The sequence below is a fragment of the Pseudomonas yamanorum genome (assembly GCF_013386765.1).
In the GTDB taxonomy this organism is placed as follows: domain Bacteria; phylum Pseudomonadota; class Gammaproteobacteria; order Pseudomonadales; family Pseudomonadaceae; genus Aquipseudomonas; species Aquipseudomonas yamanorum_A.
In genome coordinates, this window is the sequence record NZ_JACARE010000018.1 from 399,525 (window position 1) to 455,395 (window position 55,871).

General features: G+C 61.4%; 53 protein-coding genes and 1 other RNA gene (1 of these 54 only partly in view). 30 read left to right on the forward strand and 24 right to left on the reverse strand.

Annotation, left to right across the window (positions count from 1 at the left end):
• On the forward strand, positions 1-332 hold a 332-nt coding region (locus HX875_RS32625), incomplete at its 5' end, for a hypothetical protein (protein ID WP_218171933.1).
• Here HX875_RS32625 and HX875_RS15205 read toward each other — a convergent pair.
• On the reverse strand, positions 329-790 hold the full coding sequence (locus tag HX875_RS15205) for a TIGR02444 family protein (protein WP_177043759.1): 462 nt from the start codon (positions 788-790) through the stop codon (positions 329-331). The genes HX875_RS32625 and HX875_RS15205 overlap by 4 nt on opposite strands.
• Positions 791-840: 50 nt before the next feature.
• Between HX875_RS15205 and HX875_RS15210 the strand changes: the two genes are divergently transcribed.
• The 3 genes from HX875_RS15210 to HX875_RS15220 all read left to right on the forward strand — a co-directional run bounded on the left by HX875_RS15210 (position 841) and on the right by HX875_RS15220 (position 4,219).
• On the forward strand, positions 841-2,751 hold the full coding sequence (locus HX875_RS15210) for an ATP-binding cassette domain-containing protein (protein WP_177043760.1): 1,911 nt from the start codon (positions 841-843) through the stop codon (positions 2,749-2,751).
• Positions 2,751-3,314, forward strand: coding sequence for a mechanosensitive ion channel family protein (locus HX875_RS15215; RefSeq protein ID WP_177043761.1), 564 nt, complete (start codon positions 2,751-2,753; stop codon positions 3,312-3,314). Before HX875_RS15210 ends, HX875_RS15215 begins: the two co-directional genes overlap by 1 nt.
• Before the next feature lie 272 nt (positions 3,315-3,586).
• Positions 3,587-4,219, forward strand: a complete 633-nt coding sequence (locus tag HX875_RS15220; RefSeq protein ID WP_003208844.1) for a LysE family transporter — start codon at positions 3,587-3,589, stop codon at positions 4,217-4,219.
• 138 nt (positions 4,220-4,357) lie between these two features.
• Here the strand turns inward: HX875_RS15220 and HX875_RS15225 are convergent, their stop codons facing one another.
• The 4 genes from HX875_RS15225 to HX875_RS15240 are packed head-to-tail and all read right to left on the reverse strand — an operon-like array spanning position 4,358 to position 7,501.
• Positions 4,358-5,101: a penicillin-binding protein activator LpoB gene (locus tag HX875_RS15225; protein ID WP_177043762.1), complete on the reverse strand. Its 744-nt coding sequence runs from the start codon at positions 5,099-5,101 to the stop codon at positions 4,358-4,360.
• A 3-nt stretch (positions 5,102-5,104) separates the two neighbouring features.
• A complete protein-coding gene (gene lpoB, locus HX875_RS15230) occupies positions 5,105-5,692 on the reverse strand; it encodes a penicillin-binding protein activator LpoB (RefSeq protein ID WP_010167979.1) in 588 nt (195 codons plus the stop codon).
• Positions 5,693-5,721: 29 nt separating this feature from the next.
• A complete protein-coding gene (locus HX875_RS15235) occupies positions 5,722-6,093 on the reverse strand; it encodes a YcfL family protein (RefSeq protein ID WP_003214024.1) in 372 nt (123 codons plus the stop codon).
• A 10-nt stretch (positions 6,094-6,103) separates the two neighbouring features.
• Positions 6,104-7,501, reverse strand: a complete 1,398-nt coding sequence (locus HX875_RS15240; protein ID WP_177043763.1) for a COG3014 family protein — start codon at positions 7,499-7,501, stop codon at positions 6,104-6,106.
• Positions 7,502-7,797: 296 nt separating this feature from the next.
• Here HX875_RS15240 and HX875_RS15245 point away from each other — a divergent pair, with 296 nt between their 5' ends.
• Positions 7,798-9,693 carry an FTR1 family protein gene (locus HX875_RS15245; protein WP_177043764.1) on the forward strand — a complete coding sequence of 632 codons (1,896 nt, stop codon included), beginning with the start codon at positions 7,798-7,800 and terminating at the stop codon, positions 9,691-9,693.
• 2 nt (positions 9,694-9,695) lie between these two features.
• Entirely contained in the window at positions 9,696-10,148 is a 453-nt protein-coding gene (locus tag HX875_RS15250; RefSeq protein WP_177043765.1) for a YaiI/YqxD family protein, read from the forward strand.
• Here the strand turns inward: HX875_RS15250 and elbB are convergent.
• Positions 10,145-10,810: an isoprenoid biosynthesis glyoxalase ElbB gene (elbB, locus tag HX875_RS15255; protein ID WP_177043766.1), complete on the reverse strand. Its 666-nt coding sequence runs from the start codon at positions 10,808-10,810 to the stop codon at positions 10,145-10,147. The two genes, HX875_RS15250 and elbB, sit on opposite strands and share 4 nt — an antisense overlap.
• A 115-nt stretch (positions 10,811-10,925) precedes the next feature.
• Between elbB and HX875_RS15260 the strand changes: the two genes are divergently transcribed.
• The gene (locus HX875_RS15260) at positions 10,926-12,161 is read left to right on the forward strand and encodes a sterol desaturase family protein (RefSeq protein ID WP_177043767.1); all 1,236 of its coding nucleotides are present in this window, start codon (positions 10,926-10,928) and stop codon (positions 12,159-12,161) included.
• Here HX875_RS15260 and HX875_RS15265 read toward each other — a convergent pair.
• Positions 12,142-12,780, reverse strand: a complete 639-nt coding sequence (locus tag HX875_RS15265; protein WP_177043768.1) for a DedA family protein — start codon at positions 12,778-12,780, stop codon at positions 12,142-12,144. The two genes, HX875_RS15260 and HX875_RS15265, sit on opposite strands and share 20 nt — an antisense overlap.
• A gap of 229 nt (positions 12,781-13,009) precedes the next feature.
• Here HX875_RS15265 and hemB point away from each other — a divergent pair, with 229 nt between their 5' ends.
• Together hemB and ppk1 are read left to right on the forward strand one after the other, a co-directional pair.
• Positions 13,010-14,023 carry a porphobilinogen synthase gene (gene hemB / locus HX875_RS15270; protein WP_177043769.1) on the forward strand — a complete coding sequence of 338 codons (1,014 nt, stop codon included), beginning with the start codon at positions 13,010-13,012 and terminating at the stop codon, positions 14,021-14,023.
• A gap of 18 nt (positions 14,024-14,041) precedes the next feature.
• A complete protein-coding gene (gene ppk1 / locus HX875_RS15275) occupies positions 14,042-16,270 on the forward strand; it encodes a polyphosphate kinase 1 (RefSeq protein ID WP_177043770.1) in 2,229 nt (742 codons plus the stop codon).
• A 147-nt stretch (positions 16,271-16,417) separates the two neighbouring features.
• On the opposite strand, the gene ppx is transcribed toward ppk1, so the two are convergent.
• Positions 16,418-17,920, reverse strand: a complete 1,503-nt coding sequence (gene ppx / locus HX875_RS15280) for an exopolyphosphatase (protein WP_177043771.1) — start codon at positions 17,918-17,920, stop codon at positions 16,418-16,420.
• Between the two features lie 473 nt (positions 17,921-18,393).
• Between ppx and HX875_RS15285 the strand changes: the two genes are divergently transcribed.
• From HX875_RS15285 to HX875_RS15300, 4 genes are all read left to right on the forward strand, one after another.
• Positions 18,394-19,056 (forward strand): DUF1120 domain-containing protein, encoded by a 663-nt coding sequence (locus HX875_RS15285; protein ID WP_177043772.1) that lies wholly within the window; start codon positions 18,394-18,396, stop codon positions 19,054-19,056.
• A 123-nt stretch (positions 19,057-19,179) separates the two neighbouring features.
• On the forward strand, positions 19,180-19,896 hold the full coding sequence (locus HX875_RS15290; RefSeq protein WP_177043773.1) for a fimbria/pilus chaperone family protein: 717 nt from the start codon (positions 19,180-19,182) through the stop codon (positions 19,894-19,896).
• A gap of 7 nt (positions 19,897-19,903) precedes the next feature.
• The gene (locus HX875_RS15295; protein WP_177043774.1) at positions 19,904-22,426 is read left to right on the forward strand and encodes a fimbria/pilus outer membrane usher protein; all 2,523 of its coding nucleotides are present in this window, start codon (positions 19,904-19,906) and stop codon (positions 22,424-22,426) included.
• Entirely contained in the window at positions 22,377-22,994 is a 618-nt protein-coding gene (locus HX875_RS15300; protein ID WP_177043775.1) for a hypothetical protein, read from the forward strand. The genes HX875_RS15295 and HX875_RS15300 overlap by 50 nt, the downstream gene beginning before the upstream one ends.
• A 4-nt stretch (positions 22,995-22,998) precedes the next feature.
• On the opposite strand, the gene HX875_RS15305 is transcribed toward HX875_RS15300, so the two are convergent.
• The 4 genes from HX875_RS15305 to HX875_RS15320 are packed head-to-tail and all read right to left on the reverse strand — an operon-like array spanning position 22,999 to position 25,845.
• Positions 22,999-23,736 carry an amino acid ABC transporter ATP-binding protein gene (locus HX875_RS15305; RefSeq protein WP_177043776.1) on the reverse strand — a complete coding sequence of 246 codons (738 nt, stop codon included), beginning with the start codon at positions 23,734-23,736 and terminating at the stop codon, positions 22,999-23,001.
• Complete coding sequence (locus HX875_RS15310) at positions 23,723-24,373, reverse strand: amino acid ABC transporter permease (protein ID WP_177043777.1); 651 nt, start codon at positions 24,371-24,373, stop codon at positions 23,723-23,725. Before HX875_RS15310 ends, HX875_RS15305 begins: the two co-directional genes overlap by 14 nt.
• Positions 24,370-25,038 carry an amino acid ABC transporter permease gene (locus tag HX875_RS15315; RefSeq protein WP_003213995.1) on the reverse strand — a complete coding sequence of 223 codons (669 nt, stop codon included), beginning with the start codon at positions 25,036-25,038 and terminating at the stop codon, positions 24,370-24,372. Before HX875_RS15315 ends, HX875_RS15310 begins: the two co-directional genes overlap by 4 nt.
• 21 nt (positions 25,039-25,059) lie before the next feature.
• A complete protein-coding gene (locus HX875_RS15320; RefSeq protein WP_017476630.1) occupies positions 25,060-25,845 on the reverse strand; it encodes a transporter substrate-binding domain-containing protein in 786 nt (261 codons plus the stop codon).
• Positions 25,846-26,099: 254 nt separating this feature from the next.
• On the opposite strand from HX875_RS15320, the gene HX875_RS15325 reads away from it, so the two are divergent.
• From HX875_RS15325 to HX875_RS15350, 6 genes are all read left to right on the forward strand, one after another.
• A complete protein-coding gene (locus tag HX875_RS15325; RefSeq protein ID WP_177043778.1) occupies positions 26,100-26,795 on the forward strand; it encodes a FadR/GntR family transcriptional regulator in 696 nt (231 codons plus the stop codon).
• A 121-nt stretch (positions 26,796-26,916) separates the two neighbouring features.
• Positions 26,917-27,246: a thioredoxin TrxA gene (trxA, locus tag HX875_RS15330; RefSeq protein WP_003213989.1), complete on the forward strand. Its 330-nt coding sequence runs from the start codon at positions 26,917-26,919 to the stop codon at positions 27,244-27,246.
• A 234-nt stretch (positions 27,247-27,480) separates the two neighbouring features.
• On the forward strand, positions 27,481-28,740 hold the full coding sequence (gene rho, locus HX875_RS15335; protein WP_008438874.1) for a transcription termination factor Rho: 1,260 nt from the start codon (positions 27,481-27,483) through the stop codon (positions 28,738-28,740).
• Positions 28,741-28,895: 155 nt separating this feature from the next.
• Entirely contained in the window at positions 28,896-30,881 is a 1,986-nt protein-coding gene (locus HX875_RS15340) for an acyltransferase family protein (RefSeq protein ID WP_177043779.1), read from the forward strand.
• A gap of 89 nt (positions 30,882-30,970) precedes the next feature.
• Entirely contained in the window at positions 30,971-32,437 is a 1,467-nt protein-coding gene (gene ubiD / locus HX875_RS15345) for a 4-hydroxy-3-polyprenylbenzoate decarboxylase (protein WP_003213983.1), read from the forward strand.
• Complete coding sequence (locus HX875_RS15350; protein WP_177043780.1) at positions 32,437-33,405, forward strand: CDP-6-deoxy-delta-3,4-glucoseen reductase; 969 nt, start codon at positions 32,437-32,439, stop codon at positions 33,403-33,405. The genes ubiD and HX875_RS15350 overlap by 1 nt, the downstream gene beginning before the upstream one ends.
• 52 nt (positions 33,406-33,457) lie before the next feature.
• Here HX875_RS15350 and HX875_RS15355 read toward each other — a convergent pair whose 3' ends face one another.
• On the reverse strand, positions 33,458-33,934 hold the full coding sequence (locus tag HX875_RS15355) for a sn-glycerol-3-phosphate transporter (protein ID WP_177043781.1): 477 nt from the start codon (positions 33,932-33,934) through the stop codon (positions 33,458-33,460).
• Between the two features lie 327 nt (positions 33,935-34,261).
• Between HX875_RS15355 and HX875_RS15360 the strand changes: the two genes are divergently transcribed.
• Both HX875_RS15360 and HX875_RS15365 read left to right on the forward strand, forming a co-directional pair.
• A complete protein-coding gene (locus HX875_RS15360) occupies positions 34,262-36,655 on the forward strand; it encodes a TonB-dependent receptor plug domain-containing protein (protein WP_177043782.1) in 2,394 nt (797 codons plus the stop codon).
• Positions 36,656-36,695: 40 nt separating this feature from the next.
• Positions 36,696-37,349 (forward strand): gamma-glutamylcyclotransferase, encoded by a 654-nt coding sequence (locus HX875_RS15365; RefSeq protein WP_177043783.1) that lies wholly within the window; start codon positions 36,696-36,698, stop codon positions 37,347-37,349.
• Here HX875_RS15365 and glpT read toward each other — a convergent pair.
• The 3 genes from glpT to HX875_RS15380 form a co-directional block, all read right to left on the reverse strand.
• Positions 37,346-38,683 (reverse strand): glycerol-3-phosphate transporter, encoded by a 1,338-nt coding sequence (gene glpT, locus HX875_RS15370; RefSeq protein ID WP_088422139.1) that lies wholly within the window; start codon positions 38,681-38,683, stop codon positions 37,346-37,348. The two genes, HX875_RS15365 and glpT, sit on opposite strands and share 4 nt — an antisense overlap.
• A gap of 220 nt (positions 38,684-38,903) precedes the next feature.
• Positions 38,904-39,521: a flagellar basal body-associated protein FliL gene (locus HX875_RS15375; protein WP_177043784.1), complete on the reverse strand. Its 618-nt coding sequence runs from the start codon at positions 39,519-39,521 to the stop codon at positions 38,904-38,906.
• Positions 39,522-39,596: 75 nt separating this feature from the next.
• Positions 39,597-40,574 (reverse strand): NADPH:quinone oxidoreductase family protein, encoded by a 978-nt coding sequence (locus HX875_RS15380; protein ID WP_177043785.1) that lies wholly within the window; start codon positions 40,572-40,574, stop codon positions 39,597-39,599.
• A 149-nt stretch (positions 40,575-40,723) separates the two neighbouring features.
• On the opposite strand from HX875_RS15380, the gene HX875_RS15385 reads away from it, so the two are divergent.
• Entirely contained in the window at positions 40,724-41,131 is a 408-nt protein-coding gene (locus tag HX875_RS15385) for a flagellar basal body-associated protein FliL (protein WP_177043786.1), read from the forward strand.
• Positions 41,132-41,290: 159 nt separating this feature from the next.
• Here HX875_RS15385 and HX875_RS15390 read toward each other — a convergent pair whose 3' ends face one another.
• The 4 genes from HX875_RS15390 to HX875_RS15405 form a co-directional block, all read right to left on the reverse strand.
• A complete protein-coding gene (locus tag HX875_RS15390) occupies positions 41,291-42,409 on the reverse strand; it encodes an ABC transporter permease (protein ID WP_177043787.1) in 1,119 nt (372 codons plus the stop codon).
• A 1-nt stretch (position 42,410) separates the two neighbouring features.
• Positions 42,411-45,131, reverse strand: a complete 2,721-nt coding sequence (gene rbbA, locus HX875_RS15395; protein ID WP_177043788.1) for a ribosome-associated ATPase/putative transporter RbbA — start codon at positions 45,129-45,131, stop codon at positions 42,411-42,413.
• The gene (locus HX875_RS15400) at positions 45,128-46,093 is read right to left on the reverse strand and encodes an HlyD family secretion protein (protein ID WP_177043789.1); all 966 of its coding nucleotides are present in this window, start codon (positions 46,091-46,093) and stop codon (positions 45,128-45,130) included. The genes rbbA and HX875_RS15400 overlap by 4 nt, the downstream gene beginning before the upstream one ends.
• A 139-nt stretch (positions 46,094-46,232) precedes the next feature.
• Positions 46,233-46,682 (reverse strand): EVE domain-containing protein, encoded by a 450-nt coding sequence (locus HX875_RS15405; RefSeq protein WP_177043790.1) that lies wholly within the window; start codon positions 46,680-46,682, stop codon positions 46,233-46,235.
• A 196-nt stretch (positions 46,683-46,878) separates the two neighbouring features.
• On the opposite strand from HX875_RS15405, the gene HX875_RS15410 reads away from it, so the two are divergent.
• A complete protein-coding gene (locus tag HX875_RS15410) occupies positions 46,879-47,028 on the forward strand; it encodes a hypothetical protein (RefSeq protein ID WP_177043791.1) in 150 nt (49 codons plus the stop codon).
• Positions 47,029-47,035: 7 nt separating this feature from the next.
• On the opposite strand, the gene HX875_RS15415 is transcribed toward HX875_RS15410, so the two are convergent.
• The 4 genes from HX875_RS15415 to HX875_RS15430 form a co-directional block, all read right to left on the reverse strand.
• Positions 47,036-47,665, reverse strand: coding sequence for a 5-formyltetrahydrofolate cyclo-ligase (locus tag HX875_RS15415; protein ID WP_177043792.1), 630 nt, complete (start codon positions 47,663-47,665; stop codon positions 47,036-47,038).
• Positions 47,666-47,721: 56 nt separating this feature from the next.
• Positions 47,722-47,900, reverse strand: a non-coding RNA gene (ssrS, locus tag HX875_RS15420) — 6S RNA.
• A 30-nt stretch (positions 47,901-47,930) separates the two neighbouring features.
• Positions 47,931-48,248, reverse strand: coding sequence for a cell division protein ZapA (locus tag HX875_RS15425; RefSeq protein ID WP_003213956.1), 318 nt, complete (start codon positions 48,246-48,248; stop codon positions 47,931-47,933).
• A complete protein-coding gene (locus tag HX875_RS15430) occupies positions 48,245-48,454 on the reverse strand; it encodes a TIGR02449 family protein (RefSeq protein ID WP_003213954.1) in 210 nt (69 codons plus the stop codon). Before HX875_RS15430 ends, HX875_RS15425 begins: the two co-directional genes overlap by 4 nt.
• 138 nt (positions 48,455-48,592) lie before the next feature.
• On the opposite strand from HX875_RS15430, the gene HX875_RS15435 reads away from it, so the two are divergent.
• The 7 genes from HX875_RS15435 to HX875_RS15465 form a co-directional block, all read left to right on the forward strand.
• Positions 48,593-49,150 (forward strand): YecA/YgfB family protein, encoded by a 558-nt coding sequence (locus tag HX875_RS15435; protein ID WP_003213952.1) that lies wholly within the window; start codon positions 48,593-48,595, stop codon positions 49,148-49,150.
• A gap of 20 nt (positions 49,151-49,170) precedes the next feature.
• The gene (pepP, locus tag HX875_RS15440; RefSeq protein ID WP_177043793.1) at positions 49,171-50,493 is read left to right on the forward strand and encodes a Xaa-Pro aminopeptidase; all 1,323 of its coding nucleotides are present in this window, start codon (positions 49,171-49,173) and stop codon (positions 50,491-50,493) included.
• Positions 50,490-51,677: a 2-octaprenyl-6-methoxyphenyl hydroxylase gene (ubiH, locus tag HX875_RS15445; protein ID WP_177043794.1), complete on the forward strand. Its 1,188-nt coding sequence runs from the start codon at positions 50,490-50,492 to the stop codon at positions 51,675-51,677. Before pepP ends, ubiH begins: the two co-directional genes overlap by 4 nt.
• A complete protein-coding gene (locus HX875_RS15450; RefSeq protein WP_177043795.1) occupies positions 51,670-52,155 on the forward strand; it encodes a DUF4442 domain-containing protein in 486 nt (161 codons plus the stop codon). The genes ubiH and HX875_RS15450 overlap by 8 nt, the downstream gene beginning before the upstream one ends.
• A 9-nt stretch (positions 52,156-52,164) precedes the next feature.
• Entirely contained in the window at positions 52,165-53,382 is a 1,218-nt protein-coding gene (locus HX875_RS15455; protein ID WP_177043882.1) for a 2-octaprenyl-3-methyl-6-methoxy-1,4-benzoquinol hydroxylase, read from the forward strand.
• 209 nt (positions 53,383-53,591) lie between these two features.
• On the forward strand, positions 53,592-54,596 hold the full coding sequence (locus tag HX875_RS15460) for an extracellular solute-binding protein (protein ID WP_169386881.1): 1,005 nt from the start codon (positions 53,592-53,594) through the stop codon (positions 54,594-54,596).
• A 177-nt stretch (positions 54,597-54,773) separates the two neighbouring features.
• Positions 54,774-55,871 carry the 5' portion of an ABC transporter permease gene (locus tag HX875_RS15465; protein ID WP_177043796.1) on the forward strand. 519 nt of this gene lie beyond the right edge of the window, so only the first 1,098 of its 1,617 coding nucleotides appear in the window; the start codon lies at positions 54,774-54,776; its stop codon lies beyond the right edge, outside the window.

A 55,871-nucleotide genomic window follows, 5' to 3' on the forward strand; every position in this document is an offset into this window, starting at 1 on the left:
CGGCTAAACCTGCTGCTGCGAAACCAGCCGCGAAGCCAGCTGCTGCCAAACCAACTGCTGCCAAGCCGGTCGCTAAGCCGGCTGCCGCTAAACCAGCTGCTGCCAAGCCGGCCGCCAAGCCAGCTGCCGCAAAACCTGCTGCTGCGAAACCAGCCGTCAAGCCAGCCGCAAAACCAGCAGCCGCCAAGCCTGCACCGGCCAAACCAGCAACTCCAGCTGCCAAGCCTGCAACTGCAGCCGCGCCTGCTGCCAGCACTGCAGCACCTGCCGCACCGGCCAGCAGCACGCCTGCACCGGCAGCGCCAAGCGTCACTCCAACCAGCGCTTCCTAAGTGCCGGTAACCGCGGCGCGCAGCTGATGCAGCGCGTCGTGGTCAAGGTTGGCGGCTTCGGCCGCCAGTCCTTCAAGCCATGCTTGATCTTTCACCTCGGCCATCGGCCAATCCTGCGCCACACCTTCCAGTCGCAATAACAGCAAGCGCTCGGCTTCCAGCTCCAGTGCCTTGACCCGCTCCCGTAACGCGCCCAGTTCAGCATCGTGCTGCGCCAGGGGCCGCCATTGCGTGCGTACGTACCGCAGCGGTTCAACCACCTCGGCCTGCCACGGCCCGGCCATCTGCCGCAATGCCTGAAAACGCGACGGTTGCGCCGCCACACCGCGCTGCTCCAGCCACAACCCGCACAACACCAGGCACACATCAGCCCCTTGCGCCTGCAAGCGCAGGCAAGCGTCCTCGACGCCCGGGCGGGCGTAAGTCGAGAGGGCAAAGCTCCACAGGTCAGCGCACATATTCACACCCAAGCCAGCGGCCAACGAAGCTGGTAGACTCCGCCGCCATTATGATCCGACTTCAAAGCCTAACATTACAGCGTGGCCCGCAACGTCTTCTCGAAGACGCCGAGCTGACCCTGCACGCCGGTCACAAAGCCGGCCTGATCGGTGCCAATGGCGCCGGCAAATCCACGTTGTTCGCCTTGCTGCTGGGTGAGCTGACGCCCGACTCCGGGGATTGTCTGCTCCCGGCCGACTGGCGCATCGCCCATATGCGCCAGGAGATCGACACCCTCGACCGCATTGCGATCGACTACGTGCTCGATGGCGACCTGCGCCTGCGCCAGGTGCAACACGACCTCGCCGAGGCCGAGAAAGCCCAGGACGGCGCCGCACAGGCCCGCCTGCACTCGGAACTGGACAGCGCCGACGGCTACACCGCCGACGCCCGTGCCCGCAAGATGCTTGCCGGCCTGGGCTTTACCAACGAACAGATGGACCGCCCGGTCGCCGACTTCTCGGGTGGCTGGCGCATGCGCCTGAACCTGGCCCAGGCACTGATGTGCCCCTCGGACCTGTTGCTGCTCGATGAACCGACCAACCACCTGGACCTCGATGCGATCCTGTGGCTGGAAGACTTCCTGAAGAGCTACCCGGGCACCTTGCTGCTGATTTCTCACGACCGGGATTTCCTCGACGCCGTGGTGGACAACATTGCCCACGTCGACCAGAAGAAAATCACCCTGTACCGTGGCGGCTACAGCGCCTTCGAACGCGCCCGTGCCGAACGCATGGCCCAGCAACAGCAGGCCTACGAGAAGCAGCAGGCGCAACGTGCGCACATGGAAAGCTACATCGCCCGGTTCAAGGCCCAGGCCACCAAGGCCCGTCAGGCCCAGAGCCGGATCAAGGCCCTGGAGCGCATGGAAGAACTGTCGGCGGCCCACGTCGATTCACCGTTCGACTTTGTGTTCCGCGAGTCGGTGAAAATCTCCAGCCCGCTGCTGGACCTGTCCGACGCCCGCCTGGGTTATGGCGACAAGACCATCCTTGAGAAGGTCAAGTTGCAGCTTACCCCAGGCGCGCGGATCGGCCTGCTCGGCCCCAATGGTGCGGGCAAGTCGACCCTGATCAAAAACCTCTCGGGCGAATTGCAGCCGTTGGCCGGTCGCCTGGTGCGCGGTGAGAACCTGGTGGTGGGCTACTTCGCCCAGCACCAACTGGACTCCCTCGACGCCAAGGCCAGCCCGCTGCTGCACTTGCAGCGCCTGGCGCCGACCGAACGCGAACAGACCCTGCGGGACTTCCTCGGTGGTTTCGACTTCCGTGGTGCGCGCATCGACGAGCCGGTGCTGAACTTCTCCGGTGGCGAAAAGGCCCGCCTGGCCTTGGCGTTGATCGCCTGGGACCGGCCAAACCTGCTGCTGCTCGATGAACCCACCAACCACCTGGACCTGGAAATGCGCCTGGCGCTGACCATGGCCCTGCAGGAATTCAGCGGCGCGGTGTTGGTGGTGTCTCACGATCGCCACCTGCTCAAGAGCACCACGGATAACTTCCTGCTGGTGGCTGACGGCAAGGTCGAGGAATTCGATGGCGACCTGGAAGACTACGCCCGTTGGCTCTCGGACTACCGCCTGCGCAACGCGCCGGTCAGCAACACGCCGGTCAACCCGGACAAGACCGACAAGAAGGCCCAGCGCCAGGCCGCCGCTGCATTGCGTCAGCAGCTGGCACCCCACAAGCGTGAAGCCGACAAGCTGGAAGCCGAGTTGGGCAAAATCCACGAGAAGCTGGCGAAGATCGAAACCAGCCTCGGTGACAGCGCCGTGTACGAGCCGGCCCGCAAGGATGAGTTGCGCGACCTGCTGGCCGAACAGGCCAAGCTCAAGGTGCGTGAAGCGCAGTTGGAGGAGACCTGGATGGAAGCCCTCGAACTGCTGGAATCCTTGCAAGCGGAGCTGGAGGCGCTGTCCTGATGGAAGCGCTGCAACTGCCGCTGCCGGCACAATGGGTCGCGCCGATCTGGGTGGCCGTACAAATTCTGCTGATCCTGCTGGCCGGCTACTTCACCCAGCGTTTCGTCGCCAAATGCCTGAACCGCCTGGGGGAGCGTTATCCGTTCCCGCCGCAGTTGCTGATGCCCCTGCGCGGCGGCCTGCGCTGGCTGATCATGGGCAGCGCACTGATATTCGTGCTGGAGCGCCTGGGCGTGTCCGCCACGGTGCTGTGGACGGCGTTGTCGGGTTTCGTGGCGGTGGCAGCGGTGGCGTTCTTCGCCATGTGGTCGGTGTTGTCCAACCTGCTGTGCGCCATCCTGATTTTCACCGTGGGACCGTTCCGCCTTGGCGACGTGGTCGAGCTGGTGGACACTGTCGACAAGCCTGGCGTCAAAGGCCGGGTGGTGGCAATCAACCTGCTCTACACCACGCTGATCGAAGTGGAAGAGGCCGGGACGGGCAGCGTCATGGTGCAAGTGCCCAACAGCCTGTTTTTCCAGCGCTCGGTGCGCCGCTGGCGCGGCAGTGACGTGCTGCCTTAACCTGTGGCGAGGGAGCTTGCTGTGGTGAGGGGGCTGCTGTGGCGAGGGAGCTTGCTCCCGCTGGAGTGCGTAGCGCTCCCAAGATTTTGGGGCCGCTACGCAGCCCAGCGGGAGCAAGCTCCCTCGCCACAGCAAGCTCCCTCGCCACAGTAAGCTCTGTGGCCACAGCAAACTCCCTCACCACCCAGGCCCAGACCAAAATTTTTGTAGCCATTTCTCGGGCAGCAGCGTTAGTTTAGAAACATTCAGCAAACTCAGCTCTGAGGTGTGTAATGGCACTCGACACATGGCTGGCCTTTTTCCTGGCCAGTTGGATCATCAGTCTCTCTCCTGGCGCCGGCGCCATTGCGTCGATGTCCAGCGGCCTGCAGTACGGTTTCCTGCGTGGCTACTGGAACGCCCTGGGCCTGCAACTGGGCCTGGCGATGCAGATTGCCGTGGTCGCCGGCGGCCTGGGGGCGATTCTCGCCGCATCCTCTACTGCGTTCTATGCGATCAAATGGTTTGGCGTGGCGTACCTGGTGTACCTCGCCATCAAGCAATGGCGCGCACTGCCCACCGACCTGAGCGATGACGCGGCGATCCGCCCGATCGGCAAGCCGATGGCGATGATGTTCCGCGGGTTCCTGGTCAACGCCAGCAACCCCAAGGCCCTGGTGTTCATGCTGGCGGTGCTGCCGCAGTTCGTGAACCCACAGGCGCCGCTGCTGAACCAATACCTGATCCTGGGCGCGACGATGATCTGCGTGGACATGATCGTGATGGCCGGCTACACCGGGCTGGCCTCGAAAGTGTTGCGGTTGCTGCGCACACCGAAGCAGCAGAAACGCATGAACCGCACGTTTGCCGGGTTGTTCGTTGGGGCGGCGGGTTTTCTCGCCAGCCTGCATCGCGCAACGGCGTAACTGGCGAAACCGGATCAAAAATGTGGGAGCTGGCTTGCCTGCGATAGCATCACCCTGGTGTAACTGATACACCGAGGCGTCTGCATCGCAGGCAAGCCAGCTCCCACATTGGTTTTGTGTTGCTTGTACTTGCAGTAATCAGCGCAAGATCTTCGGCGCTTCATCCCGTGGCAGGTTATTGCGCAATGCAGGCTGCCCAGGTGCTTCCTGATAACCACCGCCGAGGTGTTCGGCCAACTGCCGCGCCACATCCTCGCCCAACGCCTTCGACACTTCCCGCACCACACGCGGCCGGTTCAGGCTCACGCGCACGTCACGGTTGTTCACCAGCTTGGTGTCCTGGCCTTCGCCCATCGCGGTAAACGCCGAGGTGATTTCAAAGGTGCGGGTGTTGATCAGGCTGAAATCCGCCACCAGCGTCAGGCCCAGCACCGCCGAATAGCTGTTGGTGTGGTCCAGCGCATTTACATCCTGTGTGAAGTCGATGTCCGACAAGGTGCCGAACAGCACGTAGTCCGCGCCCTTGAAGTTGCCGGCCTTGATCCGCTTGATTACGTCGTACACATCGCCCTTGGCGTCAGCCGTGTAAGGCGTGCCCTGCACCAACTGGAACTGCCGGGACTTGAGGATTTCACCCTTGATGTCGCCGCTGAACTTGCGCAGCTCGGTCTGCTCGATGTAGCTGGTACGGCTCTCGTACTCGCTATAGCTCGAACCGCCGCTGGCGTTGTAGGCGCTGGCCTGGAAGTTGTTGCTGGCGGCGACCTGGTGGATGTACTCCTCCACCCTGGCCTCGTAGGCCAGGTCGGTCACCGCGATCTTCGGTGCGGCCGAGGCGCCAAAGGCGCACAGCAGGCCGATCATGCCGATCCATGCACGCATTGCTTAGCGCTCCGTGGTCTTGCGGATTTCTTTTTCGTCCATCCACTCGGCCAGGCCGCTTTCAACATCCACCAGTTGCAGGCTGAACTTGTAGAACACGTCCTTGTAGTCCGAGCTGCGCTTGACGATGGAGCTGATGGAGCCTTCCAGGCGGTACTTGGCCGCGACCATGTTGCCGGTCTTGCTGACGGTGGACTTCTTGTACAGGCCGCTCTGGTTCTGCAGCTTCAACTGGTCGACCTGGCTTTGCATGTCGGTGTTGTCGCTGGCGAAGCGGGCGGTGCCGGTCTTCATCAACTGGGTCTTGATCGACGTGGTGATCTCGCGGGTGTCGATGTACTCGCTGGTCTTGTTCTTCACGTCATACACCTGCACCACCGGGCGGCCTTGCAGGATGCCGGACTGTGCCAGGGAGCGGGTCATGCTTTCGGCGATCATCTGCAGGTCGGTGGAGCCGAACTCGTTGGTCACCAGTTCCACAGCCTTGGTGTCGCCGTAGCTGATGTTTTTACCGCCCAGTACTGGCGAAGTGTTGGCGCAGCCACTGGCCAGGACGGCCACCACGGCGAGGAACGAAAAGCGTGCAAACATGGGGAAATCTCTCAAGAAGGGTGGACGGCTCAAGGGGTTTTGACTTCAAGACGGAAGTCCGCCGCCTGGGGCAGGTTGGCGATGGCCGGCAGGAAGGTCGCCTGGTTGGCGTAGAGGTTCAGCACCTTCCAGGTCTCTTCATCGCCCACCGGGAAACCGTCGGCCCCCAACCAGGCGAAGCGGTAATACATCATCTGGTTGCTGCTGGTGATGTTGCTCAACTGCACCTTGGCGGTCAGGAAACCGTTTTCCCGGGCGACGCGGATGGCGCCGACGGCAATGCCCTTGAACTTGCCCATCACCACGATTTTGCTCGCGGCGCTGCCGGGTTCCGGTGGTGGCGGGGTGGCGCAGCCGGCCAGCAGGATCAGCGCCAGGGCGCCGAGGATGAAGTGACGCATAGCGTGCTCCTTAAGGTTGTTTGAGAGTGGCGACGGCTTGCGGCGGGTTGCTCTGCACCACGTGGGCCGCAAGACCGCCGGCGAAGACCTGGTTGCCGACCACGCGCAGGGTGATCACCTGATAGCGCTGGTCGGCCTTGACCGTCACCAGCGTGCCGCCCAGGGCGTTGGGCAGGCTGACCTGGTGCTCGCCGTGCTTGAGGCGCAGGCGCGTCACTTGAGTCATGTCCGGCAGGGTGCGCCAGGTGCGGGTGTCGGCGCCTTCGGTGACGGCCGAGGCGATACCCAGTACCAGGCCGGCCATCGGGTTGGTCTTGTTCAGGTTGTTCTGGGTGATACCGCGAGTGACGGCGCGCACGGTGGTGCGCAGGATGATGCCCGGCATGTCATCCCGCAGGGCGCGGCGAGACATGGCAGTGATGCTGTTGAGGGCGGTGAGGTTCTGCTGCTGGCCGTCGACGCCGATCTGGGCGAAGGTCGCGGTGGAGGTGTCGGGCTTGATCACCGGGAACGACAGCGGGGTGATCACCAGGTGGCCGTCGATGGGGATCGGCAACGGCAGGCGAATCGAGTCGCGGGCCGGGGCCAGGCCGCTCTGCACCACGATCAGCACGTCGGTCTCATCGGCGCCGACTTTGGATTTATCCAGGTCGAGCAGGGCCTGTTCCAGCAGCGGTGTATTGGGGCGCAGTTCGGCCGCCTTGCGATAACCCGGCGCGGCCAGGTCTTTTTCCCCCAGGGCTTCGTAGACGAAACCGGCCAGGTAATGGCTGAACGCACTCTGATAGCTGTTCTTCAGGCCCACCACTTCCGGGGCATTGAGGCTTTCCACCGGGTAGCCGCGCAGGTCCTTGAACTGGGTCGCGATGCCCTGGCGCTCGGCTTCGTTTTCGCTCTTGAGGTATTCCTTGTCCCGCAGGTCGGCGATCACCGCCTCGCGTTCGTGGGTTTTCTTGATCTCGGTGCGGGCACCGTCGAAGTCATTCAGCGCCAGCAGGTTCAGGGCCATCTGGGTGGTGAGCATGACTTTTTCGTAGTCGTAGCCTTCGTAGCGGCGGACCTTGTCATTGACCAGGAAGGCGCCGAACTGCGCGAGGTACTTGTCGGTGTCGAACTTGACCGACTCTTCCCACTTGTAGACTTGCAGGTCGGCACTGCGCCAGGCGACCTGGCTGCCGGTCAGGTCGCCCTTGGCCCGCAGCAACTCACCCTTTTCGAAGTAGTAGAGAAGGTCTTTGTCGTCGCCGGTGTTGTTCTTCTCAAGCAGGGTCAACGCGCCATCGACATTGCCGGTGGCCAACTGCTGGTTGGTGGCTTGCAGCTCGGTGTCGTAGCTGCGAAACATCGAACAACCGGACAACAACGTGACCGCCGCGAGCGCGAGCGAAGTAAAGGCGCGAGATGCCATCGAAGAGCTTCTTCCCTGAACGTAATCGGCCGAATGTGCTGGTCGGGCCGAATCACCAATGGCAGGAAAGCGTCGCTATCCTGTCAATTCCTCATAAAAAGAGGAGCGAAAATGCCATTTCGCAATAACGAAGGCGCGGCATTATAAGCTGCATTACTGGCAAAACAATGGCCTTTTGGATCCATATTTCAATGAAGATGCCACTACCCGCGCCTACACAAAATCACTAACACCTTGAGTCAAAAGGCTTAAGGTTTGACAATGTGTTACTTCGTATTTCCATTTGAGATTCATTCATGATTGCCCCTTTCCGCTTTCTTGCCTGGCTGGTACTGCCGGCGTTGATGTCGTGCAGCGTCAACCTGCTGGCTGCAACTGCCGAGGGTGCCCCCCAGGCCCTGCATTTACTGGACTACATCGGCGCGGACTACCCGCCGACGGTGGAGGCGGGCAAGGTCATCGATGATTCGGAATACCGAGAGCAGGTAGAGTTTCTCGGGGTTTTGCAGGGTTTGGTGGCTGAGCTACCGGAAAAACCCGAGCGCGCCGAGTTGATAAAAGGCGTGGATGAATTGCTGGCCGCCGTGACGGCCCATCAGGATGGCGCGGCGGTTGCCCACCAGGCCCGGCAATTGGGCGCCAAGCTGGCGGTGGCATATGAAGTCAGCCAGGCCCCGGCCATTACCCCCGACCCGACCCGTGGCGCGCCGCTGTACGCGCAAAACTGCTCGGTGTGCCACGGCGCCACCGGCGCCGGTGATGGCCCCGCAGGCGTCGGCATGACCCCGCCGCCCGCCAACCTGCGGGACGCTGCACGCCTCGACCGCTTGAGCCTCTACGCGATCTACAACACCCTTGGGCTGGGCGTCGAAGGCACCGACATGCCGTCGTTCGCCGATCAACTGGACGACCGCCAGCGCTGGGACCTGGCCACCTATATCGCAGGTTTCACCGCCGACCCGGCTGCCGCGAAAAGCGAAAAGTCCTTCAACCTCGCCGACCTCGCCCGCCAGACCCCTAACGAAGTGCTGGCCGCCGAAGGTCCGGACGCAGTTGCCACCTTCCGCGCCCAGCGCGCCCAACCGCCACAGGTCAAGCGTGGCCCGGCGCAGTTGCTCGATTACACCGCCGCAACCCTTGATAAAAGCCTCGCCGCATTCCGCAATGGCGAGCATGAGCAGGCCTACGACCTGTCGGTAGCGGCTTACCTGGAAGGTTTCGAGCTGGTTGAAAGCTCCCTCGACAACGTCGACGCCAACGTACGCAAGGACACCGAAAAGGCCCTGATGGCCTACCGACAGTCGTTGCAGGACGGTTTGCCGATCGAACAAGTGCAGCAGCGCCTGGACGTGGCCAAGGGCAAGCTCACCGAATCGGCCGGCTTGCTGGGCAGCGATGGCCTGAGTTGGTCCCTGAGCTATATCTCCGGTTTGCTGATCCTGTTGCGCGAAGGCCTGGAAGCGATCCTGGTGCTGGCCGCGATCCTCGCGTTCCTGCGTAACACCGGCCAGCAATCGGCGGTGCGCAGCGTCAACGTCGGCTGGGGCCTGGCGCTGTTGGCCGGTTTGGCGACGTGGGCGTTGGCGGCGTATGTGATTGACGTCAGCGGCGCCCAGCGTGAGTTGCTGGAAGGCTGCACCGCGCTGTTTGCCAGCGTGATGGTGCTGTGGCTCGGGGTGTGGATGCACGACCGTCGCCACGCGGCGGCCTGGCAGGACTACATCAAGAGCAGCCTGGTGGGCGGTGGCGGGCGTTTCGGCTTTGCCATGCTGGCGTTCTTCTCGGTGTACCGCGAGCTGTTCGAAGTGATCCTGTTCTACGAAACCCTGTGGTTGCAGGCCGGTCCCGCCGGGCACAACGCGGTATTGGCCGGTGGTGCCACGGCGCTGGTGCTGTTGGTGGGCCTGGCGTGGGTGATTCTGCGGGGCTCGGCGAAACTGCCGCTGGCGCTGTTCTTCGGCATCAACGCGGCGTTGCTGTGCGCGCTGTCGGTGGTGTTCGCCGGGCATGGCGTCAAGGCGTTGCAGGAAGCCGGGATCTTCGGTACCCGGCCGGTGGCGTTCTTTGACTTCGACTGGTTGGGCATTCACGCCGATGCGTATTCGTTGAGTGCCCAAGCGGTGGCGATCCTGGCGATTGTGGTGCTGTACGGCCGCAGCCGGCTGGCTGAAAAACGCCGCGTGGTGGCCTAGCCATGCGCGTTTGGATCGATGCAGACGCCTGCCCGCGGGCGGCCAAGGACCAGGTGGTGAAGTTCGCCCTCAAGCGCCAGTTTGAAGTGGTGCTGGTGGCCGGGCAGAGCCAGATCAAGCCGAGCTTCGCGTGTGTGAAGCTGATCGTGGTGCCCAGCGGCCCGGATGCGGCCGATGACTACCTGGTGGAGCACGCGGTGCCCGGCGACCTGGTGATCTGCAGCGATGTGCCGTTGGCCGACCGCCTGGTGAAGAACGGCGTAGCGGCGCTGGACCCGCGAGGCAAGGAGTTCAGCCCGCAGAACATGAGTGAACGGCTGGCGGTGCGTAACCTGTTCACCGATTTGCGGGAACAGGGGCAGATGGGCGGCGGCCCGCCGCCCCATGGGGACAAGGACAAGCAGGCGTTTGCCAACTCGCTGGATCGGATCCTGACCCGGCTGATGAAGGCCTAATCGTTCTCGTGAGTCAGTTCCAGCACCCGGTCCACCAGCTTGTTGATGCCTGAAGCCACTTCGCTGATGCGCTTGCCCAGCATGTAGGCCGGCGTACTCACCAGTTTGCGCGCCTTGTCTTCGACGATGTCGTCTACTGCGCATTCCTGGTGGGTGGCGCCCATCTTGTCCATGGCGGCGGCGGTGTCGGCATCGTTGCCGATGGTGCAGGTCACGCCCGGGCCATAGATCTTCGCCGCCAGGGCCGGCGAGATGCAGATCAGCCCGACGGGCTTGCCTGCTTCGGCAAACGCCTCGGCCAATTCCAGCACCTGCGGGTTGACGCTGCAGCCGGCGCCTTCCACGGCAAAGTTCGACAGGTTTTTCGCTGCGCCAAACCCGCCGGGCACGATCAGCGCGTCGAAATCCTCGGCGTTGGCGTCACGGATATCCTTCACCTCGCCCCGGGCGATACGCGCCGACTCCACCAGCACGTTGCGCGACTCGGGCATCTCTTCGCCCGTGAGGTGGTTGATCACATGCAACTGGGCAATGTCCGGTGCAAAGCACTGCACCTCGGCGCCGCGCTGGTCCAGGCGCAGCAGGGTGATCACGCTTTCATGAATCTCGGCCCCGTCGTACACGCCACAGCCGGAAAGGATCACTGCAATCTTTTTGCTCATGGGCATTTCTCCTGATTCATGGCGTTAAATGTCTACTCATTTGTCACTCATTGCCAATGGGATATCCAGCCGCTACACCTACTCTAGATGTAACAATAATTGACCGGACTTGCCCATGGACTTCGTCCCTTACGCGGTACCGTTTTTCATTGCCTTGATTGTGGTCGAGCTGCTGGCCGACTACCGGCGCGGCCAGCGCAATTACCGGGTGGCCGACGCCATCAACAGCCTCAGTACCGGCGTGTTGTCCACCACCACGGGGCTTTTGACCAAAGGGGTGGGCATCCTCACTTATGCCTTCGCCCTCAAGCACCTGGCAATCATCGAACTGTCGGCCCAGAGCGTCTGGACCTGGGTATTCGCCTTTGTGTTCTACGACTTCTGCTACTACTGGCTGCATCGCTGTGGCCATGAACGCAACATCCTCTGGGCCGCCCATTCGGTGCATCACCAGAGCGAGGACTACAACCTCAGCACCGCCTTGCGCCAGACCAGCACCGGCTTTCTGCTGAGCTGGATCTTCTACCTGCCACTGGCCGTGCTTGGCGTGCCGCTGGTGGTGTTTATCAGCGTGGCGTCCCTCAACCTGCTGTATCAATTCTGGGTGCACACGCGCCATGTGCCGAAGCTCGGCTGGTACGAGTGGTTCTTCGTCACGCCGTCCAATCATCGGGCCCACCATGCACAGAACGCTCTCTACATGGATCGCAACTACGGCGGTGTGTTCATTATTTGGGACCGTCTGTTCGGCTCCTTCCAGGAAGAAGACGATAACGAACCGGTGATCTTTGGCGTGACCACGCCATTGGCCAGTTGGAACCCGTTGTGGGCCAACCTGCAGTTTTATGCACAGCTGTGGAGTGATGCGCGGCGCACCGAAAGTGGGTGGGACAAGCTGCGTATCTGGTTCATGCGCACCGGCTGGCGGCCGGCCGATGTGGCGGCGAAGTACCCGATGACCAAGCCGGATTTGAGCCAGTTCCGCAAATTCGAGGTGCCGCTGGATGGGCGCCAACAGATCTACATTGCCCTGCAATTTGCCGCGTACGTGGGGTTTGGCAGCTATCTGATGAATTTTGGCGAGGGCTTGCCGACCGCCGCCCTGGTGTTGGGCTGGAGCGCGATGGCGTTGGGGTTGTTCACCCTGGGGGTGGCTTTGGAGAATCGCCCGTGGGCGCTGAAGGCTGAGCTGGTGCGCCTGGCGCTGAATGTGCCACTGGTGTGGCTGGCGCCGCTGGTTGGGCTGTGGCCGGCCAGCTCGTTAGGCTGGCTGGGCCTGGTCAGTTACAGCTTGCTCAGTGGCATCGGTCTCTACTGTTGCAGAGACCGGCTTACTCGACTGGCGTCGTAGGTTTTTCGGTTGTTTCCGGTTCGCCTGCGGCCAGGCGAACCTTTTCGGCGGCGCAGGCTTCGCGGGTCAGCCGGGCGTTCTTGATGCGCCGGCGTAGCCACAAGCCCAGGCCCAGCACCAGCAGTGCGCCCAGCACCCACAGCTCATACTTCTTGACGCTGCCCAGCATGCCTTCCAGTACCGCGCCGAAATGGTAAGCCGCAGCCCCCAGCGCAGCGGCCCACACGGCGGCGCCGATCCCGTTGAGTAACAGGTAGCGGCCCGGCGGGTAGCCCGACAAACCGATGGCGACCGGCATCACCGTGCGCAAACCGTAGACGAAGCGGAAGCTCAGCACCCAGATGTCCGGGTGCTTGCGGATATGCTCCAGGGCCCGGTCGCCCAGCAATTGCCAGCGCGGTTTGCGCGCCAGCAGTTTGCGGCCGTGCTTGCGCCCCAGGAAGTACCACAACTGGTCGCCGGCGTAGCTGCCGAAAAAGGCAACGACCACCACCAGGTTGATATCCATGTATCCACGGAACGCCAGGAAGCCTGCGAGAACCAAAATGGTTTCGCCTTCGAAGAAGGTGCCTAGGAACAGCGCAAAGTAGCCGAAGTCATGCAGAAATTGTTGAAGCATGGTCTGGGTGCTGGCGAAATGAACGCGCAGCCTACGCCTTCGTGAACATTCATGAAAGTATCGAGATGTGTCACGAAGTGAACAATTCCTACATAAGCGACGAATGCGACTACAGGTCGCACGACGGTTGCCTTACTGCGTATGAGCTAACCACAACTGTAATTCCTTCGTCATAATGGCCGCTTATAACTGTCACGCTCGCCCGTCAACCCGGGCTCAGGAGTCTGCCGTGAGCTTTACCCCCGCCAACCGTCTGTTTCCCGCCACTCGTCTGCGTCGCAACCGTCGTGATGACTTTTCACGTCGTCTGGTGCGTGAAAACGTCCTGACGGTGAATGATCTGATCCTGCCGGTGTTTGTGCTGGACGGTGAAAATCGTCGGGAAGCGGTGGCGTCGATGCCGGGCGTGGAGCGCTTGACCATTGATTTACTGCTTGAAGAGGCGGCGAATTGGGTCGAACTGGGGATTCCGGCGCTGGCGCTATTTCCGGTCACGCCGCCCGAGCTCAAGTCTTTGGACGCCGCCGAAGCCTGGAACCCGGACGGTATCGCCCAGCGCGCCACCCGTGCCTTGCGCGAACGCTTTCCGGAACTGGGGGTGATCACCGACGTGGCCCTGGACCCGTTCACCACCCACGGGCAGGATGGCATTCTCGACGAAGAAGGCTATGTTCAGAACGACATCACCGTTGATGCACTGGTCAAGCAGGCCTTGTCCCACGCCGCAGCGGGCGCCCAGGTGGTCGCACCGTCAGACATGATGGACGGTCGTATCCAGGCGATTCGCGAGGCCCTGGAGCTGGCCGGCCACGTCAATGTACGAATCATGGCCTACTCGGCCAAGTACGCCAGCGCCTACTACGGCCCGTTCCGCGATGCGGTGGGTTCGGCGCTGAACCTGGGCAAGGCCAACAAGGCCTCGTACCAGATGGACCCGGCCAACAGCCACGAAGCCCTGCACGAAGTGGCGGCGGACCTGGCCGAAGGCGCCGACATGGTCATGGTCAAGCCCGGGATGCCGTACCTCGACATCCTTTATCGGGTCAAAGAGGAATTCAAGGTGCCGACCTTTGTCTATCAGGTCAGCGGTGAATACGCCATGCACATGGCCGCGATCCAGAATGGTTGGTTGAGTGAAGGGGTGATCCTTGAATCCCTGACTGCCTTTAAACGCGCGGGTGCCGATGGCATCCTGACTTACTTCGCCGCCCGCGCCGCCCAATTGCTTAGAGAGCAACAATAGCCCTCACAGGAACACTCGATGAATACCGAAGGACTCACAGAAGTTGCCGTAAAAGACGCTCACCCGGTGGTCGAACAAGTCACCGAGACCCCGCCGGAGCTGGAGCCGGCGCCACCTGCTGCGGCAGCGGAAGCGCCAGCCGCCGCGCCGGCGCCGGTGGTTGCGATTACCAACCTGGATGACAGCAGCCTGTACATCCATCGCGAGCTGTCACAACTGCAATTCAACATCCGCGTGCTGGAACAGGCGCTGGATGAGTCCTACCCGTTGCTGGAGCGGCTGAAGTTCCTGCTGATCTTCTCCAGCAACCTGGACGAGTTCTTCGAGATTCGTGTCGCCGGCCTCAAGAAGCAGATCACCTTCGCCCGTGAACAAGCCGGCGCCGACGGCCTGCAACCGCACCAGGCCCTGGCCCGAATCAGCGAGCTGGTGCACGGCCATGTGGACCGCCAATACGCGATCCTCAACGACATCCTGTTGCCGGAACTGGAAAAACATCAGGTCCGCTTCATCCGTCGCCGCTACTGGACCACCAAGCTCAAGACCTGGGTACGCCGGTTCTTCCGCGACGAGATCTCGCCGATCATCACCCCGATCGGCCTCGACCCGACGCACCCGTTCCCATTGCTGGTGAACAAGAGCCTGAACTTCATCGTCGAGCTGGAAGGTATCGACGCCTTCGGTCGCGACTCGGGCCTGGCGATCATCCCGGCGCCGCGCTTGCTGCCACGGATCATCAAGGTACCGGAAGAGGTGGGGGGGCCTGGTGATAACTATGTATTCCTTTCGTCGATGATCCACGCCCACGCCGATGACCTGTTCCAGGGCATGAAGGTAAAGGGCTGCTACCAGTTCCGCCTGACCCGTAACGCCGACCTGGCGCTGGACTCCGAAGACGTCGAAGACTTGGCCCGTGCCCTGCGCGGCGAGCTGTTCTCCCGTCGCTACGGTGACGCGGTGCGGCTGGAAGTGGCGGACACCTGCCCGAAACACCTGTCTGACTACTTGCTCAAGCAGTTCAACCTGAGCGAGAGCGAGCTGTATCAGGTCAATGGCCCGGTGAACCTTACGCGCCTGTTCAGCATCACCGGCCTGGACAGCCATCCGGAGCTGCAATACAAGCCGTTCACCCCGCAGATCCCGAAACTGCTGCAAAACAGCGAGAACATTTTCAGTGTGGTGAGCAAGCAGGACATCCTGTTGCTGCACCCGTTCGAGTCCTTCACTCCGGTGGTCGACCTGCTGCGCCAGGCCGCCAAGGACCCGCACGTGCTGGCCGTGCGCCAGACCCTGTACCGCTCCGGTGCCAACTCGGAAATCGTCGATGCGCTGGTAGACGCCGCGCGTAACGGCAAGGAAGTCACCGCGGTGATCGAGCTGCGCGCGCGGTTCGACGAAGAATCCAACCTGCAACTGGCCAGCCGCCTGCAAGCGGCCGGTGCGGTGGTGATCTACGGTGTGGTGGGCTTCAAGACCCACGCCAAGATGATGCTGATCCTGCGCCGAGAAGCTGGCGAGATAGTGCGTTACGCCCACTTGGGCACCGGTAACTACCACGCCGGCAACGCCAAGCTCTACACCGACTACAGCCTGCTGACCTCCGACGACGCCTTGTGTGAAGACGTCGGCAAGTTGTTCAGTCAGTTGATCGGCATGGGCAAGACGTTGCGCATGAAGAAGCTGCTGCATGCGCCGTTCACCCTGAAGAAGGGCATGCTCGACATGATTGCCCGCGAGACCCAGTTCGCCCTCGAAGGCAAGCCGGCGCACATCATCGCCAAGTTCAACTCGCTGACCGATCCGAAGATCATCCGCGCGTTGTACAAAGCCAGCCAGTCGGGTGTACGTATCGACCTGGTGGTGCGTGGCATGTGCTGCCTGCGTCCGGGCATCGCCGGGGTTTCCCACAACATCCACGTGCGTTCGATCATCGGGCGCTTCCTGGAGCACACCCGGGTGTTCTACTTCCTTAACGGTGGCGAGGAGCAAATGTTCCTCTCCAGTGCCGACTGGATGGAGCGCAACCTCGACAAGCGTGTGGAGACTTGCTTCCCGGTGGAAGGCAAGAAGCTGATCATGCGGGTCAAGAAGGAGCTGGAGAGTTATCTCACCGACAACACTCACAGCTGGAGCCTGCAGTCGGACGGGCGCTACGTGCGCAACACGCCGACCGGCAACCAGAACCCGCGCAGCGCCCAGGCGACGTTGCTGGAGAAGCTGGGCAGCCCGATTCTGACGGTGAATTAAGCAAGGTATACGCGGGCCCATGTGGGAGCTGGCTTGCCTGCGATGCAGACGCCTCGGTGTACCAGCTGCACCGAGGGGATGCTATCGCAGGCAAGCCAGCTCCCACACAAGCCCACACATTTGTTTTGTGGCGTTATATAGACCGTTTTAGCGCACGTTCAGCGCGAACCCAACCCGCGTCAGCCACTCCGCTTCCTGGGCGAAATCCGCCTGGGTCAGCTGGTTTTCATCCAGCCAGTCCTTGGGGAAAACCACGTCCAGGCTGTCGGCATTGGCGCGCAGCACCACTTGCGGCATTTCCTGGGTACCACGGATGTGGTGGAACAGGATCGCAAAGCGCAGCAGGGCGCACAGGCGAATCAGCTTGATGCCCTCGGCGCCGAACTCGGCAAACTTGTCTTTCGGAATATTGCGACGGTGGCCGCGTACCAGCAGCGCGAGCATCTGTTGGTCTTCCCGGGAGAAACCGGCCAGGTCCGAGTGCTCGATCAGGTAGGCGCCGTGCTTGTGGTAATGGTAGTGGGCGATGTCCAGCCCCACTTCATGCACCTTGGCCGCCCAGCCCAACAGTTCGCGCCAGACGCCATCTTCCAGGTCCCAATCCTCGGCCACCTGGTCAAATGCATGCAGCGCCTTGCGCTCAACCCGCGCCGCCTGCTCCAGGTCTACGTGGTAACGCTCCATCAACGAGCTGAGGGTGCGTTCCCGGACGTCCTCGTGGTGATGGCGGCCCAGCAGGTCGTAGAGCACGCCTTCACGCAGGGCGCCGTCGCAGTGGTCCATGCGTTGCAGTTCGAGGGCATCGAAAATCGCTTCGAGGATCGCCAGGCCCGCCGGGAAAATCGTGCGGCGGTCAGGCTTGATGCCCTCGAAGTCGATTTTTTCGGCATCCCCCAGCTTGAACAGCTTGCGCTTGAGCCAGGCCAGGCCTTCGGCGTTGACCTCGCCGGTGCCGTGGCCGCCGGCCTTGAGCGCCAGGCCAATGGCGCGGATGGTGCCGGACGAACCGATAGCCTCATCCCACGTCAGGCGGTGCAGCGCGTGCTCGATGCTCATGATCTCCAGCCGCGCCGCCGTATAAGCCTGGGCGTAGCGGGCCGGGGTGATCTTGCCGTCCTTGAAATAGCGTTGGGTGTAGCTCACGCAACCCATCTGCAGGCTTTCGCGCAGCAGCGGTTCGAAGCGCTGGCCAATGATGAATTCGGTACTGCCACCGCCGATGTCGGCGACCAGGCGCTTGCCCGGTGTGTCGGCCAGGGTGTGGGACACGCCGAGGTAGATCAGGCGGGCCTCCTCGCGACCGGAGATGACCTCTACCGGGTGCCCGAGGATCTCTTCGGCGCGGCGGATGAATTCGCCACGGTTGCGGGCCTCGCGCAGGGCGTTGGTGCCGACGATCCGCACGGCGCCCGGGGGCATGCCGTTGATCAGTTGGGCAAAACGCTTCAGGCAATCGAGCCCGCGTTGCATGGATTCTTCATTGAGTTGACGTTCGTCGTCGATCCCGGCGGCCAGTTGCACTTTCTCGCCGAGCCGCTCAAGGATGCGGATTTCGCCGTTCTGGGCCTTGGCCACGACCATGTGAAAGCTGTTGGAGCCCAGGTCGATGGCGGCGATCAGGGACAGATTCTTGGCTTGGGATTGCGGCATGGTTAGGGGGTCTCGGTCGATAACCTCGACATCGTGCCACGATCAACCGCTGACGCCAACGCGAAGTGCTTGGGGAATTTTCCCACCGGCGTCTTTGAGCAAAATTTACGGGATGCGTAGGACGATTCTCGATATGGCTGGCGATTGGTCTGTAAGGCAACAGGAATAACAGAAATTTCTAATTTTAATAGGAAAGGCGAATATCCCTACACGCGTGGGTTATTTGTTTAAGTGGATAATTAAGTCAGGACTACTGCCGGGATGACTTAAAGGGGCATTATTTTTTTACGGCTCTTACATTAGATCAGGCGTCGTCTCATTCTTTCTTTTGGTACTAACGAGAGAGACTGTCACTCGGCGATTGTGCCGTGGTGTTATTTATTTGTAGTTCGCTTATCAAGGTCGATAGTTGTTGGGCATGGAGTTGCCCGGTGAACCAAATGCACCTGATAACTTTCAGTGACAGGATGAACATGAAAAAACAATTTGGTTTGGCAATAGGTATTGCGTGCTTGGCGGCCAGTATGGGTGCTCAAGCAGATACAAGTGGCTCCGGGAACCTGAGGGTTATCGGCACCATTAAGCCAGCGGCCTGCACGGTAGGCCTCGGCGCCAGTGGCGGCACTGTTGATTACGGTACGATCAATGCGTCGAGCATCCCGCCATCCTCTTTTCTTCCCCTGCAAGAAAAGACGCTACCCCTGACCGTCAACTGTGGAACGGCTGCTGCTCAGATGGCACTGTCCGTTACCGACTCGCAGGCAACCAGTACAGTGGCCGGTATTCTGGGAACCGGCTTTCCGGAGAGCCAGAATTTTGGCCTGGGCATGGTCGGGACCAACCGTACCGGCGGGTATTCGGTCAGGCTGTCCAATTTGACCAGCGCGGGCACCGCCCTGTATCCGCTTAAAAGGGCCAGTTCAAGTGGCGCGTGGGTGTACAGCAGCGATGGCAGGGTAGACAAGCAGCCTTACCAGCACTCCTGGAGCCGCAATACCAGCCCCACTCCAGCCTCGGTCACTTCAGTTACCGGCACCCTCGTAGTCAGGGCCGTTATCAATCGTGGCAGTGCGTTGGACCTTAGTAGAGATATTCCGTTGAATGGACTTGCCACTTTGGTGGTGACTCGGATCTAACTATATAAACACGACCAGCATCTGGCATGTGGACATGCGCCACAGCTTCGTGCTGGTTGTTTATATGCATAAGTGTGCTTCGTGGTTATCAACGGTACTTTATTTGTTTGCGGGTAGAGCTCGATGAGTCGTCTTTTAAGCGCGGTTGTTACCCTGTTTTCATGTGCAAGTTTTTCTTTTTTGGTTAGTTGCGGTGTGATGGCGGACGGAATGGAGCCGGAGACGTCTGTCGTTATTGTTTATGAAGAAAATGGCGAGGCAACCATCAATATAAAAAACACGGACGCTGCTCCGGCGTTACTTCACTCGGTCATTCAGAACGTTCCGGAAGACCTGGCGCCGCTGTTGATCGTTACGCCACCTATCGCCCGTGTCGAGCCTGGCGAAACTCAGCTCGTGCGGTTTATCAGTACCTTGAAGGAGCCGCTCAAGACTCAGCGTTTGAAGCGTGTCACCTTTGAAGGGATTCCACAGGCCCGGGCAGAAGGGCGCGCGACAATTGGCATTACCATTCGACAGGATTTGCCGTTGATCCTGCACCCCAAAGGCTTGCCACGGAATCAAGAGCCATGGAAGTTGCTGAAGTGGAAGTTGCGGGGCGATCGGCTGACGGTTCATAACGACAGTGCTTACGTGGTTCGGATGGGACTGGAGGTGCACCTCCTGCCGTCAAGGCACCCGGCGATATTGCCGCGTACTTATATCCTGCCGGGCGAGGTGTTATCGACCAGCATCGAAGGGGCGGTGGCCAAGGTCAGCGGTATCGAGATTCAGCCGGCGACCGTTTACGGCTATTCGGCGACCGCCTACGAAGCTTCCGTTGTAGTCGAGGCGGGCTGATCGGTCTATGAGAATCGCTACCCATTCAAACTGTCTGGACCTTTCTGTACTGCCTGCGCGAACCTCGGTTTCCCGGGCTTGCGGTTCTGGAATCTTTATCGGCCTGGCAACGCTGTGGAGCGTTCCGGCACAGGCGCTTGAGTTGGGGGAGGGCTTTGATCTCGCCGTTTTGTCGGCGAACGGAATCGACCCGAAGGTGGCCCACTACTTTCGCAGCGCAGCGCGATTCCGCGAGGGCGCTCATGTGGTGGGGCTGCAGGTCAACGGTAACTCATTAGGCCTGGTGGAGGCGCGCTTCGACTACCAGGGACAGCTGTGTTTTACCCCGGGACTTTTGGAAAAAGCCGGTTTAAGGGTGCCAGTCGCCGTCATCCGACAGGGCACTGCTCCCGATCAGGCGTGTCATGACTTTCTTGGCGAGTACCCCGCGACGATCGTCAGGTTGCGTCCCGGGAGCGATGAGGTCTTGCTGGTCGTGCCCACTCAGTCAATACGTGATCCCGAGTGGGAAGCCGGGAGTTTTTCCCGGGGCGGATCAGCAGCCTTGTTCAATTACGATGTTCAGGGGTTCGAGGACCGCTTCGAAAGCGGCTCTTCGCGCTCCGTTTCCGCCTACACCGAGGCGGGATTCAACATCGGGAACTGGATTGTTCGCAGCCGCCAGTTCTATGTCTCCGACAATGGCAAGAGCAGTACCGAGCATGTGAATGCGTACGCCCAACGCGATTTCGTATCCCTGAAGTCAACGTTCCAGGTCGGGCAGATTTCCAGCAACAATCCGTTGTTCGGTGGGTTACAGATGTCTGGTTTCCAGCTCTCACCCGATGGCCAGTCGCGCAGTCCGGGTGGTGGCAGCCGTGTGGTGGTCGAAGGATTGGCCCAAAACCCGTCCCGGGTTGAGGTGCGCCAGGCTGGGGTGCTGATCCATACGACACTGGTGCCGGAAGGCCCGTTCGCCTTGAGCGGGTTACCACTGCTCAATGGCACCAGTGATCTTGAGGTCAGTGTCATTGGTACCCGCGGCGGTAGACATAGCTTCACCGTACCCGCTGCGTCCTTTGCGAGTGGGGTACCGGTAGTGCCCGGTTATTACTTCTCCTTGGGTAAGGTGCGTGGGGCAACGCAGGATGCAGGGGAGTCGCCGGTCGTAGCGATGGGAAGCGGGACTTGGGGCATGGGGCGGGACTCGTCATTGGGCTTCGGCCTGCTGAGTACCGACGAATACCAGGCGGCGGGGGGAGTGTTGAGCAGTGTATTTTTCCAGCGCCTTTCGCTTGGCGTGCGCCAGAACCTGTCACGCGATGGCCAGGGTGATGTTAGCGGGGCTCGCAGTTCCATTTCCGTGGGCAGTCCGCTGGTTGCCGGCATTGAAATGAGCTTGAGTGCCACTACCCAGACGCGGGGCTATCGGGAGGTACTGGAAGCGGGGCAATCGACGCGTAATGACCTGTTGGATACCCGTTTCAAGAATCAATACACGCTGGGTTTGAGCTGGGCAGATCGGTCCTTGGGAGGCTTCTCCGTCAGCTACTCTCGCAACTCACAATTTGATGGTCAATCGGCCGAGCACGTATTTGCCTCATGGAATCAGGCATTCAATGGCACCCAGGTGGCATTGATTGCGGACTCCCGGGTGGGCGGCTCTCGGCCGCGCAAGATCAAAAACACCCAGCGTGATGAGCGCAGTGATGTGTCCGACAAGGGGCTTTCGCTTCGGTTGCAGGTCACGGTGCCGTTTGGTGGGGATCGCCGTGTCACGTCTTATGCCAGTCGGCGTGGTGACAGGGTCGATCTTGGAACCGCGTTCAGTGATCGGATCAACGATTACGTGAACTATGAAGTAGGTGTTGCACGTGAGCAGGCAAGCGGTACGGAGTCTGTTCAAGCCCGTGTGAATGCCATGCCGCGTTACACCCAGCTTGGGTTAGGCGTGCAGCGTGACTCATTGGGCACCGGTTACACCGGTCAATTGCAAGGCGGCGTGGTGGCTCACGAGCGGGGCATGACGTTCTCGCCCTACGCCATCCAGGACACCTTTGGAATCGTCTCGGTGGGCGATGTCGGGGCGGCCAAGATTTCGACGCCGCAGGGTCCCGTTTGGACCGATTATCGGGGGCAGGCGGTGATCGCAGGCCTGCCTGCCTATCACCGCAGCCAGGTTGAAGTGCAAACCCAATCCCTGCCCAAGCGCGTTGATCTGAAAAACGGTACCAAGGTCCTTTCTGCCGGACGCGGCTCTTTCAATACGGTCGATTTTGAGGTGGTGAAAGTGCGACGTTTATTACTTGAGGTTCGTGACGAGCATGGACACCCTTTGCCGCAAGGGGCCTCGGTATTCGACAGCAACAATGCTTTCCTGACCAGCGTAGTGGGCGAGGGCGCAGTTTTTCTAAACAGCCTGGATGAGTCCCGCACGCTGAGTATCTCCTTGCCGGACTCAACCACCTGCGAGTTGCAACTGAACCTTGAGCCTGAATCCAATGACGACAAATTCTACGAAACAGCTTCGGCAATCTGCCGTGCCCGGTGAGCCAGCGGAGTGTTTTGAATGGGGACGCTTGCGTTACGGGCTTTTCCTCTATGTGCTGCTTTTTGTGGTGATGTTGGCCAATGAGGCCCGGGCCGATAACTGTCGTGTGTCCTTGAGCCAGCCTCGGGTTGATTACGGCTTGATCCGCCGAGCCGAGCGGTTGGATATGCCGTCCGGTCAGCCGCAGCTCGCCCTGGGCAAGCGCACCCTGCGCCTGAGCATTGCCTGTGAGGAACCGGTATCCATGGCGCTGCGTTTTACGGGCATACCCGCTGGCGCACAGGGGTTTCGGTTTGGGCGCCAGGGGCATTTCACCCTGAGTCTGCAATCCGCTCAAGTCGATGGAAAAGCCGTTGAACTGGCGATGTCACGCTTGCCAGGCGAGCCCGCGACCGGGCAATTGTTGCCAGGCCATGCGCTTGTTGCACAGGCGGCCGGTATGCCTGTGCAGGGGCGCCGCTTTACTGCCGTGGTCAACGTCGAGACCTTCCTGCCTGCCTTACAGGCAGTAAGGGATGAGACGATATTTGAAGGGCAGGGAGATTTTGAGTGGGCTCCTGGGGCCTGATGTGTCAGGCCGTGTGCTCCACTGAGCCAATAAAATTGGCCAGCTCGGCCGTCTGCGGGTTGGCAAACAGGACTTTCGGGTCGCCGACTTCGTGCACCTTGCCCTGGTGCATGAACACCAGTTTGTCACCCACTTCCCGGGCAAACCGCATCTCATGGGTGACCATTATCAGGGTCATGCCATCCTTGGCCAATTGGCGCACCACGCTGAGCACTTCGTTGACCAACTCCGGGTCCAGGGCCGAGGTGATTTCATCGCACAGCAACACCTTGGGCGACATCGCCAGTGCCCGGGCAATGGCTACACGCTGCTGCTGCCCGCCGGACAGGCGATCGGGAAAGGCGTCGAACTTCTCCCCCAGTCCCACCCGCTCGAGCATCTGCCGCGCCAGTTGCGCGGCCTTGGCCCTGGGTACTTTCTGCACCACTTGCGGAGCTAGCATGACGTTCTCCCCCACGGTCAGGTGCGGGAACAGGTTGAACTGCTGGAACACCATGCCGACCTTCTGGCGCAAGGTACGCAGGTCGGCACGGGCGGCATCGAGGTATTCACCGTCGACTTCGATCACCCCGTCGTTGATCGATTCCAGGCCATTGAGGGTGCGCAGCAAGGTGGATTTACCCGAGCCGCTGCGGCCGATGATCGCCACCACCTGGCCTTCTTCGACACTCAGGTCGATGCCCTTGAGTACGTGGTGATCGCCGTAATACTTATGCAGGGCGGAAATTCTAAGCAGAGGCATGCAGTCTCCTTTCCAGGTAGCGCGCACTGAGGGACAACGGGTAGCAGAGCAGGAAGTAACCCAGCGCCACCAGGCCATAGACCATGAAGGGTTCGAAGGTAGCGTTGGCGAGCATGCCGCCGGTTTTGGTCAGCTCGGTAAAACCGATAATCGAGGTCACGGCGGTGCCTTTGACCACTTGCACCGAGAAACCCACGGTTGGCGCCACGGCAATGCGCAGGGCCTGGGGCAGGATCACGTAGCGCAATTGCTCGAGCGGGTTGAGGGCCAGGCTCGCGGACGCCTCCCATTGCCCGTGGGCGATGGAGTCGACGCAGCCGCGCCAGATCTCGGCCAGGTAGGCGCTGGTAAACAGGGTCAAGGCAATCGCCGCCGCCAGCCAGGGTGAAATGTCCACCCCAAGCAAGGCGACACCGAAAAACACCAGGAACAACTGCATCAACAGCGGCGTGCCCTGGAACAGTTCAATGTAGGTACGGGCGAGGTTGCGCGGGAACGCTTTGCGGCTGATGCGCATCGTCATCACCAGCAAACCGATCACGCCGCCGCCAATAAACGCCACCAGCGACAACAACAACGTCCACTGCAAACCGGTGAGCAGGTTGCGCACGATGTCCCAGAAGGAAAAATCACTCATCGGGCGTTCCTCATCACGTAGCGTCGACCGATCCAGTTCAGCAGTTGGCGGATCATCAGCGCCATGCACAGGTAGACCAAGGTCGTCAGCGCGTAGGTTTCAAACGCGCGGAAGTTGCGCGACTGGATAAAGTTGGCGGCAAAGCTCAGCTCTTCAGTAGCGATCTGTGAGCAGACCGCCGAACCGAGCATCACGATGATGATCTGGCTGCTCAGGGCGGGCCAGACCTTGCCCAGCGCCGGCAGCAACACCACATGGCGGAACGCCTCGAAACGCGTCATCGCCAGTGCGGCCGCTGCTTCCAGTTGGCCGCGAGGGATCGCCTGGATCCCGGCGCGGATGATCTCTGTGGAGTAAGCCCCCAGGTTGATCACCATCGCCAGCACAGCTGCTTGCCATTCGGTGATTTTCAGTCCGAGGGACGGCAGGCCGAAGAAGATGAAAAACAACTGCACCAGGAACGGCGTGTTGCGGATCAACTCGACATACACCCCGAAGATCCAGCTGAAGGGCTGGATCTTCCACGCCCGCACCACGGCGCCAACGATTCCCAGCGCCACCCCCAGCACCGCGCCGATGGCGGTCAGCTCAAGGGTGAACAGCGCGCCGCGCAGCAACAGATCGGTATTGGCCAGCACCGGCACAAAGTCGAATTGATAGGCCATGTGTAACCCTCGTTACCGCGATCAGAGATCAGCCGGCAGCGGCTCTTTGAGCCACTGCATTGCATTCTTTTCCAGGCTGCCGTCGGCCTTGGCCGCGACCAGGATCTGGTTGACCTTGTCCAGCAGCGCCGGCTCGTTCTTGTTCACGCCCACGTACACCGGCGAGTCCTTGAGCTTCACTTTCAGTGCAGGTACGCGCTTGGGATTGCGCTCGCTGATGGCCACCATCACCACGTTGCCGCTGGCAATCAGGTCCACCTGGCCGGCCAGGTAGGCGGCGATGGTCGAGTTGTTGTCCTCAAAACGTTTGATCGTGGCTTCCTTCGGGGCAACGGCAGTCAGCTCGATGTCCTCGATGGCGCCACGGGTCACGCTGATGGTTTTGCCCTTGAGGTCGTCAACGGTGCTGATCGGCGCATCCGGCGGGCCGAATACGGCGAGGTAGAACGGCGCGTAGGCCTTGGAGAAGTCGATGACCTTCTCGCGCTCGGGGTTCTTGCCCAGGCTGGAAATCACCAGGTCGACCTTGCCGGTGGTGAGGAACGGAATGCGGTTGGTGCTGTTGACCGGGGTCAGTTCAAGTTTGACCTTGAGCTGGTCGGCCAGCAGTTTTGCGGTGTCGATGTCCAGGCCACGGGGCTTCATGTCGGGGCCTACCGAGCCGAACGGTGGGAAATCCTGAGGTACGGCCACCTTGAGGGTGCCACGGGCGACGATATCGTCCAGACCGTTGGCCTGGGCGGGCGCCTGGCTCAGCATCAGGCTGGCAAACAGGGCAGTGAGCAGGGCGCTGCAACGCTTGGTCATGGCAACTCTCCGAAAAGGACGAAAGGATTTTCTGAGTTTCGCCAGTGCACAGCCCATGCCAGCACTGCCTTAATGACCGCAGAGGCCGGTAGTCATTGAGTTCTGGCGGTCTTACTGGTCTGAACAGTTGCTGCGCTTTCTGCACCCTTTTCGAGCGTCGCCAAAAACCCGCGAGCCCCTTTGGGGCGTGGCTTGCCGGGCGCCGTGAATAGCTTTACAACTAGCTGCTCAGTTGACTGGAAACTTGAGTTTTTATGAATTCCATCGCCCAAGCCGTACCGGAAGTGGCGCTACAGGCCATCCGCAAATTGATCGCTGACGAGGGCTTCGGGCCGGGCGATGCATTGCCCTCCCAGCGCGATTTGGCGCTGCAATTGGGCGTGAGCCGGGCCTCGTTGCGTGAAGCCTTGTCATCCCTCAGTGCCTTGGGCGTGGTGAGTGTGCAGCCGGGCAAGGGTGTGTTCGTGCAGGCGGCTGAAGAGCCCCCGGGTTTGGCCTGGCCGTTTACGGCGCAGGCGACGCCGCTGGATATCTTTCAACTGCGCTACGCCCTGGAAGGCTTTGCGGCGGGGCTGGCAGCCGTGACGTTGACCACCGGGGAGCTGGACATCCTGGAAGATAATGTCGAGGCGATGCGCAAGGAGCTCAAGGCCTTGGACTTTGAAGCGGCGGCTCGGCTGGACTTCGAATTCCACCAGCGCATCCTGCTGGCCAGCGGCAATCAGGCGATGGTGAGCATCCTCAGTGCCAGTGCTGAGGTGTTCCTGGAGAGTCAGAAGTTACCGTTCATCCGGCCGGAACGGGCCATGGAGACCTGGCAGGAGCACCGCAAGATCCTCCGTGCACTGGCCCGGCGCGCCAGCGGGGCGGCGCAGAAAAGCATGCAGGAGCACGTACGTAACGCGGCGCTGCGCACCGGCATTGCCTTCATCACTCCCGTGACCCCTTGAGTTGGGCTATACCCAAACTCATGCGCCATCATAGGAAGAGTCAATCAGCTGCGGCTTCCTGAACGCGGGAAGGGCGGCTATGATGGGCAACGTTTTTTTTGCTTACAACCCGGAGACATCCATGAGCAACGATCTTATCAAGCACGTCACCGACGCGACCTTTGAGGCCGAAGTACTGAAGGCCCAGGGCCCGGTGCTGGTTGACTACTGGGCTGAGTGGTGCGGTCCTTGCAAAATGATCGCTCCGGTCCTGGACGACATTGCTACCACTTATGAAGGCAAGCTGACCATCGCCAAGCTGAACATCGACGACAACCAGGAAACCCCGGCCAAGCACGGCGTGCGTGGTATCCCGACCCTGATGCTGTTCAAGAACGGCAACGTCGAAGCCACCAAGGTCGGCGCACTGTCGAAGTCCCAGCTGCAAGCTTTCCTCGACGCCAACATCTAAGCGTCCTCAAAAGGCCCCGCAAATTGCGGGGCTTTTTCGTGAAACAGGGCTAGACGCTCTGAAACTCAGGTGGTACATTCGGCCCCGCACTGGTTTCTCCACTGCCCCCTGCAAGCCGTCGCCGACGCTCTCCTTTTCGATTAGTACGCGATCCTGTCGCCTTCTCTGCGGCGCGGCCTCATTAAGCCAAAAGCTTAATTTCCCCCCCTCCATAAATGATTACGTCATTCCTATATGAATCTGACTGAACTCAAGCAAAAGCCGATTACCGAACTGCTCGAATTGGCCGAACAGATGGGCATAGAAAATATGGCCCGTTCGCGCAAGCAGGACGTGATTTTCTCCCTGCTGAAAAAGCACGCGAAAAGCGGCGAGGAAATCTCCGGTGATGGCGTGCTGGAGATTCTCCAGGACGGCTTCGGCTTCCTCCGCTCTGCAGACGCCTCCTATCTTGCCGGCCCAGACGATATCTACGTCTCGCCGAGCCAGATCCGTCGCTTCAATTTGCGCACCGGTGACACCATCGTTGGCAAGATCCGCCCTCCAAAGGAAGGCGAGCGTTATTTCGCCCTGCTCAAGGTCGACACGATCAACTACGATCGTCCCGAGAACGCGAAAAACAAGATTCTCTTCGAGAACCTGACCCCGCTGTTCCCGACCGTGCGTATGAAGATGGAAGCCGGCAACGGTTCCACCGAAGACTTGACCGGTCGTGTCATCGACCTGTGCGCCCCGATCGGTAAAGGCCAGCGCGGCCTGATCGTTGCGCCGCCGAAAGCCGGTAAGACCATCATGCTGCAGAACATCGCAGCGAACATCGCCCGTAACAACCCTGAAGTTCACCTGATCGTGCTGCTGATCGATGAGCGTCCGGAAGAAGTGACCGAAATGCAGCGCACCGTGCGCGGCGAAGTGGTTGCCTCGACGTTCGATGAGCCGCCAACCCGCCACGTGCAGGTTGCCGAAATGGTGATCGAGAAGGCCAAGCGCCTGGTCGAACACAAGAAAGACGTGGTGATCCTGCTCGACTCCATCACCCGTCTGGCCCGTGCCTACAACACCGTGATCCCGAGCTCCGGCAAAGTGCTCACCGGTGGTGTCGATGCCCACGCCCTGGAGAAACCGAAACGTTTCTTCGGCGCTGCGCGGAACATCGAAGAAGGCGGCTCGCTGACCATCATCGCCACCGCGCTGGTTGAAACCGGCTCGAAGATGGATGAAGTGATCTACGAAGAGTTTAAAGGTACCGGTAACATGGAACTGCCTTTGGACCGTCGTATCGCTGAGAAGCGTGTGTTCCCGGCCATCAACATCAACCGTTCCGGCACACGCCGCGAAGAGTTGCTGACCGCCGACGACGAACTGCAGCGTATGTGGATCCTGCGCAAGCTGCTGCACCCGATGGACGAAGTTGCAGCCATCGAGTTCCTGATCGACAAGCTGAAAACCACCAAGACCAACGACGAGTTCTTCTTGTCGATGAAGCGCAAGTAACACGACGCTTCAGGTCCAAAAGAATGGCGCCCCACGGGGCGTCATTTTTTTTGTGTCAAAAAAGGGAGGTTTGGCGCAAGCGTGTGTCTGTTTAGAGACAAAAGGCGAGCGTGACTGCGCTTGCTGTCAATCTGACCGGGCTAATAACAAGATTTATGACCACTCTCGCTTATCGCAGGGACATTGACGGCCTGCGTGCCATAGCTGTTATCGCGGTTGTGCTGTTTCATTTTGGTGTGCCGGGTTTCACTGGCGGTTTTGTTGGTGTCGACGTTTTTTTCGTGATCTCCGGTTATCTGATCACCTCGATCATCTGGCGCGAACGTCAGGCGGGGCGTTTCAGTTTCATCGAATTCTGGGCCCGACGCGCTCGGCGTATCCTGCCGGCGCTCTTTGTGATGATGCTCGGCACGCTGGCGGTGGGATGGTTTCTGCTGGCGCCCAAGGATTACAGCGAGTTGGGCCGCTCGATGCACAATCAGGTGGTGTTTATCTCCAACCTGTTTTTCATGCGCCAGGATGGCTATTTTGACGTGGCCTCCGACCTCAAGCCATTGCTGCATACCTGGTCGTTGTCAGTTGAAGAGCAGTTCTACATTGTTTTCCCGCTGCTGCTGACGCTGCTGTCGAGCCGGCTCAAACACTGGCGTACAGCGCTGTTCGTGTTGTTGCTGGTGTCTTTCGGGATGAGCGCGTGGGCGGTCGCTCACGCTCCGGAAAGAGCCTTTTTCCTGCTGCAGATGCGTGCCTGGGAGCTGCTGGCCGGTGCCATGCTGGCGGTTATCCCGGCACGCGAGTACCGCGCTAGCCTGGCCTTGGCGCAGGCCGTCAGTCTTGCCGGCCTTGGCCTGATCCTGCTGGCGGTCTTCGCCTATGACCCGAGCACCCCGTTTCCCGGTGCTGCGGCCCTGTTGCCGGTGCTGGGTGTGGTGTGCCTGATCTGGGCCAACGGCCAGCAAGCCACCCTGGCGGGCAAGCTGCTGGGCAGTCGCCTATTGGTGGGGATTGGCCTGATTTCCTACTCCTGGTACCTGTGGCATTGGCCGGTGTATGTGTTCGGCAAGTACGCCAGTGTCGACGGGCTGGGCCCGTGGGAGCTCGGCGCGCTGTTTGGGTTGAGCCTGGTGCTGGGTTATGGATCCTGGCGCTTCGTCGAGGCGCCGTTCCGTGAGCGTCGGTTGTTGGCAGGGCGCAAGCAAATCCTGGTGGTGGCGGGTATCGCGCTGCTTGGGGTGGGGCTGCTCGGCAAAGGACTGGTCTGGACGCAGGGTTTGCCTTGGCGCCTGTCGCCCGAGGCGTTGCAATTTGCCCAGGCGCGCACGTGGAGCCCGGACCTGATGGCCTGCCTGGTGGATGGGGGGAAGAATCGCCACCATGGATTTTGTCATTTCGGCCCTCAGTCGGGCCCGACACGCGCGCTGGTTTGGGGTGATAGTCATGCCACGTCCCTGGTTCCGGCATTGCAAGACGGTGCAAGCAAGTACGGGGTCAGCGTCACCCAGGCGGGTTATGCCGGTTGCCTGCCGTTTAATCGCAAAGAGAGCGTTCCAGGCTGCTTGAGCTTCAACCAGAAGGTCACCCAACTGCTGGGCCAGGAAACCTTTAGCGACGTGGTGCTGGTGGCGCGCTGGAGCCTGTACGTTTATGGGCAGCGCGATGGCGACACCGAGTTCTCGCTGCTGGACCCGAAGACCGGAACCTATGACCGGGCCTTCGCCGAGCAGCGTTTCGACGAAAGCATACGTGCCCTTGTGCAGCAGTTGCGCTCCGGTGGCCATCGGGTGTGGCTGGTCAAGGAAGTCCCCCTGCAGGAGTTCAGTGCGCCTTATCGCCTCAGCCGCCTGGCGATGCTCGGCCGGCCCACCGACAAAGAGGGAATGCCCCTGGCTGAACATCTCCAGCGCCAGGCCTATATCAGCCACGTATTCGAAAAAATCGCTGCTGCTGATCCTGGGGTGAAGGTGCTGGATCCGGCCCCGAAGTTATGCAGTGTGAATGACTGGTGCCGTGTGGAGCTGGGGGGCCAGTCGCTGTACACCGACGACAATCATCTCTCTGCAGTCGGTTCGCGGTATGTCGAGGGGTTCCTTGAACCGTTGTTCAAGGCCTTGAGAGATGAAACCCAGGCGTCGGCTCTTTGAGTCGGTGTCGTCGGCAATGCTGCTCAATAAGCTGCCAGCGACCGTAAGAGCAGGTAGGATGTACGCCTATTTTACGGGTGGCATGGTTAATGAAATTCAAGGATCTTCGGGATTTCGTGCAGCAACTTGAGCAGCGCGGAGAGTTGAAACGTATCCAGGTGCCGATTTCCCCGGTGCTGGAAATGACTGAGATTTGCGACCGCACCTTGCGCAACAAGGGCCCGGCGTTGCTGTTCGAAAACCCGGTGGGCTTTGATATCCCGGTGCTCGGCAACCTGTTCGGCACCCCCGATCGCGTGGCGTTTGGCATGGGCGCCGAGTCGGTCAGCGAACTGCGCGAGATCGGCAAGCTGCTGGCCTTCCTCAAGGAGCCCGAGCCACCCAAGGGGCTGAAGGATGCCTGGTCCAAGCTGCCGATCTTCCGCAAGATCATTGCCATGGCCCCCAAGGTCGTCAAAGACGCGGTGTGCCAGGAAGTGGTCATCGAAGGCGATGACGTCGACCTCGGCATGCTGCCCGTACAGACCTGCTGGCCCGGCGACGTCGGCCCGCTGATCACCTGGGGCCTGACCGTCACCAAGGGCCCGAACAAGGACCGCCAGAACCTCGGTATCTACCGTCAGCAAGTGATTGGCCGCAACAAGGTCATCATGCGCTGGCTGAGCCATCGTGGCGGCGCGCTGGATTTCCGTGAGTGGTGCGAAAAGCATCCCGGCCAGCCATTCCCGGTATCCGTGGCCCTGGGCGCCGACCCGGCGACCATCCTTGGCGCCGTGACGCCGGTGCCCGACAGCCTGTCCGAGTACGCCTTCGCCGGCCTGTTGCGCGGCAACCGTACCGAGCTGGTGAAATGCCGCGGCAACGACCTGCAAGTGCCGGCCACCGCCGAAATCATCCTTGAAGGGGTGATTCATCCGGGCGAGATGGCCGATGAAGGCCCGTACGGCGACCACACCGGCTACTACAACGAAGTGGACAGCTTCCCGGTGTTCACCGTGGAGCGCATCACCCACCGGATCAAGCCGATCTACCACAGCACCTACACCGGCCGTCCGCCGGATGAGCCGGCGATCCTCGGCGTGGCGCTGAACGAAGTGTTTGTGCCGATCCTGCAAAAGCAGTTTCCGGAAATCACCGACTTCTACCTGCCGCCCGAAGGCTGCTCGTATCGCATGGCCATCGTGACGATGAAGAAGTCGTACCCGGGCCATGCCAAGCGGGTAATGCTGGGTGTGTGGTCGTTTTTGCGACAGTTCATGTACACCAAGTTCGTTATTGTCACCGACGACGACATCAACGCCCGGGACTGGAACGACGTGATCTGGGCCATCACCACGCGCATGGACCCCAAGCGCGACACGGTGATGATCGACAACACGCCGATCGACTACCTCGACTTCGCCTCGCCGGTATCGGGCCTCGGTTCGAAAATGGGCCTGGATGCCACCCATAAATGGCCGGGTGAAACCACCCGTGAATGGGGCCGCGTGATCGTCAAGGACGAAGCGGTGACTGCTCGTGTCGATGCGCTCTGGAAAGAATTAGGAATAGATTGATGCGTGTAACCCTGCAGCCTTCCGGTGCGGTACTTGAACTGACGCCCGGCGAGCGGATCCTCGAGGGCGCGCGACGCCTGGGCTACGATTGCCCCCAGGCGTGCCGCAATGGCGTGTGCCACGTGTGTGCGGCGCTGTTGGTGGAAGGCCGGGTGCAGCAAGCCGGCGAGGTGCGTGACCATGGCGAGTTCTATACCTGCATTGCCGAACCGCTGGAAGATTGCATCGTGTTGTGGGATGGCGTGCTGGCGCCGGGAGAGTTGCCGGTGCGCAAACTGTCTTGCCAACTGAGTGAGTGCGTTGAAGTGGGCGGTGACGTATGGCGCGTGCGCCTACGGGCTCCGGCCGGTAAACCGGTGCGCTACCACGCCGGGCAATACCTGATGATCGAGCGGGAAAACGGCGAGAAGTCGGCGTTCTCCCTGGCCTCGGCGCCCCATGCCGGGCGCGAGCTGGAGCTGCACGTACTGGCCCGGGAAGACAGCGCCCGCAGCCTGCTGGAGCAGTTGCAGCGCAACCAGATGGCGCGCATCGAGCTGCCATTTGGCGATACCCACCTGGCGGAATTGCCCGACGGGCCATTGGTGCTGATCGCCGCCGGTACCGGCATGGCGCAGATGCACAGCCTGATCGAACACTGCCGCGCCAGTGGCTTCAAGTACCCGGTTCACCTGTATTGGGGTGTGCGCCGGCCAGAAGATTTCTACGACATCGAGCACTGGGACCAGTGGCTGCAGCTGCCCAACCTGTTCCTGCACAAAGTGGTCAGCGACCTCTGCGGCTGGGAAGGGCGCTGCGGGCTGTTGCATGAAGCAGTGTGCGAAGACATCAGCGACCTCAAGGCCGTGCACGTCTATGCCAGCGGTTCACCTGCGATGATCTACGGCACGCTGGATGCCTTGGTCGAGGCCGGCATGGATGCGCACCAGATGCGCGCTGACGTATTTGCCTACGCTCCCCGTCCGTAACATGTGGTGAGGGAGCAAGCTCTTTCACCACAGAAGCCCTTCAGCGGCTCAATCAGAACCGAACGCCTGTCGTCACCATCGCCGCATTGAACCCGAGCAACACCAGCTCGGCGGCGACCGGCCCGTAGTGAGTACCCACCGACGGGATGATCACGGGTGCTATCCCCAGCCCATTCAGCGGAATCTTGTCGCGGTACTTGCCGCGATAGCCCTGGATCACGCCCCCCGTCAGCTTCAGGTATACCGGGTAATCGGTCATGTCGTAGCGCTTGCCGGCATAGACGTAGTACGAACGCTGGCTGAACGAGTTGCGAAACGTTGCCCCGCCATACACCAGGCCTGACGCTTCATTGCGTTCCAGGCCGATCAGGTCTTGATGGTTGTTGTGATCCTTGTCCGGCGCAAAGTGCCGGGTGTAGACGCTTGTCTGCGCATACCAGAAGCCTTTCTCGTCCTGGGTCGGTGCTTCGACCGCCAGGGCGGTGGTGGCCTGTGCCAGGAGCAGCAGGCTGGGAAGTCGGTATTTCATGGTGCGACCTCGATAGTCGGTGATTGGGCGGCTAAGTGGGTCGTGACAGATGGCCATTTTGAAGGCTTAAGCCCCGTAAAGGCTGAACGGGCGCTGAAGGTACCGGGCTTGCACGGCTCAATCCTGATGAGCGGACGGGCGGTGCTTATGCATTCGCTTATTCTTTAAAGGTATTTAATTTGTTACATAAATATCATTAAGCTATATGACAACGGACTACCGACTATCTGCCAATAACCAATAAATGACCGCCACCGTCCGCCACACGGATCGATCGTATGAGCTCAGAGCATTGACGTTCTGGCTTTTGATTCCAAGGGGAGCGGTATGGGGAGCAACAAGCAGCACCTGCTGTACACGGCGATTTTGTCGGCTAATTTGCTGACCGCCGTAGGATTCAATCCAGTGGCAGCCGCCGAAGCAGCCACTGCCGATGTACCCAAACTCGATACAGTCATCGTGACCGGCACCCGGGCCCAGGAGCGCACCGCCAGTGCTTCGCTGTCACCCATCGACGTGATTTCCGGCGACACCTTGCGCAGTACCGGCTCTGATGAATTGGGCGCGGTACTGGCCCGCCTGATTCCTTCCATCAATTTTCCGCGTCCAAGCCTGGTAGACGGCGCCGAACTGGTGCGTCCGGCGCAACTGCGCGGCCTGTCGCCGGACCAAGTGTTGGTGCTGGTCAATGGCAAGCGCCGCCACACCAGCGCCTTCGTCAACCTCGGCGGCGCCGTGGGGCGCGGCTCGGCCCCGGCGGATCTGAATGCGATCCCACTGTCGGCGGTGGACCATATCGAAGTGCTGCGTGACGGCGCCTCCGCCCGTTATGGCTCGGATGCGATTGCCGGGGTGATCAACGTGATCCTCAAGCATGACGACCACGGCGGCTCGATCACCAGCAAGTTCGGCGAGTACAAGAAGGGTGACGGGATCCAGCGCAACCTCAGCGGCAACACCGGTGTGGCGTTGGGGGATAACGGTTTTATCAATATCTCGGCCGAAGGAGCCGACAACGATTACACCAACCGCGCCGGCAAGGACTTGCGGCCGGGCAGCGTCGGTTCGACGACCTATGGCCAGCGCGTGTTCCGCCAGGGCGAACCGGCTACCGACCAGGGCAAGCTGTTTCTCAACTCGGCCTATTCCTTCAGCGACGCGGCTGAGTTCTACGCGTTTGGCGGCTACAGCAAGACCCGCGGCGAGACCGCCGCGTTCTACCGGGCCAGCAACGCGAGCAACAACATTCCTGCGCTCAACCCCAACGGTTACCTGCCGCTGATTCGCGGCGACGTGGAAGACACGTCCCTGGCGGTGGGCCTGCGCGGATTGTTGGCCTATGACTGGCACTACGATGTGTCGGTCAACTACGGCAAGAACCAGTACCAGATCGGCACCGAAACCATCAACACCTCGCTGGGCCTGGCCACGCCGCGCAAGTTCGACAACGGCACCCTGGTCAATGACCAGAAGCAACTCAGCCTGGACCTGTCGCGGGAATTCAGCCTGGGCTGGTTGCCGTATCCGGTGTCGGTGGCGTTTGGTGGCGAATACCTGGACCAGGGTTATCAAATCAAGGCGGGTGACCCGGCGTCCTACTACCAGACCGGCAGTTCGGGCCTGGGCGGCTTCCGTGATTCCGACGCCGGCACCAGTACGCGGCATAACTGGGCGCAGTACCTGGACCTGGAAACCAACTTCACCGAAAAACTCAGCGCCTCGGCTGCCGTGCGTCACGAGGACTACAGTGATTTTGGCTCCAACGTCAGCGGCTCGCTCTCGGCCCGCTACGACTTCACCCCGCAAGTGGCCTTGCGCGGCAGTGTTTCCAACGGTTTCCGCGCGCCGTCCCTGGCGCAGCAGAACTTCGCCTACACCTCGTCGCAATTGATCGGCAACACCATCCAGGAAGCCGGTACGTTCCCGGCCAACAGCCAGGTGGCACGCCTGTTGGGCGCTGAAGACCTGAAAGCCGAGAAGTCCCGCAACTACAGCCTTGGCCTGGTGCTGGAACCAACTGACAACTTGACTGTGACTGCCGACGTCTACCGTATCGACATCAGCGACCGCATCAGCCTGTCCTCCAACCTGGACCTGAGCAAGAACCCGGCCGCGCTCGCGTACCTGCAGGCCAACGGCGTGGGCAACATCAACTACACCACTGTGCGTTACTTCACTAACGCCACCGACACCACCACCAATGGCATCGACCTGGTGGCCAACTACCGCTACCAGCTGGATAACGGTGTGCGCTGGAACAGCACCGTGGGCTACAACTACAACCACACCAAGGTCACCGACGTAAAAGCCAACCCGGCTGTACTGGATAGCCTGGGCGCCAGCCTGGTTCGGGTGGACCGGCGCGAGCGCATCGGCCTGCTGGGCGACACCACGCCCCAGCACAAGCTGAGCCTGGGCAACGACCTGAGTTTCGGCAATTGGGCGCTGCACAGTAATCTGGTGCGCTATGGTTCATTTACCAGCTACCAGGCAGACCCGACCAACGACCAAAGCTTCAAGGCCGCCTGGCTGTTGGACCTGTCGGCCGACTACAAGCTGAAAAACTGGACCTTCACCGTCGGCGGCGACAACGTCACCGACAAGTACCCGGAAAAGCTCAATGCCTACGCCAGCAGTGGTGGCAATTTGGCCTATAGCACTTTTTCGCCGTACGGTTACAGCGGCGCGTTCTATTACGGTAAAGTTGCTTACAACTGGTAACAGCTTCTCGTAACCACAAAGGAGACCTAAGCGATCTGCCATGACCGCCATTGAATCTGATCTTTTGCAATTGGCTTACCCTCCGCGGCTCGATCTGGGGCCGCAGCTCACTCACGAACAGTTGATGAGTTCGATGCAGGCCACCATGGCCCGGCACAAGGGTGGGCCGGTCTGGCTATTCGCTTACGGTTCGCTGATCTGGCGGCCTGAATGTTCGTCGACCCAACGGATGCGGGCACGGGTCCACGGTTATCACCGGGGCTTGTACCTGTGGTCTCACGAGCATCGGGGCACGCCGGAAATACCGGGGTTGGTATTTGGCCTGGATCGCGGCGGCTCGTGCAGCGGGTTTGCCTACCGCTTGCCGGAAGATCAACTGGAGGCTTCGCTTTATGCCCTGTGGCAGCGCGAGATGCCTTATCCCTCCTACCGGCCACACTGGCTGACCTGCCGTCTTGAAGATGGCAGCCAGGTGCAGGCATTGGGATTTGTCCTGGAACGGCACCTGCCCAGTTATGCCGGCAACTTGCCCGATATCGTGCTCAATCACGTGCTGCAAAGCGCTTGCGGGCGTTACGGCACTACGCGCGATTATGTCGAGCAGACCGTCAACGCCCTGCGTAGCCACGCCATGCCAGACAAGAATCTGGAGGCGCGGCTCAAGCGGTGTTCCAAAGGCAATGCCTGCGATTAACGTGCGGTACTGACGCTATTGGTGTGCCACAAGGTGGGGATCAGGAACGCAATCGCCAACAGGCACGCGCCGATCAGCAGTACAAAACCGCCGTCCCAGCCGAAATGGTCAACGGTGTAGCCCATGGCCGCACTCGCAGCCACCGAGCCACCCAGGTAACCGAACAAGCCCGTAAAGCCCGCTGCGGTACCGGCGGCTTTCTTCGGTGCCAGTTCCAGCGCCTGCAGGCCGATCAGCATCACCGGGCCGTAGATCAGGAAGCCGATGGAGAACAGCGCGATCATGTCGACCATCGGGTTGCCCGGCGGGTTGAGCCAGTAAACCAGGGTCGCCACGGTGACCAATGCCATGAACACAATGCCGGTCAGGCCACGGTTGCCACGGAAGATCTTGTCCGACATCCAGCCGCACAGCAGCGTGCCCGGAATGCCTGCCCACTCGTAGAAGAAGTACGCCCACGAGGTTTTATCCACGTCGAAGTGCTTGGCTTCCTTGAGGTACGTCGGTGCCCAGTCCAGCACGCCGTAGCGCAGCAGGTAGACGAACACGTTGGCGAAGGCGATGTACCAGAGCATTTTGTTGCGCAGCACGTACTTGACGAAGATTTCCTTGGCGCTGAATTCGTCTTCGTGGCTGGCGTCGTAGCCTTCCGGGTAATCGTTCTTGTACTGTTCGATAGGCGGCAGGCCCACCGATTGCGGGGTATCGCGCATGGTGATGAAGGCAAACGCCGCCACCAGCAGGGCCACGGTGGCCGGGACGTAGAACGCCGCGTGCCAGTCGTTGAACCAGGCCATGCCCAGCAGGAACAGCGGGCCGATCAGGCCACCGCCGACGTTATGCGCCACGTTCCACACGGAAACCACGCCGCCGCGTTCTTTCTGCGACCACCAGTGCACCATGGTCCGGCCACTTGGCGGCCAGCCCATGCCTTGGGCCCAGCCGTTGATGAACAGCAAAATGAACATCATGGTCACACTGGACGTCGCCCAAGGTGCGAAACCGAAAATGAACATCACCCCGGCGGACACCAGCAAGCCGAAGGGCAGGAAGTAGCGCGGGTTGGACCGGTCGGACACCAGGCCCATGAGGAACTTGGACAGGCCGTAGGCAATCGCGATCGCCGACATCGCCAGGCCCAGCTGGCCACGGGTGTAGCCCTCGTCGATCAGGTAGGGCATGGCCAGGGAGAAGTTTTTGCGCAGCAGGTAGTACCCGGCGTAACCGAAGAAAATACCGGCGAAGATCTGCCAGCGCAGGCGTCGGTACGTGCTGTCTATTTTTTCTTCAGGCAGGGGCGCCTGATGTGCGGCAGGACGGAAGAAAGCAAACATTCAAGAGCTCCAGATTTCTTGTTTTGACTGCGGATGCGAATGTTACAGTTTCGTTACCGAAAATAGCACCGCCTCTTATCTGCGGGCATAGGAATTGAGTGCAATTGCATGTTCTTTTACGAACATGTCGCTTAGAGGCAAGTGAGGGGCGTTTTCAGGCGGGAATTTCAAGAACCTGAGGCAAGGGAGCTTGCTCCCTTGCCACAGGCAGCGATACGGCTCAGCCGCCGTTGGCGGCTGCAATATCGCCTGGAAGCAGGTGTTCCTGGACCTTCTGGCTGCGGGATTCCACCAGTTGGCCCTGGTCGTCGAAGCGCAGCACGATCAGCCAGTCATACACATTTTCCGGCCATTTTTTCATGCCGGTCAGCGCCGGGCCGTCGCCGCCAAAGGCTTCGATCAGCTTGTCGATATGCCCATGGTGCCAAGCGATCAGTACGGTCTGGGCCTGGTTGGACTTGCGCAGCGACTTCACCAGCTTGCCCACTTCATTGTCGGCGTAGGGTGTTTCCAGCGGGAGTTGCAGGCGCTGGGCCAGGGGCGTGAGGGTCAGGCGCGGGCGGGAGCTTTCCTTGCTGTCGCTGGTGGCGATCAGCCGCTGGGGCACCACCGAGATACCGTTCAACAGCAAAGGGTCGAAGTAGCTGGCATAGGCCGCCGCCCTTTGTTCGCCTTTGGGGCTCAGCAACGGGCCGTCATCGGGTTTTTCCGCATGGCGCACGATCAGAACCGTCACATTGCTCAGCCCTCGTACGTCCTTGTCCTCTTTATGGGCAAGGGCTTGGGCCGACACCACCATCAATACTCCCAGGAACAGCGCGCGCAACCGTGTGACCATTATTCTTCCTGCCAATGAGTGAGTGCCTCGGCCGATCATGGGCCCAGGCACCTCGTGGACAAAATGAAACAATGGTCAGCGTAGCTGCACCACGACCTTGCCGACAGCCTTGCGCTGGCCCAGGTCATTGATCGCCTGCGCCGCCTGCTCCAGTGGATACACCTGGGATACCAGCGGCTTCAGCTTGCCCTCGGCAAACCAGCCGAACAGTTGCTGGAAGTTGGCCGCGTTGTCCTGGGGCTGGCGCTGGGCAAACGAACCCCAGAACACGCCGACCACCGACGCGCCCTTGAGCAGAGCCAGGTTCACCGGCAGCTCGGGAATACGCCCGCTGGCAAAACCCACCACCAGCAGCCGGCCATTCCAGGCGATGCCACGGATGGCCTGGTCAAACAGGTCGCCGCCCACCGGGTCGTAGATCACATCCACGCCGTTGCCGCCGGTGAGGCGTTTGATCTCGTCCTTGAGGCTGGCTTCGCTGTAGTTGATCAACTCATCGGCACCGGCGGCCTTGGCCACCGCCAGCTTGTCGGCACTGCTGGCCGCGGCGATTACCCGGGCGCCCATGGCCTTGCCGATTTCCACCGCGGCCAGGCCGACGCCGCCGGAAGCACCGAGCACCAGCAGGGTTTCCCCGGGTTGCAGGTTGGCGCGCTGCTTGAGGGCGTGCATCGAGGTGCCGTAGGTCATGCTGAAGGCGGCGGCGGTGTTGAAATCCATGCTCGACGGGATCGGCAGCACGTTGTAGCCCGGCACGGCGACCTGCTCGGCGAAGCTGCCCCAGCCGGTCAACGCCATCACCCGGTCACCGACTTTCAGGTGGCTGACCTTTTCGCCGATCTCGCTGACCACGCCCGCCGCCTCACCGCCCGGTGAAAACGGGAACGGCGGCTTGAACTGGTATTTGCCCTCGATGATCAGGGTGTCCGGGAAATTCACCCCGGCGGCATGCACGTCCAACAGGATTTCGTTCTTCTTGATCGCCGGGCTTTCGACGTCTTCCAGCACCAGGGTTTCGGCGGGGCCGAAGGCTTTGCACAGCACAGCTTTCATCGGACTATTCCTTTTGGCGTGTTGGCCGATAAGTGTAGGTGGGCGGGGCGACGGGTCAACGAGCATGCCCCGGCCTGATAAGCCGCCATAAGCTTGTGCTCAGGGCTGCTAGCGTTATGCTACTGGGCAACCGAATTGAGGAATGAACTGTGAAAGCGTGGATCCTGTTGATGCTGGCCCTGACACTGCCGATGGCAGCCCAGGCCGAAGAAGCCAAAGAAGGCGACGCGCCGAAGGTCAGCTATATCAGCCTGAGCCCGCCGTTCGTCGGTAACTACGGCCTGGACGGCACCGCGAAGCTGCGGGTGTTCAAGGCGGATATCGCCCTGCGGGTGACCGGCCCCGAGGCGGCCGCTGCCGTCAAAGCCAACGATGCGTTGATTCGCAACCAGTTGGTGGCGCTGTTTACCCAGCAGACCAGCGACGCCATGAGCAGCGTCGACGGCAAGGAAAAATTGCGCCAGGAAGCCCTGAAGCAAACCCAGCAAGTGATGAACGACGAAACCGGCAAGCCGGTGGTTGAGGATTTGTTGTTCAACAACCTGATCATCCAGTAACACCACGGAATTGACGTCTGGTAAAAGGGCGCTCCTGTGGCGAGGGAGCTTGCTCCCGCTGGGCTGCGCAGCGGCCCCAAAATCCTGGGAGCGCTTCGCACTGGAGCGCCAGCCCGGTCCAGCGGGAGCAAGCTCCCTCGCCACAAGAGCGCATCGCTCTCAAGAGGCAAGGCTCTTCCTGAATCGCATCAACGCCACCGCAAAAAACAGCAGCCCGATCGCCGCCAGCGCCAGCAAATCCGGCCACACCACGCTCACCCCCGCATCCCGGAACAGAATCGCCGCACTCAAACTCACAAAGTGCGTCGACGGCGAGCCCTGCATTACCCATTGCAACCACTGCGGCATGCTGTCCAGCGGCGTGCTGCCGCCAGACAACAACAGCATCGGGATAATCACCGGGATCGCCAGCAAGCCGAACTGCGGCGTCGAGCGGGCGAGGGTGGCGAGGAAGATACCCAAGGCGGTACTGGCAAACAGGTACAGCGCAGTCACCAGCAGAAACAACGTCAGCGAGCCGGCCAGCGGCACGCCGAGCAAGCCTTTCACCACCACTTCCAGCGACAGCCAGGTGCACAGCACCACCACCAGCATGTTGCTCCAGATTTTCGCCAGCATGATTTCCAGCGCCGTCAGCGGCAGCACCAGCAGATGGTCGAGGGTGCCATGTTCGCGCTCACGCAGCAGCGCGGTACCGGTCAGCACGATGGCGAGAATGGTGATGTTGTTGACGATCTGAATCACCGCCAAAAACCAGCCGCCCTCCAGGTTGGTATTGAACAGCGCCCGGGTGGTCAGCAGCGCCGGTGCCTTTTGGGCGGCGTCAGCCTGGTTGCCATAGGTGAGCAACTCCCGCTGGAAAATCCGCCCGATGTACCCGGCGCCCATAAATGCCTGGCTCATGGCCGTGGCATCGACGTTGACCTGCACCCCCGGCTGGCGCCCGGCCAACAGGTCGGCCTGGAAATTCGCCGGCACATTGATCACGAAGGTGTACTGGCCGCTGTCCATCACCTTGTCCAACTGGTCATACGGCAACGGCACCGCTGCCTGGAATTCCGGCGGTTGCAGGGCTTCGGCCAGTTGCCGGGACAGCGCGCTGTGGTCTTCATCCACAAAGGCCACGCTGGCGTTGTGCACGCCGATCACCGAACCGGCGGCAGGCATATAGATGGCGACGGTAAAGGCGTAGAACAGGAACAGCAGCAACACGCTGTCATGGCGCAGGCTGGTCAGTTCCTTGATGCCAAGGCGCAGGATATGGGCGAACTTGTGCATCTCAGGCCTCCTGCTTCTTGAGCATGATCAGGCTAAGCCCGGTAAACCCCAGGAAAAACCCGAACAGCGCCAGGCACTGTGGCCACAGCTGACGCAGGTCCAGGGCCTTGGTAAAGGTGCCCACCGCAATGTCGAGGAAGTAACCCGCCGGGAACAACATGCCCATCAACGCGGCGGCGCCTTCCAGGGACGAGCGCGGCACGATCAGCCCGGAGAACTGGATGGTCGGCAGGCTGGTGATGATCATGGTGCCCAGGATCGCCGCGATCTGGGTGCGGGTGAACGCGGAAATCAGCAGGCCCATGCTGGTGGTGGCCAGCACGTACAGCAGGCCACCGAAGGCCAGGGTCACGCCGCTGCCCTTGAACGGCACGCCAAACAGCCAGCGGTTCATTGCCACCAGCAGCCCCAGGTTGATCAGGCTTACTGCCAGGTACGGCGCCTGCTTGCCCAGCAGGAATTCCAGGCGGGTGAGCGGTGTGGCGTAGAAGTTGGTGATCGAGCCCAGTTCCTTTTCGCGCACGATGCCCAGGGCGGTGAGCATCGCCGGGATAAACGCAAGGATCAGCGCCATCACGCCGGGGCCGATGGCGTTCACGCTGACCACGTCCTGGTTGTAGCGAAAGCGGGTTTCCAGTTTGGCGGCGGCCTGCTGGTTAAGCGGTGTGCTGTTCAGCTCGGCCAGTTGCTGCAGATTGGCCTGATGCACGGCCTCGACATAATTGCGGCTGGTTTCCGCACGGAACGGCATGCCACCGTCGAGCCAGGCGGCCACGGCAGGTTGGCGACCGGCGTAGAGATCGCGACCGAACCCCGGCGGAACCTCAAGCGCCAGTTTGATTTCCGAACGTTGCAGGCGTTTGTGCAGTTCGTTGGCGTCGGTGATCGGTGGCTGCTCGGCGAAGTAGCGCGAACTGCGAAACGCCTCCAGATAGGCGCGGCTTTGTGGCGTCTGGTCCTGGTCGTAGACGGCGAAGGCGAGCTTTTCCACGTCCAGGGAAATGCCGTAGCCGAAGATCACCATCATGAAAATCGCACCCAGCAAGGCGAAGGCCATGCGCACCTTGTCCCGCAGCAGTTCCTTGCCTTCGCGGCTGGCGACGGCCAACAGGCGGGCGACGCTGAACCCGCGTTTGCTGACGGGCGGCGCCATGGGTTCGCTGACGGTTTCGGCGGGCGCGGCTGCTGCTTCAGGTGCGCCTTGGGCTTGCTCCAGGCAGGTGACAAACGCCGCTTCCAGGGTGTCGCCGTGGAACTGCTGTTGCAGCGCATCCGGTGTGTCGCAGGCCAGCACCTTGCCTGCGTGCATCAGCGAGATGCGGTCGCAGCGCTGGGCCTCGTTCATGAAGTGGGTGGACAGGAAGATCGTCACGCCTTGTTCCCGGGACAGCTCGATCAGCAACCGCCAGAAATCATCCCGCGCGGCCGGGTCGACGCCCGAGGTCGGCTCATCGAGGATCAGCACTTCCGGGCGATGCAGCACCGCCACGGCCAGGGACAAGCGCTGGCGCAAACCCAGGGGCAACTCGCCGGAAGGCTGCTCGGCGACGTCGCCCAGGTCAAAACGCTTGATCAGCTCGTCGATACGTTGGCCGCTCTCGACCTTGGGCAGGTCGAACAACTGCGCGTGCAGCACCAGGTTCTGGCGCACGCTGAGTTCGCCATACAGCGAGAAGCTTTGGGACATGAAACCCACGCGCTTGCGGGTGGCCAGGTCCTTGGCATTTACCGGGTTGCCCAACAGCGTAGCGGTGCCCTCCGTGGCGGGCATCAGCCCGGTGAGGACTTTCATGGTGGTGGTCTTGCCGCAGCCGTTGGAGCCGAGGAAGCCGAAGATCTCGCCCCTGCCAATCGCAAAGCTGACCTTGTTCACTGCCGTGAAATCGCCGAAGCGCAGGGTCAGGTCGTGGGCTTCGATGGCGATGTCGGTGTTGTCGCTTTCCCGTGGCGGTATCACCAGCGGTTCGTTGTTATGGGCGCTGTCGCCCTGGAAATGGGTGAAGGCTTCGTCCAGCTTGCCGCTGGGTGTCGCGGCAGCCAGTTCGCTGCTCAGGCCGTCGGCGATCAGCTTGCCGCGGTCGAGCATCAGGCAGTGTTCGAACTGCTCGGCTTCTTCCATGTAGGCCGTGGCCACCAGCAATGTCAGCTGTGGACGTTCGCTGCGTACGGTTTCTACCAGTTCCCAGAAACGCCGGCGGGACAGCGGGTCGACGCCAGTGGTGGGCTCATCGAGGATCAACAGATCCGGGTCGTGGATCAGCGCGCAGCACAGGCCGAGTTTCTGTTTCATGCCGCCGGAGAGTTTGCCGGCGGGGCGCTCGGCGAAGCGTGCGAGGTCGGTGGCCAGCAGCAGGTTGTGCATGCGCTGGTCGCAATCGGCTTTCGACAGGCCGAACAGCGTGGCGAAGAACCGGATGTTTTCGCTGATGGACAGTTCGGGGTACAGGTTGCCACCCAAGCCTTGAGGCATGAAGGCGATGCGCGGGTACAGGCTGTTGCGGTGACGGCGGTCTTCGATGGAGCCACCGAGCACTTCCAGCTCACCGTGTTGAAGCTTTTTGACCCCGGCGATCAAGCCCAGCAGGCTCGACTTACCGGCGCCGTCCGGGCCGATCAGCCCGCAGCGGGTGCCGGCGGGCAGGCTGAAGGCGATGTCGATCAGCGCCTGTTGCTTGCCGTAGCGATGGTTGATCCCCGTGGCGTGCAGCGCCAGGCCGCTCATTGCAGGTTGGCCGGCCAGTCCAGGTCAGCGGTGCGCACATAGCCGGCGCCGGGCATGCCCGGTTTGGCTTGGGGCACGGCGCTTGGTTGGGTCAGGCGCAGCTTGACCCGGAACACCAGCTTCTGGCGCTCGTCGCGGGTTTCCACTTCCTTGGGCGTGAACTGCGACTTGGCCGCCACAAAGCTGATTTTCGCCGGCAACGGTTGCTTCGGCAGGGCGTCGAGAAGGATCCGCGCCTCACTGCCGACGGTCAGGGCGCCGGTCACCGAGGCGGGCAGGTAGAGGTTCATGTATTGGTCGTTGGGGTCGATCAGCAGCAACACGCGGCCACCGGCGCCGAGCACCTCGCCGGGCTCGGCCAGGCGCAGCTGGATGATGCCGTCAATGGGCGCCCGCAGGCTGCTGTCTTCGATTTCGCTGGTGAGTTGGGCGACCTGTGCCTGTGCGGCGCCGATGGCGGCTTTTACCGAATTGACCTGCGCTTGGGCGGCGATTACGGCGGCGTTGCCGGTGTTCTGCTTGGCTTGCTGCTGGTCGATCAACTGGCCACTGGCGAAACCGCGTTTGTACAGCTCCTGGGTGCGCTTGAGTTCCTGGCTGGCCAACAGTTGTTCACTTTGGCGCAGTTGCACATTGGCTTCGGCTGCAGCGAAATTTTCCTTGGCCCGCAGCACTTCGGCTTCGGCCTGGGCGCGCTGGGCTTCCAGGGTGCGGGTGTCCATGCGCGCCAGCAACTGGCCCTTGAGCACCTTGTCGCCTTCGTCCACCCGTACTTCGGCCAGGCGCCCGGGGATCTTGGTGGCGATCTGCACTTCGGTCGACTCCAGCCGGCCATTGCCCATGCTCAAGCCTTCGGGCAGACGGTCCTGGGTGGATTGCCAATAGCCGAAGCCGCCGGCGGCCAGCAGCAAGACAATCAATGGAATGGCGAAAAGATGGGAGGTGCGGTGGTTCGTCGACATGGGTGCATCCTGCGGCGTTAGCGTCCTAGTTTGACCGATCCTGCCCGAGGGCCCTTGATGCGGGTCAAATGAAGCGCAAGCCTAACCCGGTTGACGCGCAGATGCATGCGCCACGGGCGTGACCGCAGGGTTCTGCCTTTTAGCGCAAGCCGAGCACAGCGGCCCACTGCTCGGCGGTGACGGGCATCACCGAAAGGCGGCTGCCTTTTTGCACCAGGGGCAACTCGGCGAGGGCGGTTTGCTGTTTCAGGTAGCCCAGCCCCAGGACCTTGGGGAAGGTCTCTACATGGGCGACATTGATTGCGCTCCACGGGTTCTTTTCGGGTGTCGCCTTGGCGTCGAAATAATGGCTGTCAGGCTCCAGCGCGGTGGGGTCCGGGTAGGCCGCCTCGACGATTTTGCCGATGCCGGCAATCCCCGGTTCCGGGCAACTGGAATGGTAGAAGAAGAACTGGTCACCCACCGCCATCGCCCGCAGGAAGTTACGCGCCTGGTAGTTGCGAACCCCATCCCACCGGGCTTCTCCGAGCTTTTCCAGGCCGGTGATGGACAGTTCATCGGGCTCGGATTTCATCAGCCAATAGGCCATGTTTTCGCTCCTCAAAAGGCGATTGGGAAAGTTGTCCTGCAATTTTATGACAAACCGACAGTCGGTTGGCGTCAAGGTTTGCGTGTTGGTTCACGTTAACGCAGAATGCCGGGGTTTTGAGCTTGACGCAGCTGGCACGGACTACTAATGGAACGTTGCTGTCATCGTGTGCAAGATGCCTGAAGGGGGGCAATCGATGAAACGCAAACCGGATTTACTATGGATTTTGGTTATTTTGTTCGGCCTGGGCGTTGTGACCACCGGCTATGCGCAGAGCTTGTGGTCGAACAAGACTGACGCACCGATTGAGCTCGCACAGCAACAGCAGCAACCGTTCAAACGCTGACCCGTCTTTAAGGCGCTGCTGATTCCAGTAGCGTCTCTGCCATATACCAATCCTTATCGGTGACTGTGCCCTCAAGCGGTACATCCCAGCTTGCCTGCGCCAATCTTTCGACCTTCTGACATTCATGGGCCAGGCCCAGCAGCGTCGGCTTGCGCCAGGATTTGCGGCGGGCCATATAGGCCAGGCTACGGTCATAAAAACCGCCGCCCATGCCCAGCCGTCCGCCCACATCATCGAACCCGACCAAGGGCAGCAGCACCAGGTCCAGCGCCCAGACCTTGCGTTGGCGGCTGACATTCACCTGCGGCTCGAGGATGCGAAACCGGTTGGGCCTCAGCTTCTCGCCGGGCCGCACTCGCTGGAACACCATCTTGGTTCGCGGCCACGCGCTGAGCACCGGCAGATACGTCGCCTTGCCCCGGCGCTGTGCGGCGCGCAGCAGCAGGCGCGGATCGATTTCACCGTCCGTGGGTAGATATAAGGATATGTGTTTGGCCCGGCGAAACAGCGGGTGCTGTGCCAGTTGCCGATACAGGCCAAGGGCGGCCTGGCGTTGCTCGCTGGGCGTCAGGGCGCGGCGGGCTTTGCGCAGCATGCGTCGAAGTTGCGGGCGGGAAAGCGGCGCAGGTTCGGTCATGGTTTTCGGCTCATAAAACAATGCCAGTCCTAAGACTGGCATTGGATTTGGGAATCAGGCTCCCCGACAGAACCGCTGTCGACTTAGCCCTTGAACCCGAAAGTTCAAGGTGGAAGAAACAGTAGGCTTTAAGGCTTTCCGTCTAGCGGACATGCACACCAGCCCAACGTGTAACTTCCAGGGTAGTGCGAATCGGCTCAGGGACATCGCCGACTGGCAAGCACGCCAGGGAGTGGGGCGAGTATACCCGAAACCGACGCCGCAATCAGCCCTTGGGTGGCTCTGGATCGGTAGAGAGTACCAGATCGACCCGCTCCAGCAGGTCGCGTACCTGCTCGCGCGTCGAGCCGCTGGCCTGCACGTCAGGCCGTTCCTGCTTATGCAGTAAATCGTGGGTAATGTTCAGTGCGGCCATCACGGCGATGCGATCGGCGCCGATGACTTTGCCGCTGCTGCGGATTTCACGCATCTTGCCGTCCAGGTAGCGGGCAGCGCTCACCAGATTGCTGCGTTCTTCCTGTGGGCAGATGATGGAATATTCTTTGTCGAGAATCTGCACGGTGACGCTATTGCTTGAACTCATGAGTCTTGCTCCAGGGCCTTCAGGCGCGAAATCATCGATTCGACCTTACGCCGGGCGATTTCGTTTTTTTCAATGAGGTGAGCGCGTTCCTCGCGCCAGGTCTTTTCCTGAGCTAATAGGAGTCCGTTTTGGCTCTTAAGTTGCTCGACCCGGTTAATTAGCAGCTCGAGTCTGGCCATCAGCGCTTGCAGGTCGGTGTCTTCCATTGGGTTCCACTGGATTTGTCTGATGAATGGCAACTGCTGGATAAACGATCTGACGCCCTCGATAGTCTTGGTACGTCTGCCGATGCTAGGATACAGCGCTTCATTCTAGACATTGCGCCGTCTGGCGCCTAGCTCACCATGCCCATTCAGAACTCCCCGTACGATGCTTTTTCCAAACTGCTGAGTTCCAGCGGTCATCCTTGCTCGCCTGCCGAGCTGCACGGCGTGCTGTTGGGCCGCAGTTGCACCGGTGTCGGCTTTGACGCCGACAACTGGCTGGCCGACGTCGCCGAGCTGCTGGAAACCGAGCCTACCGAAAACGTGCGCAACGCCCTCATCGGCCTGCAAGAGATGGTCAAAGGCGAGCTGACCGGTGATGACGTCACCGTCGTGTTGCTGCTGCCTACCGATGACGCACCGCTCACCGAGCGCGCTGCGGCGCTGGGCCAATGGTGCCAAGGCTTCCTCCACGGCTTTGGCGTGAACGCCGGCGGCCTCGACCTGAGCACCGATGCCCAGGAAGTGCTGCAAGACCTGGCTGCTATCTCCCAGGTGCAAGACGCGCTGGAAGAGTCCGAAGACGGCGAAAGCGACTACATGGAAGTCATGGAATACCTGCGCGTTGCGCCGTTGCTGCTGTTCACCGAGACCCGTAAATCGGCTGAGCCCGCTGCACCCAAGCCTTCGTTGCACTAAGAAAGGAAGCCCATCTGCCCATGATCCATATCCCCAAAGCGGAATACACCCGGCGCCGCAAGGCGCTCATGGCGCAGATGGAACCCAACAGCATCGCCATCCTGCCGGCAGCCGCGGTTGCCATTCGCAACCGTGACGTCGAGCACGTCTATCGTCAGGACAGCGACTTCCAGTACCTGAGCGGCTTCCCTGAACCGGAAGCGGTGATTGTGCTGATGCCCGGCCGCCAGCACGGCGAGTACGTGCTGTTCTGCCGCGAACGCAACGCCGAGCGCGAACTGTGGGACGGCCTGCGGGCGGGCACCGAAGGCGCGATCCGCGAATTCGGCGCCGATGATGCATTCCCGATTACCGATATCGACGACATCCTGCCCGGCCTGATCGAAGGCCGCGACCGGGTGTACTCGGCCATGGGCAGCAACGCCGAGTTCGACCGGCATCTGATGGAGTGGATCAACGTGATCCGCTCTAAAGCGCACCTCGGCGCCCAGCCACCGAACGAATTTGTTGCCCTGGATCATCTGCTTCACGACATGCGCCTGTATAAATCGGCGGCGGAAGTGAAGGTGATGCGCGAGGCCGCGCGGATTTCATGCGCGGCCCATGTGCGGGCGATGCAGGCCAGTCGCGCCGGATTGTATGAGTTCAGCCTGGAAGCGGAGCTCGACTACGAGTTTCGCAAGGGCGGGGCAAAGATGCCGGCCTATGGCTCCATCGTCGCCTCGGGGCGCAACAGTTGCATCCTGCATTACCAGCAGAATGACGCGGTGCTCAAGGACGGCGACCTGGTGCTGATCGATGCCGGTTGCGAGATCGACTGCTATGCCAGCGATATCACCCGCACCTGGCCGGTGAGCGGCAAGTTTTCCGCCGAGCAGAAGGCGATTTACGAGATCGTGCTGGCTTCCCAGGAAGCCGCCTTTGCCGAAATCGCCCCGAACAAACATTGGAACCAGGCCCATGAGGCGACGGTGCAAGTCATCACCGCCGGGCTGGTGAAGCTTGGGCTGTTGCAGGGCGACGTCGACGAGTTGATCGCCAGCGAAGCCTATAAAGCCTTCTACATGCATCGCGCCGGGCACTGGCTGGGGATGGATGTGCACGACGTCGGCGAATATAAAGTAGGCGGCGAGTGGCGGGTGCTGGAAGTCGGCATGGCGCTGACCGTGGAGCCGGGAATCTACATCTCGCCCGACAACCAGAACGTGGCGAAGAAATGGCGTGGCATTGGCGTACGCATCGAGGACGACGTGGTGGTGACCAAGCAAGGCTGTGAAATTCTGACCGGTGGCGTGCCCAAGGCCGTCGCCGAGATTGAAGCGCTGATGGCGAGCGCCCGATGAGCCGGGTCAACCTGGCGATTATCGGCGGCGGCCTGGTGGGCGCCAGCCTTGCGTTGGCGTTGCAGGCCGGGGCCAAGGCTCGTGGCTGGAAGATCGTGCTGATCGAGCCGTTTGCCCCGGGCGACAGCTACCAGCCGAGCTACGACGCGCGCTCTTCGGCGCTGTCCTTTGGCGCGCGGCAGATTTATCAACGGTTGGGGGTGTGGCAGGAGATTTCCCGCCGCGCCGAGCCGATCAAGCAGATTCATGTGTCGGACCGTGGCCGCTTTTCTACCGCGCGCCTGTCGGCCATGGAAGAAGGCGTGCCGGCCCTCGGCTATGTGGTGGAAAACGCCTGGCTCGGCCAATGCCTGTGGCAAGGCCTGGACAAGGAAGTGGTCAGCTGGCGTTGCCCGGCGGAAGTCACTCGCATGGAGCCGCTTGCCGATGGCTACCGCCTGACCCTCAATGATGAAACCGTGCTGGAATGCGACCTTGCAGTGCTGGCCGATGGCGGCCGCTCGGGCTTGCGCGAGCAGTTGGGGATCGGCGTTAAAGCGCGGCCATACAACCAGAGCGCACTGATCGCCAACATCACCCCGAGCGAAGCCCACAACGGCGAGGCTTTCGAGCGTTTCACCGACGAAGGCCCGATGGCCTTGCTGCCGTTGCCGGACAACCGTTGCGCGCTGGTGTGGACCCGCATCGGCATGGACGCCCAGCGTCTGGCCGCGCTGGACGAGCGCAGTTTCCTCAGCGAGTTGCAGGGCGTGTTCGGCTACCGCCTCGGCACCTTGAAGCAGGTTGGCGCGCGTCACTTGTACCCGTTGACCCTCGTGGAAGCCGAAGAACAAGTGCGCTCTCACCTGGCCGTGCTCGGCAATGCCGCCCACAGCCTGCACCCGATTGCCGGGCAGGGTTTCAACCTGTCCCTGCGGGACGCCTATGCCCTGGCCGAGGCCTTGTTGGCCGGGCCGGAAGTACCGGGCGACCTGGCGACCTTGCAGGCGTACCGCGAGCGTCAGCGCCTGGACCAGAAACTCACCGTCGGCTTCTCCGATCAGGTCACCCGCCTGTTTGGCAGTGCCCAGCCGCTGGTAGCGCTGGGCCGCAACATGGGCCTGCTGGGCCTGGATTTGCTGCCGCCGGCCAAGCGCTGGTTTGCGCGTCAGGCCATGGGCCTGGGCACCCGCCCCGATGCGTGAGTGGCTGACCCAGCGCCTGGGCAAGGCACGGCTATTGCGCTGGATCATGACCCTGTACCCGCCGTACCTCGGTGCCGGGGTGCGGGTGTTGCACATCGGCAGCGATTTTCGCGAGGTCAAGGTGCGCATGGGCCTGGGCTGGTACAACCGCAATTACGTCGGCACGCAGTTTGGCGGCAGCCTGTATTCGATGGTCGACCCGTTCTACATGCTGATGCTGATGGAGAACCTGGGCCGCGACTACATTGTCTGGGACAAGGCGGCGAGCATCGATTTCATCTCGCCGGGCAAAGGCCCGGTGTATGCCGAATTTTCCATCGACCAAGTGTTGCTGGACGAGATTCGCCAGCACACCGCCAGCGGCGACAAGTACTTGCCGCAGCTCAAGGTGCAGATTCATGACGGCTCCGGCACCCTGGTGGCGCGGGTTGACAAAACCCTTTACGTGCGGCGCAAGCCGCAATCGAGACAGGCTTAAAGCATGGACATGCGCGCAGATGTGCTGATTGTCGGGGCCGGAATGGTCGGGAGCGCCCTGGCGCTGGCGTTGCAGGGCAGTGGCCTGCAGGTGCTGCTGCTCGACGGCAGCCCGCTGAGCGTCAAACCGTTCGACCCGCAAGCCGCGTTCGAGCCGCGGGTGAGCGCATTGTCGGCCGCCAGCCAGCGCATCCTCGAGCGCCTCGGCGTGTGGGACGGCATCGTCGAGCGACGTGCCAGCCCTTACGGCGAGATGCAGGTATGGGACGGCAGCGGCACCGGGCAGATCCACTTTTCGGCGGCCAGCGTGCATGCCGAGGTGCTGGGGCATATCGTCGAAAACCGTGTGGTCCAGGATGCCTTGCTCGATCGCCTGCATGACTGCGACCTCGGCCTGCTGGCCAATGCGCGCCTGGAACAGATGCGCCGCTCCGGTGATGACTGGCTGCTGACCCTGGCCGACGGCCGCACCTTGCGCGCGCCGCTGGTGGTGGCAGCAGACGGTGCCAACTCGGCAGTGCGCCGCCTGACCGGCACCGCCACCCGTGAGTGGGATTACTTGCACAACGCTATCGTCACCAGTGTGCGCAGCAGCCAGGCGCATCAGCAGACGGCCTGGCAGCGGTTTACCGACAACGGGCCGCTGGCGTTCCTGCCGCTGGTGCGGGATGGGCAGGAGGACTGGTGTTCGATCGTCTGGTCGACCACCCCGAGTGAGTCCGAGCGTTTGATGGCGCTGGACGACGAAAGCTTCTGTCGTGAGCTTGAGCTCGCCTTCGAAGGCCGCCTGGGTACGGTGTTAAGCGCCGATCCACGGCTTTGCGTGCCACTGCGCCAGCGTCACGCCAAGCGTTACGTGGCCGAGGGCCTGGCATTGATTGGCGATGCGGCCCACGTCATTCATCCATTGGCGGGGCAGGGCGTGAACCTGGGCTTCCTCGACGCGGCGGTGCTGGCCGAAGTGCTGTTGGCCGCCAACGAGCGCGGCGAGCGCCTGGCGGATGTGAAGGTGCTTAGCCGTTACGAGCGCCGACGCATGCCGCACAACCTGGCGTTGATGGCGGCGATGGAGGGCTTTGAACGGTTGTTCCAGGCCGATCAACTGCCGTTGCGCTGGTTGCGTAATGCCGGGTTGAAGGTGGTCGAGCAGATGCCGGAGGCCAAGGCGTTGTTTGTGCGCCAGGCATTGGGTTTGACCGGGGATTTGCCGGAGCTGGCCAAAGCCTGAGATTCTCGCCGGGGCTAATGGCCTCATCGCGGGCAAGCCCGGCTCCCACAGGGGAACGCATTCCCTTGTGGGAGCCGGGCTTGCCCGCGATAGGGCCTCAACCGCGCCACCTATTTCAGCTGTGCAACATCTGGTAACGGCTCCGTTGAGCGCTACCAAATGTGAGTCCTTATCATTTGCCCTCTTTTCGCAAATGAGAGACCGCACCCATGTTGGCACCCAAGCGCCTCCTGACTGCCCTGGCACTCACCCTTATCGGCAGCACCACCGTGCAGGCGGCCGACGAAGTCGTGGTCTACTCCTCGCGTATCGATGAACTGATCAAGCCGGTGTTCGACGCCTACACCAAGAAGACCGGCGTGCAGATCAAGTTCATCACCGACAAGGAAGCGCCGCTGATGCAGCGCATCAAGGCCGAAGGCGAAAACGCCACCGCCGACCTGCTGCTCACCGTCGACGCCGGCAACCTCTGGCAGGCCGAGCAGATGGGTATCCTGCAGCCGTTCACCTCCGCGGTGATCGACAAGAACATCCCTCTTCAATACCGCTCTTCGGCCCATGCCTGGACCGGCTTGAGCCTGCGCGCGCGGACCATCGCGTACTCCACCGACCGCGTGAAGCCGGGCGACCTGACCACCTACGAAGCCCTGGCCGACAAGCAATGGGAAGGCCGCCTGTGCCTGCGCACCGCGAAGAAGGTCTACAACCAGTCGCTGACCGCCACCCTGATCGAAACCCATGGTGCGGCCAAGACCGAAGAAATCGTCAAGGGCTGGGTCAACAACCTGTCCACCGACGTGTTCTCCGATGACATTGCCGTGCTGGAGGCGATCAACGCCGGGCAGTGCGACGTCGGCATCGTGAATACCTACTACTACGGCCGCCTGCACAAGCAGAAGCCGGACCTGGCGGTGAAGCTGTTCTGGCCGAATCAGGGCGACCGTGGGGTGCACGTCAATCTTTCGGGTATTGGCCTGACCAAGCACGCGCCACATCCGGAGGCCGCCAAGGCCTTGGTTGAGTGGATGACCACGCCGGAGGCGCAGAAGATCTTTGCGGATGTGAACCAGGAATTCCCGGCCAACCCGGCGGTGCCGCCGTCGGCGGAAGTGGCGACCTGGGGCAAGTTCGTGGCCGATACATTGCCGGTGGAAGTGGCGGGCAAGCGCCAGGCCGAGGCTATTCGCTTGATGGATCGGGCTGGCTGGAACTAAGTACACTCTTCCAAACACCGCAAGACAGTGTGGGAGCTGGCTTGCCTGCGATAGCATCACCACGGTGTGGCTGACACACCGTGGTGCCTGCATCGCGGCGGTGCGACGGTTCGACAAGCCCGGCTCCCACACTGTTTTGTGGCGAGTTCAAGATATTATTCCCAGAGATACGATCCTTTGGCCCATCCCGCCCAACGCCGCTGGTACCTGCCGGTCTTCACCGTCGCCGCCCTGGTGCTGCTGCCGCTGAGCGTCTTGCTGCTGTCGTGGCAAACCATCGACCAACAGATCTGGTCCCATCTGTGGGAAACCCAGATGCCACGCCTGTTGGGCAACACCTTGACCCTGGTGCTGGGTGTCGGTGTGGGTGTCACGCTGTTGGGCGTCAGCCTGGCCTGGCTGACCAGCCTCTGCGAATTCCCCGGCCGGCGCTGGCTCGACTGGGCGTTGATGCTGCCATTCGCGATTCCCGCCTACGTCCTGGCCTTTGTCTTCGTCGGCCTGCTGGATTTCTCCGGCCCGGTACAAACCCTGCTGCGCGACGTGTTCGGCATGGGCCTGCGCCTGCCCCGCGTGCGATCAACCAGCGGCGTGATCATCGTGCTGGTGCTGGTGTTCTACCCCTACGTTTATCTGCTGGCGCGCACGGCCTTTCTGGCCCAGGGCAAAGGCCTGATGGAAGCAGCGCGGGTATTGGGCCAGTCGCCGTGGCAAGCATTCTGGCGGGTGGCCTTGCCCATGGCGCGCCCCGCCATCGGTGCGGGCGTGGCCTTGGCGCTGATGGAGACCCTGGCGGATTTCGGCGCGGTCTCGGTGTTCAACTTCGATACCTTCACCACCGCCATCTACAAGACCTGGTACGGCTTTTTCAGCCTTTCCAGTGCCGCGCAACTCGCCAGCCTGCTGTTGCTGGTGGTGATGCTGGTGCTCTACGGCGAACGCCGTGCCCGGGGCGCTAGCCGGCCGAGCAACGAGCGACCTCGCGGCAAGGCGCTTTACCATCTGCGCGGGTTCAAGGCGCTGGCAGCCAGTGGCTGGTGCGGTTTGGTGTTCGCCTGCGCCTTTGTGATTCCGATGCTGCAGCTGGTGGCCTGGTTCTGGCAGCGCGGGCGTTTCGACCTGGACGAGCGCTACGCCGGTCTGATCGTCCATACCCTTTACCTGGGCGGCATGGCGGCCCTGATCACCGTTAGCGTGGCGCTGGTGCTGGCGTTCGCCCATCGTTTGGCGCCTACCCGAGCCATCCGCTCCGGCATCAGCCTGGCCAACGTGGGC

Bases quoted from the DNA above. Each gene is read 5' to 3' on its own strand.
- HX875_RS15205 (WP_177043759.1), bottom strand. From the start codon at position 790: ATGTGCGCTGACCTGTGGAGCTTTGCCCTCTCGACTTACGCCCGCCCG.
- HX875_RS15210 (WP_177043760.1), top strand. From the start codon at position 841: ATGATCCGACTTCAAAGCCTAACATTACAGCGTGGCCCGCAACGTCTT.
- HX875_RS15215 (WP_177043761.1), top strand. From the start codon at position 2,751: ATGGAAGCGCTGCAACTGCCGCTGCCGGCACAATGGGTCGCGCCGATC.
- HX875_RS15220 (WP_003208844.1), top strand. From the start codon at position 3,587: ATGGCACTCGACACATGGCTGGCCTTTTTCCTGGCCAGTTGGATCATC.
- HX875_RS15225 (WP_177043762.1), bottom strand. From the start codon at position 5,101: ATGCGTGCATGGATCGGCATGATCGGCCTGCTGTGCGCCTTTGGCGCC.
- lpoB (WP_010167979.1), bottom strand. From the start codon at position 5,692: ATGTTTGCACGCTTTTCGTTCCTCGCCGTGGTGGCCGTCCTGGCCAGT.
- HX875_RS15235 (WP_003214024.1), bottom strand. From the start codon at position 6,093: ATGCGTCACTTCATCCTCGGCGCCCTGGCGCTGATCCTGCTGGCCGGC.
- HX875_RS15240 (WP_177043763.1), bottom strand. From the start codon at position 7,501: ATGGCATCTCGCGCCTTTACTTCGCTCGCGCTCGCGGCGGTCACGTTG.
- HX875_RS15245 (WP_177043764.1), top strand. From the start codon at position 7,798: ATGATTGCCCCTTTCCGCTTTCTTGCCTGGCTGGTACTGCCGGCGTTG.
- HX875_RS15250 (WP_177043765.1), top strand. From the start codon at position 9,696: ATGCGCGTTTGGATCGATGCAGACGCCTGCCCGCGGGCGGCCAAGGAC.
- elbB (WP_177043766.1), bottom strand. From the start codon at position 10,810: ATGAGCAAAAAGATTGCAGTGATCCTTTCCGGCTGTGGCGTGTACGAC.
- HX875_RS15260 (WP_177043767.1), top strand. From the start codon at position 10,926: ATGGACTTCGTCCCTTACGCGGTACCGTTTTTCATTGCCTTGATTGTG.
- HX875_RS15265 (WP_177043768.1), bottom strand. From the start codon at position 12,780: ATGCTTCAACAATTTCTGCATGACTTCGGCTACTTTGCGCTGTTCCTA.
- ppk1 (WP_177043770.1), top strand. From the start codon at position 14,042: ATGAATACCGAAGGACTCACAGAAGTTGCCGTAAAAGACGCTCACCCG.
- ppx (WP_177043771.1), bottom strand. From the start codon at position 17,920: ATGCCGCAATCCCAAGCCAAGAATCTGTCCCTGATCGCCGCCATCGAC.
- HX875_RS15285 (WP_177043772.1), top strand. From the start codon at position 18,394: ATGAAAAAACAATTTGGTTTGGCAATAGGTATTGCGTGCTTGGCGGCC.
- HX875_RS15290 (WP_177043773.1), top strand. From the start codon at position 19,180: ATGAGTCGTCTTTTAAGCGCGGTTGTTACCCTGTTTTCATGTGCAAGT.
- HX875_RS15295 (WP_177043774.1), top strand. From the start codon at position 19,904: ATGAGAATCGCTACCCATTCAAACTGTCTGGACCTTTCTGTACTGCCT.
- HX875_RS15300 (WP_177043775.1), top strand. From the start codon at position 22,377: ATGACGACAAATTCTACGAAACAGCTTCGGCAATCTGCCGTGCCCGGT.
- HX875_RS15305 (WP_177043776.1), bottom strand. From the start codon at position 23,736: ATGCCTCTGCTTAGAATTTCCGCCCTGCATAAGTATTACGGCGATCAC.
- HX875_RS15310 (WP_177043777.1), bottom strand. From the start codon at position 24,373: ATGAGTGATTTTTCCTTCTGGGACATCGTGCGCAACCTGCTCACCGGT.
- HX875_RS15315 (WP_003213995.1), bottom strand. From the start codon at position 25,038: ATGGCCTATCAATTCGACTTTGTGCCGGTGCTGGCCAATACCGATCTG.
- HX875_RS15320 (WP_017476630.1), bottom strand. From the start codon at position 25,845: ATGACCAAGCGTTGCAGCGCCCTGCTCACTGCCCTGTTTGCCAGCCTG.
- HX875_RS15325 (WP_177043778.1), top strand. From the start codon at position 26,100: ATGAATTCCATCGCCCAAGCCGTACCGGAAGTGGCGCTACAGGCCATC.
- trxA (WP_003213989.1), top strand. From the start codon at position 26,917: ATGAGCAACGATCTTATCAAGCACGTCACCGACGCGACCTTTGAGGCC.
- rho (WP_008438874.1), top strand. From the start codon at position 27,481: ATGAATCTGACTGAACTCAAGCAAAAGCCGATTACCGAACTGCTCGAA.
- HX875_RS15340 (WP_177043779.1), top strand. From the start codon at position 28,896: ATGACCACTCTCGCTTATCGCAGGGACATTGACGGCCTGCGTGCCATA.
- ubiD (WP_003213983.1), top strand. From the start codon at position 30,971: ATGAAATTCAAGGATCTTCGGGATTTCGTGCAGCAACTTGAGCAGCGC.
- HX875_RS15350 (WP_177043780.1), top strand. From the start codon at position 32,437: ATGCGTGTAACCCTGCAGCCTTCCGGTGCGGTACTTGAACTGACGCCC.
- HX875_RS15355 (WP_177043781.1), bottom strand. From the start codon at position 33,934: ATGAAATACCGACTTCCCAGCCTGCTGCTCCTGGCACAGGCCACCACC.
- HX875_RS15360 (WP_177043782.1), top strand. From the start codon at position 34,262: ATGGGGAGCAACAAGCAGCACCTGCTGTACACGGCGATTTTGTCGGCT.
- HX875_RS15365 (WP_177043783.1), top strand. From the start codon at position 36,696: ATGACCGCCATTGAATCTGATCTTTTGCAATTGGCTTACCCTCCGCGG.
- glpT (WP_088422139.1), bottom strand. From the start codon at position 38,683: ATGTTTGCTTTCTTCCGTCCTGCCGCACATCAGGCGCCCCTGCCTGAA.
- HX875_RS15375 (WP_177043784.1), bottom strand. From the start codon at position 39,521: ATGGTCACACGGTTGCGCGCGCTGTTCCTGGGAGTATTGATGGTGGTG.
- HX875_RS15380 (WP_177043785.1), bottom strand. From the start codon at position 40,574: ATGAAAGCTGTGCTGTGCAAAGCCTTCGGCCCCGCCGAAACCCTGGTG.
- HX875_RS15390 (WP_177043787.1), bottom strand. From the start codon at position 42,409: ATGCACAAGTTCGCCCATATCCTGCGCCTTGGCATCAAGGAACTGACC.
- rbbA (WP_177043788.1), bottom strand. From the start codon at position 45,131: ATGAGCGGCCTGGCGCTGCACGCCACGGGGATCAACCATCGCTACGGC.
- HX875_RS15400 (WP_177043789.1), bottom strand. From the start codon at position 46,093: ATGTCGACGAACCACCGCACCTCCCATCTTTTCGCCATTCCATTGATT.
- HX875_RS15405 (WP_177043790.1), bottom strand. From the start codon at position 46,682: ATGGCCTATTGGCTGATGAAATCCGAGCCCGATGAACTGTCCATCACC.
- HX875_RS15410 (WP_177043791.1), top strand. From the start codon at position 46,879: ATGAAACGCAAACCGGATTTACTATGGATTTTGGTTATTTTGTTCGGC.
- HX875_RS15415 (WP_177043792.1), bottom strand. From the start codon at position 47,665: ATGACCGAACCTGCGCCGCTTTCCCGCCCGCAACTTCGACGCATGCTG.
- HX875_RS15425 (WP_003213956.1), bottom strand. From the start codon at position 48,248: ATGAGTTCAAGCAATAGCGTCACCGTGCAGATTCTCGACAAAGAATAT.
- HX875_RS15430 (WP_003213954.1), bottom strand. From the start codon at position 48,454: ATGGAAGACACCGACCTGCAAGCGCTGATGGCCAGACTCGAGCTGCTA.
- HX875_RS15435 (WP_003213952.1), top strand. From the start codon at position 48,593: ATGCCCATTCAGAACTCCCCGTACGATGCTTTTTCCAAACTGCTGAGT.
- pepP (WP_177043793.1), top strand. From the start codon at position 49,171: ATGATCCATATCCCCAAAGCGGAATACACCCGGCGCCGCAAGGCGCTC.
- ubiH (WP_177043794.1), top strand. From the start codon at position 50,490: ATGAGCCGGGTCAACCTGGCGATTATCGGCGGCGGCCTGGTGGGCGCC.
- HX875_RS15450 (WP_177043795.1), top strand. From the start codon at position 51,670: ATGCGTGAGTGGCTGACCCAGCGCCTGGGCAAGGCACGGCTATTGCGC.
- HX875_RS15455 (WP_177043882.1), top strand. From the start codon at position 52,165: ATGCGCGCAGATGTGCTGATTGTCGGGGCCGGAATGGTCGGGAGCGCC.
- HX875_RS15460 (WP_169386881.1), top strand. From the start codon at position 53,592: ATGTTGGCACCCAAGCGCCTCCTGACTGCCCTGGCACTCACCCTTATC.